This window comes from Pseudomonas sp. PDM15 (genome assembly GCF_014851565.1).
Taxonomy (GTDB): domain Bacteria; phylum Pseudomonadota; class Gammaproteobacteria; order Pseudomonadales; family Pseudomonadaceae; genus Aquipseudomonas.
The window spans coordinates 1-56,120 of sequence record NZ_JACVAA010000006.1 but is presented as its reverse complement, the minus strand read 5'-3'; the positions used below and the strand labels follow the sequence as shown (position 1 = coordinate 56,120).

The following is a 56,120-nucleotide window of genomic DNA, read 5'->3' as shown; positions in this document are numbered from 1 at the left end:
CACCCTGTGCAGCGCACCGGCCCTGGCCGAAGAACTGACCGGCACCCTGAAGAAGATCAAGGACAGCGGCACCATCGTCCTCGGCCACCGCGACTCGTCCATCCCCTTCTCCTACTTCGGCAGCGACCCGCAGCAGCCCGAGGGCTACTCCCATGACCTGCAGCTGAAGGCGGTCGAGGCGATCAAGCAGAAGCTGGGCATGCCGGACCTCAAGGTTCGCTACAACCTGGTGACCTCGCAGACCCGCATCCCGCTGGTACAGAACGGCACCGTGGACCTGGAGTGCGGCTCCACCACCAACAACGTCGAGCGCCAGCAGCAGGTCGACTTCTCCGTCGGCATCTTCGAGGTGGGCACCCGCCTGCTGACCAAGACCACCTCCGGCGTCGCCGACTTCCCCGACCTCAAGGGCAAGAACGTGGTGACCACCGCAGGCACCACTTCCGAGCGCCTGCTCAAGGCGATGAACGCCGAGAAGCAGATGGGCATGAACATCATCTCGGCCAAGGACCATGGCGAGTCCTTCCTGATGCTGGAGTCCGGTCGCGCCGTGGCCTTTATGATGGACGACGCCCTGCTCGCCGGCGAAATGGCCAAGGCCAAGAAGCCGGCCGACTGGCACGTGGTCGGCACCCCGCAGTCCTACGAGATCTACGGCTGCATGGTGCGCAAGGGTGACCCGGCCTTCAAGGCAGTGGTCGACGAGGCCCTGGTCGCCACCTTCAAGTCCGGCGAAGTCACTGCCATCTATGACAAGTGGTTCCTCAACCCGGTCCCGCCCAAGGGCCTGAACCTGAACTTCCCGATGAGCGACGAGCTGAAGAAGCTGGTCGCCAACCCGACCGACAAGGCCGCCGAGCAGCTCTAAGCGCGCCCGCGGCAGCCGAATGCTCCCCTCTCCCACTTGTGGGAGAGGGGCCGGGGGAGAGGGAGCCGGGAACACACCCTCTCCCCAGCCCTCTCCCGTGAAAGGGAGAGGGAGCAAAGCATTCCGGCCTGTCGGTACGGCGCCACTTCACGAGAGCGGCGCCGCCTCACCTCTGCACATTTAGGACAGGAGCACCACCGCCAACCGCGGTGGGGGACCGTGTCGGCCCCGGCTCCTGTCCGCCCTGATCGTGAGTAGCCAAGATGAATTACAACTGGGACTGGGGCGTGTTCTTCAAGTCCACCGGCATCGGCAGCGAGATCTACCTGGACTGGTTCGTCACCGGCCTGGGCTGGACCATCGCCATCGCCCTCACCGCCTGGCTGATTGCCCTGGCGCTGGGCGCCCTGCTCGGCGTGATGCGTACTGTGCCGAACCGCTGGATCAGCGGCTTCGCCACCTGCTACGTGGAAGTCTTCCGCAACGTACCGCTGCTGGTGCAGCTGTTCCTCTGGTACTTCCTGGTGCCGGACCTGCTGCCCGAGCCGCTGGAGATGTGGTTCAAGCAGGACCTGTCGCCGGCCACCTCGGCCTTCCTCAGCGTGGTGGTGTGCCTCGGCTTGTTCACCGCCGCCCGCGTCTGCGAGCAGGTGCGCACTGGCATCCAGGCGCTGCCCAAGGGTCAGCTGGCCGCCGGCTACGCGCTGGGCTTCCGCCTGCCGCAGGTGTACGCCAACGTCCTGCTGCCGCAGGCCTTCCGCATCATCATTCCGCCGCTGACCAGTGAGTTCCTCAACATCTTCAAGAACTCCTCGGTGGCCTCGCTGATCGGCCTCATGGAGCTGCTGGCGCAGACCAAGCAGACCGCCGAATTCAGCGCCAACCTGTTCGAGGCCTTCACCCTGGCCACGCTGATCTACTTCACCCTGAACATGAGCCTGATGCTGCTGATGCGCCTGATCGAGAAGAAGGTCGCGGTACCGGGCCTGATCTCCGCGGGAGGCAAATGATGGATTTCAGCGCTATCGTCCCGGCCCTGCCGGGCCTGTGGAACGGCATGCTGATGACCCTGCAGCTGATGGTGCTAGGCGTGATCGGCGGCGTGGTGCTGGGCACCTTGCTGGCCATCATGCGCCTGTCGCACAACCGCCTGCTGTCGGGCTTCGCCGCCACCTACGTCAACTACTTCCGCTCCATCCCGCTGCTGCTGGTGATCACCTGGTTCTACTTCGCAGTACCGTTCCTGCTGCGCTGGATCACCGGCGAAGACACCCCGGTGGGCGCCTTCACCTCGTGCCTGGTGGCCTTCGTGATGTTCGAGGCGGCCTACTTCAGCGAGATCGTCCGCGCCGGCATCCAGGCCATTCCCAAAGGCCAGATGGGCGCCGCCTCGGCCCTGGGCATGACCTACGGCCAGAGCATGCGCCTGATCATCCTGCCGCAGGCCTTCCGCAAGATGACGCCGCTGTTGCTGCAGCAGAGCATCATCCTGTTCCAGGACACCTCTCTGGTCTACACCGTGGGCCTGATGGACTTCCTCAACGCCGCCCGCTCGCGCGGCGACATCCTCGGCCAGCCCCATGAGTTCCTGATCTTCGCCGGCCTCGTGTACTTCACCATCAGCTTCGCCGCCTCGCAGCTGGTCAAGCTCCTGCAGAAAAGGTTAGCCGTATGATTACCATCCAGAACGTCAACAAGTGGTACGGGGACTTCCAGGTGCTGACCGATTGCAGCACCGAGGTGAAGAAGGGCGAAGTGGTCGTGGTATGCGGCCCTTCCGGCTCCGGCAAGTCGACCCTGATCAAGTGCGTCAACGCCCTGGAGCCCTTCCAGAAGGGCGACATCGTGGTCGACGGCACCTCCATCGCCGACAAGCAGACCAACCTGCCGCAGCTGCGCTCGCGGGTCGGCATGGTGTTCCAGCACTTCGAGCTGTTCCCGCACCTGACCATCGCCGAGAACCTCACCATCGCCCAGATCAAGGTGCTCGGCCGCAGCAAGGCCGAAGCCACCGAGAAGGGCCTCAAGCTGCTCGAGCGGGTCGGCCTCTCCGCCCATGCGCACAAGCATCCCGGCCAGCTCTCCGGCGGCCAGCAGCAGCGCGTGGCCATCGCCCGCGCCCTGGCCATGGACCCGGTGGTGATGCTGTTCGACGAGCCGACTTCGGCCCTCGACCCAGAGATGGTCAACGAGGTGCTCGACGTGATGGTGCAGCTGGCCAACGAGGGCATGACCATGATGTGCGTGACCCACGAGATGGGCTTCGCACGCAAGGTCGCCGACCGGGTGATCTTCATGGACCGCGGGCAGATCGTCGAGGACTGCGCCAAGGAGGAGTTCTTCGGCGACATCAACGCCCGTTCCGAGCGGGCCCAGCAGTTCCTCAACAAGATCCTGCAACATTGAGAGCGGGCGCCCGGGGCTCCAGTCCCGGGCGCCAACTGGCCAGCCCCGGACGACTGTGATGCAATGCCTGTCCCCCAGCGTCCCGCCCGCCCTCGCCGTGAAGCCACATCTGCTCCGCCAACTGCTGCTGACCCTGCTGGGCATCGCCCTGGTACTCGGCTGCGGCTACGCCGGCTACCGGCTCAGCGAGGCGATCGGCATCCGCGACCTGGCCGCTAGCGGCGAACGCCAGCTGGAGCTCAACGCCCGCGCGGTGGAGAGCGAGATCGGCAAGTACACCTACCTGCCCAGCCTGCTGGAGCTGGAAAGTGGCGTCAGCCGCCTGCTGCTGACCCCCGGCAGCTACCGCCGGCAGCGTCTCAACGATCACCTCGAAGGTCTCAACCAGCGCGCCGGCAGCCTCGCCGTGTACGTGCTCGACCTCGATGGCCGGGTGGTCGCCACCAGCAACTGGAACCAGCCGAGCAGCTTCCTCGGCGAGGACCTGTCGTTCCGCGACTACTACAAGCAGGCAGTCCGTGGTGAGCCGGGGCGCTTCTATGGCGTCGGCAGCACCACCGGCGAGCCCGGCTACTACCTGGCCCACGGCCTGCGCGCCAACGGCCGGGTGATCGGCGTGGCGGTAGTCAAGGTGCGCCTCGACGCCCTGGAAAAGCGCTGGGCCGACGCCCGCGTGGAGGCCTACGTCAGCGACGAGAACGGCATCATCATCCTTTCCAGCAACCCGGCGCGCCGGCTCAAAGCCGTGCGGCCGCTGGACGATGCCCGCCGCGAGCGCCTGGCGCGCAGCCTGCAGTACCACTGGGCGACCCTGCAGGAACTGCAACCGCTGGCCAGCCGCGAGCTCGGCGACGGCCTGCAGGAAATCCGCCTGGACGGCCCCGCTGGCCAGCCCCTGGACTACCTGCAGCAGACCCGCGCGCTGAACGATACCGCCTGGCACCTGACCCTGCTCACACCGCTGGCCGAACAGCGCCGCACCGCTGCCAGCCACGGCCTGCTGGCCGGCGTGGTCTGCGCCCTGCTGATCTTCGGCGGCCTGGCACTGAACCAGCGGCGCAAGGTGATCGCCACCCGCCTGGCCGCCCGCGAGGCGCTGCAGCGGGCCAACAGCGAGCTGGAGCGCAAGATCGCCGAACGCACCCTCGACCTCTCCGCCAGCAACCTGCTGCTGCAGGCCGAGGTGCGCGAGCGCCAGCAGACCGAGGCCAACCTGCGCCAGGCCCAGGACGGCCTGGTCCAGGCCGGCAAGCTGGCGGTGATCGGGCAGATGTCCACCAGCATCGCCCACGAGCTGAACCAGCCGCTGGCGGCGCTGCGCACCCTGTCGGCGAATGCCGCGCGCTTCCTCGAGCGCGGCGCGCTGGACGTGGCCGGCAGCAACCTGCAGGCCATCGGCGAGCTGGTCGACCGCATGGGCCGCATCACCGGCAGCCTGCGCGCCTTCGCCCGGCGCGGCGGCGACCACGGCCAGGCCAGCCTGGAGCAGGCGGTGGAGGCGGCGCTGTTCCTCCTGCACAGCCGCGTCGAGCAGGAGCGTCCGGCTCTGCACCGCGAGTTCGCCGAGGCGCGCCTGGCTATCGACCAGACCCGCCTGGAACAGATCCTGGTCAACCTGCTGAGCAACGCGCTGGACGCCCTGCGCGAACAGCCGCGCCGCGAGCTGTGGCTGAACGGCGCACAGCACGGCGCCAGCTACCGCCTGGAGGTGCGCGACAGCGGTGCCGGCATCCCGCCGGACGTGCGCGTGCATCTGTTTGAGCCGTTCTTCACCACCAAGCCGGGCGAGAAGGGCCTGGGCCTCGGCCTGACCTTGTCCGCCAGCCTGGCCGCGGCCGCCGGCGGTAGCCTGGTGGTCCGTCACCCGGAGGAAGGCGGCAGCGCCTTTATCCTCGATCTGCCCCTGCAGGAGCCCCGCGATGACTGAAGCGCTGACCGTACTGATCGTCGAAGACGACCCCCACGTGTTGCTCGGCTGCCAGCAGGCCCTGCAGCTGGAAGATATCGCCAGCGAGGGCGTCGGCAGCGCCGAGGAGGCGCTGGCGCGCATCGATGGCGACTTCGCCGGCATAGTGGTCAGCGATATCCGCCTGCCGGGCATCGACGGCCTGCAGCTGCTGGCCGAGCTCAAGCGCCGCGACCCGAGCCTGCCGGTGGTGCTGATCACCGGCCACGGCGATATCGGCATGGCGGTGGGCGCCATGCGCGACGGCGCCTACGACTTCATCGAGAAACCCTTTTCCCCCGAGCGCCTGGTCGACGTTGTGCGTCGCGCCCTCGAGCAGCGCGGCCTGGCCCGCGAGGTCAGCGCCCTGCGCCGCCAGCTGGCCGGACGCCAGGCCCTGGAGCAGCGCATCATCGGCCGCTCGCCGGCCATGCAGCAGCTGCGCGAGCTGATCGCCAACGTCGCCGATACCGGCGCCAACGTGCTGATCGAGGGCGAAACCGGCACCGGCAAGGAACTGGTCGCCCGCTGCCTGCACGACTTCAGCCGGCGCCAGGGCAAGGAGTTCGTCGCGCTGAACTGCGGCGGCCTGCCGGAGAGCCTGTTCGAAAGCGAAATCTTCGGTCACGAGGCCAACGCCTTCACCGGCGCCGGCAAGCGCCGCATCGGCAAGATCGAGCACGCCGACGGCGGCTCGCTGTTCCTCGACGAGATCGAGAGCATGCCGCTGGCCCTGCAGATCAAGCTGCTGCGCGTGCTGCAGGAACACAGCCTGGAGCGCCTCGGTTCGAACCAGCCGATCAGCGTGGACTGCCGGGTGATCGCCGCGACCAAGGCCGACCTGGCCGAGCTGGGCCAGCGCGGTGAATTCCGCAGCGACCTGTACTACCGGCTCAACGTGGTGACCCTGGAGTTGCCACCGCTGCGCGATCGGCGCGAGGACATCCTGCTGCTGTTCGAGCACTTCCTGCAGCTCGCCGCCCTGCGCTTCGACCGTGCCCTGCCGGAGTTGGACCGGCGCACCGCCGCCACCCTGCAGGCCCATGACTGGCCGGGCAACGTGCGCGAGCTGCGCAACGTGGCGGAACGCTTCGCCCTCGGCCTGCCGGTGTTCAAGAAGAGCGACGCCGCCCCGGACGGCAGCGGCCCCGGCTTCGCAGAGGCGGTGGAAGCCTTCGAGCGCAACCTGCTCGGCGCCGCCCTGGAACGCCACGCCGGCAACCTCAGCCAGGCCGCCCTCGACCTGGGCATGGCCAAGACCACCCTGTTCGACAAGGTGAAGAAGTACGGGCTGTGAAGCAGAGACCGGCGCTGGCGCGCCTGCCATGGCATGCCACACTGCAGACTGACCCCACGCCCGAGCACCACCATGACCCCAAGGCTATTGCGCCGAGCTCTCTGCCTGATCTTCAGCACAGCGCTCTCGACGGGGTTGTCGGCAGCCGCGGATGCACTGCCTGACAAGGTCTACAGCCTGGCCTTCTACCAGGCGGGGCTACTGTACTCGCAGGGAAAGGGACTCGACCGCGATGTGATCGATGAGCTGATGAAACGCGGCGGCTACCGCTTCGACACCTTCGAGCAGCCGAGGGCGCGGATCTGGAAAGAGCTGCAGGAGGGCACCCTGTCCATGACGGTGTCCGCCATACGCGTCGCGGAGCGCGACAGCTTCGCCTACTTCATCCCGTACCACGCGCAGAAAAACATGGCGCTGACCACACGCGCCGATCTGCGGAGCCCGGCGGATCTGCTGGCCGACCCGCGCGCACGCATCGCCGTGGTACGCAGCTTTCGCCACGGACCGACCTACGACGAGCTGATCGCGCAACTGGCCGGGCAGGGTCGGGTCATCAAGGTGCCGAGCATCCACAACCTGTTTCTCATGCTGGGCGCCGGCAACCGCGTCGACACCGTGTTTTCCCTGCCGCTGTTCTACCGCAAGGAGCTGGCCGAGCTGGGGCTGGATGATCGCGTGAGGATCATGGACTGGTCGCCCCAGACCGCGCCCATTCCCCATCACCTGGCTCTGAGCAAGGCGCACTTCTCCTATCAGGACTACCAGCGCATGGCCGCGCTCATGCAGGGCATGCGCGACGATGGCACCTTGCGCAGGCTGTTGTCCGCGTACCTGTCGGGGGACGAGCTGGAAAGCGCGCTGCAGTTCTGACCGCTAGCGGCCCGCCTCGCTACCCATCCCGGCTTCCAGCTTGCGCCACAGCAGACGCACCGTCGCCTTGCGCGACAGCACGCAGCGGTACAGGCGGATCTCCAGCGGCACCTGCCACTGTTCGCCACCGCACACCGCCAACTCGCCGCGGGCCAGCTCGGCCGTCACCGACAGGCGCGGCACCCAGGCCACGCCGAGACCCTGCAGGGCCATGGTCTTGAGGCTGTCGGCCATGGCCGTCTCGTACACCGTGGTCGAGCGCAACGCGCGCAGGCGCAGCAGATGGTTCACCGAGCGGCCGAGGAAGGCACCGGCGCTGTAGGCCAGCAGGGGCACGCTGTGGCCGGCGTCCAGACCGAACAGCGGCGCGCCGTCTTCACCCACTGCGCACACCGGCAGCATCGAGGTGGTGCCCAGGTGCAGCGAGGGGAAGATGTCCGGCGCTAGCTGCATGGCCGCATCCGGGTCGTAGTAGGCAAGGATCAGGTCGCAGCTGCCCTCGCGCAGCGAATGCACCGCCTCGCCGACGTTGGTCGCCACCAGGCGGGTGGACAGCGGCAGGCCCTCGCGGCGCAGGCGGCCGATCCACTCCGGGAAGAAGCCCAGGGTCAGCGAGTGGGCGGCAGCGATCTGCAGCACCTCCCCCTGCTGGCCCTCGACATGGTGCAGGTGGCGCACCACCTCGCCGAGCTGCTCGACCATGCTGCGCGCCGTGACCAGGAACAGCTGGCCGGACTCGGTCAACTCCACCGGCGTGCGCGATCGGTTGACCAGGGTCAGACCCAGTGCGCCTTCGAGGCTGCGGATGCGCCGACTGAAGGCCGGCTGGGTGACGAAGCGCTTCTCGGCCGCCTGGGAAAAGCTGCGGGTGGCGGCCAGGGCGACGAAGTCCTCCAGCCATTTGGTTTCCAGATTCATCGCTGATTGGCCGCCAATATTCGTTTGAAATTATGCACGCGCGACATTCAACCCGAGTCACGGCGACATTATGCCGTTTATGCATACCATAGCTACTAACAGCATTGGCCGACAAACGGCAGAAAGCCTAGATTATTGGGCACCGCGGCGCCAAGCCGTATTTCCCAGAGATAGAAGACATCATGTCCGCTGCTGCATCCACCCGTATCGAAAAAGACCTGCTCGGCAAGCTCGAAGTCCCCTCCGAGGCCTACTACGGCATCCAGACCCTGCGTGCCGTGCAGAATTTTCGACTGTCCGGTGTACCGCTGTCGCACTACCCGAAACTGGTGATCGCCCTGGCCATGGTCAAGCAGGCCGCCGCCGACGCCAACCGCGAGCTGGGCCACCTGTCCGCCGCCAAGCACACCGCCATCAGCACCGCCTGTGCGCGCATCATCCAGGGCGAGTTCCACGAGCAGTTCGTGGTCGACATGATCCAGGGCGGCGCCGGCACCTCGACCAACATGAACGCGAACGAAGTCATCGCCAACATCGCGCTCGAAGCCATGGGCTTTGAGAAGGGCCAGTACGAACACCTGCACCCGAACAACGACGTGAACATGGCGCAGTCGACCAACGACGCCTACCCGACCGCCATCCGCGTCGGCCTACTGCTCGGCCACGACAGCCTGCTCAACGCTCTCGACAAGCTGATCCAGTCGCTGGCCGCCAAGGGCCTGGAGTTCAGCCACGTGCTGAAGATGGGTCGTACCCAGCTGCAGGATGCCGTGCCGATGACCCTCGGCCAGGAATTCCGCGCCTTCGCCACCACCCTCGGCGAAGACCTGCAGCACCTGAAGATGCTTGCCCCGGCCCTGCTCACCGAAGTGAACCTGGGCGGCACCGCGATCGGCACCGGCATCAACGCCGACCCGAAATACCAGAAGCTCGCCGTCGAGCGCCTGGCCATCGTCAGCGGCCACCCGGTGGTGCCGGCGGCCGACCTGATCGAGGCCACCTCGGACATGGGCGCCTTCGTGCTGTTCTCCGGCATGCTCAAGCGCACCGCGGTCAAGCTGTCGAAGATCTGCAACGACCTGCGCCTGCTCTCCAGCGGGCCGCGCACCGGCATCAACGAGATCAACCTGCCGGCGCGCCAGCCGGGCAGCTCGATCATGCCGGGCAAGGTCAACCCGGTGATCCCGGAAGCGGTCAACCAGGTGGCCTTCGAAGTGATCGGCAACGACCTGGCCCTGACCATGGCGGCCGAAGGCGGCCAGCTGCAGCTGAACGTGATGGAGCCGCTGATCGCCTACAAGATCCTCGACTCGATCCGCCTGCTGACCCGCTCCATGGATATGCTGCGCGAGCTGTGCATCGACGGCATCAGCGCCAACGAGCAGCGCTGCCGCGAGCTGATGGAGAACTCCATCGGTCTGGTCACCGCGCTGAACCCCTACATCGGCTACGAGAACGCCACGCGCATCGCCAAGGTGGCGCTGGAAAGCGGCCGCGGCGTGCTGGAGCTTGTGCGCGAGGAGAAGCTGCTGGACGACGCCACCCTCGCCGACATCCTGCGTCCGGAAAACATGATCGCCCCGCGCCTGGTGCCGCTGCAGGGCTGATCCGCTTCATCGACCGAGGGGCAGCCCCACGCCCCTTGCCCTCCAGGGATGGCTTCGGCCATCCCTTTTTTATTCCGGCGCGGATGCCTCCGTCACACACAACGTAGGGTGGATGACGCCCTTTTCATCCACCATCGGGACCGCCCCGGTGGATGGGTGAAGCGTCATCCACCCTACGTCTTCGGATCGCCGCCGTAGCCCGGATGCAATCCGGGAGTGGACTCGCCGGCCTTCCCGGACTGCACCGGGCTACAGATTCCATGCCCGCCGCAGGACCACCAGCGCCTCGGCGATCTGCGCCTCGGGCACGGCGGCGAAACCCAGCACCAGCCCGGCGCGGGCATCCTCCGGCTCAAGGCTGTGTGGCAGCCAGTAGTCGCTGAGCCCGTTCATCTCCACCCCGGCGGCGCGGGCGGCGGCCAGCAGTTCGCGCTCGCGGGCCAGGCTGGCGACCCGCACGCACAGGTGCAGGCCGGCCTCCACCTTCGGCAGCGCCGCGCAGCCGGGAATCGCCGCGGGCCAGTCGCGCAGCAGCGCCTCCAGACGCGCCCGCGCGGCCTGGCGCATGCGTCGTACATGGCGCTGGAAATGCCCAGCGGCGATGAACTCGGCCATCACCGCCTGGGTACCGATCTCCGAGTGACGCATGTCCACCGCGCGACGGCGGGCGAACGCCTCGGTCAGCGCCGGCGGCAACACCAGGTAGCCCAGGCGCAGGGCCGGGAAGGCGATCTTGCAGAAGGTGCCGACGTACAGCACGCGGCCCTGCCGATCCAGCGCCGCCAGCGGGGCCAAGGGCGTGCCGCTGTAGCGGTACTCGCCATCGTAGTCGTCCTCGATGATCCAGCCGTCGCGCCGTTCGGCCCACTCCAGCAGCTCCAGACGCCGCGCCAGCGACAGGGTGACGCCGGTGGGGTACTGGTGCGAGGGCGTGACATACACCAGCCGGCAATCCTCGATGGCGGCCAGGGCGGCGGTGTCCAGGCCGTCGCCATCCACAGGCACGCCGCACAGCTCGGCACCGGCCACGGCGAAGGCATGGCCGGCGGCGCGGTAGCCGGGGTTCTCGATCGCCACACGCTCACCGGGCTGCACCAGCAACTGGGCGCACAGGCTGATGGCCTGCTGGGCACCACAGGTGATGACGATCTGCGCCGGGTCGCAGTTCAGCCCGCGGCTGCTGCGCAGGTAGGCGGCCACCAGCTCGCGCAGGGTCGCATCGCCGGCCGGGTCGCCATAGCCCAGGCGCGCCGCCGAGGGTTTGCGCCAGAAGCGCGCCTGCAGGCGCGCCCATACCTCGAAGGGGAACAGGTCGAAAGCCGGCACACCGATGCGAAAGGCCTTGGGCGCGCCACTCAGCGGTGGCGGCAGATGGTGCTGCTGCAGGCGTTGCAGTGCCGCGCTGGGTGCCGGGCCGCTGGCCAGCGGCTGCGCGGCCGGGCGCTCGCTGGCCAGGTCAGTCACATAGGTGCCGTCACCCACACGCCCTTCCACATAACCCTCGGCATACAGCTGGTCGAAGGCACGGGTCACGGTATTGCGCGAGATGCTCAGCAACGCCGCCAGGTCGCGACTGGCCGGCAGGCGGGTATTACCAGCCAGGCGGCCATCGAGAATGCGCTCGCGCAGGGCCTGGTACAGCTGGCGTGCCAGGCCCTGGCCGGGATCGAGGCGAATGCCGGAGAGATCGACCGGTAGCGGCGGTGTGGCGGGCATAGATTGGCTCCATCGAACTGGCGGTAAATGGATCTTACAACGGACCAATATCCTGCCTAGCATGGGGCCATTCCGCCAGGAGAACCGCCATGTACCTGCCCTCCGCCTTCCGCCAGGACGAGCTCGCCGAACTGCACGCGCAGATGCGCGCCAACCCCTTCGCCCTCCTGACCAGTGCCGGAGCGGAAGGCGTACAGGCCAGCCATCTGCCGCTTTTGCTTGCGCCCGACGAAGGCGAGTTCGGCACCCTCTACGGCCACTTCGCCCGGGCCAACCCGCACTGGCGCGAGCTGCAGGGCGGGGCCGAGGCGCTGGCCGTGTTCTCCGGCCCGGACGCCTACATCAGCCCCAGCTGGTACGCGGCCAAGGTCGAACACGGCAAGGTGGTGCCGACCTGGAACTACATCGCCGTGCACGCCCGTGGCCCGGTCGAGCTGATCGAGGACCCCGAGCGCCTGTTGCAGATCGTCAGCCGCCTCAGCGACCAGCACGAGAGTGGACGCGCCCGGCCCTGGGCGGTCAACGATGCGCCACGTGAGTACATCGACACCATGCTGCGTGCCATCGTCGGCTTCGCCCTGCCGATCCGCCGCCTGGACGGCAAATGGAAGCTCGGGCAGAACCGCTCGACGGTGGACCAGGCCGGCGTGCGCGACGGCCTCGACGCCTCATCCAACCCACGCGACCGCGAACTGGCGGCGCGCATGACCTGAGCCCCACTAGTTTTCCCTCTCCCCGCTGGGGAGAGGGTTAGGGAGAGGGGAAGGCCCCACCCGCATTCGCATACCAAGGAGGAACCATGCTCGATATCCGCCCCATCACCGCCGCCGATCACGCCGCCTGGCTACCGCTCTGGCAGGGTTACCAGCGCTTCTACAACGCGCAGATTGCCGAGGAAACCAGCGCCCTGACCTGGCAACGCTTCCTCGACCCCGCCGAGCCGATGCACGCCGCCCTGGCCTGGCGCGATGGCGAGGCCGTGGGCCTGGTGCACTACATCTATCACCGCAGCTGCTGGACCACGGGCGACTACTGCTATCTGCAGGACCTGTATGTCGCGGAAAACATTCGCGGCGGCGGCATCGGCCGTGCGCTGATCGAACACGTCTATGCCGAGGCCGCGGCCGCCGGCGCCAGTCGTGTGCACTGGCTGACCCAGGAGACCAACTACCAGGGGCGCATGCTCTACGACCGCATCGCCGACCGCTCCGGCTTTATCCAGTACCGGAAGCTGCTGGGATGAGCGCCGACCTGAGCCAGTGGCAGCCACGACCCTTTCCGCCACATGAAATTCTGCAGGGCCGCTTTATCCGCCTGGAGCCGCTGGATGCCACGCGCCATGGCGACGATCTCTGGCAGGAACTGCAGGGCCCGGACCCGGCGCTGTGGGACTACCTACCCTACGGCCCCTTCACCGAGCGCGCTGCCTTCGACGCATGGCTGGCCGGCAATGCCGATAGCCGCGATCCGCAGTTCTATGCGGTGGTCGAGCAATCCAGTTCACGCACCTTGGGCCTGCTCGCCTATCTGCGCATCACGCCCAAGGATGGCTGCATCGAGCTCGGCCATGTCGCCTTCGGCAGAGCCATGCAACGTACACCGGGGGCCACCGAGGCGGTGTTCCTGCTGGCCCGGCATGCCTTCGACGAGCTTGGCTACCGCCGCTTCGAGTGGAAGTGCAACTCGAGGAACGCCCGTTCTCGGCGCGCCGCCGAACGCTTCGGTTTCCACTACGAGGGACTGTTCCGCCAGCATATGGTGGTCAAGGGGCAGAACCGCGACACCGCCTGGTATGCGCTGATCGACAGCGAATGGCCGCAATGCTGTGAGGCCTTCCAGCGCTGGCTGGCGGCGGACAATTTCGATGCCGCGGGTCGGCAGATACGCCGGCTGGAGGAGCTGCGTGGCTGAGGGTTCAAATGCCTTTAGATGAATCGCGGAGCAGCGGCCTCCACATGGCATAAGTGACACCTGCTGCAATTAACGACCATAGAACTGCAATGCCGTAAAAAACAATATCGTTTTCTTGGCCGGGCATTTTGCAGTTCCCTGGGTTTTTGGTACTGCAACGCAGCTGTACAGTCTGACCCTTTTGTGGGAGCTCAGAAGCCACAGTGGCGCGTTCAACCCTGAGGGCTCGACCATCAGGTAACTGGAAGACGGGGAAATAACGTGGCCTGCCACTACCTGACTGAGATGGGCCGCTATCTACAAAAACCGCATCTATTGGCACTGCATCGCCAAAAACGAAGTCAGCATCGTTTTGCCAGAAGGCAGTCGCAATCATCGCCACTCCAAGAAGGAAAGGGGTGGGAAGGAAATAGCGGACAAAAGGACGAATCACCCTGACCTCATGGATAGTTGCGAGAGAAGGCGGACGCTACGGTTAGGCAACCAGGACTGTCCAGCAGAACACAGCGAAGCAGTCAAAGACAGACTCTGTAGCGCATTGCCGACACGCTCGATCACTCCTTGATGGGCGGTTGCCGCCCTGGCATCCATACGACCTTGCCGCTGCGCTTTGATTCGCCGCCCTACTCGATTTCGAACAACCCGTTCTTCAGCGGCGCCACGTCCAGGCGCTGGCGCACGTCGTCGTCGATCCGTGGGTCGTCCGGGCGGTACAGGCGCACCTGGCGGTAGGCGCTGATGCGGTTGATCTCCGTACCCAGGTATTCCCACACCACGCGGGTGCAGGCCGGATTGCGCCGGTCGCCGCTGGAGACACCGGTCTTCAGGCCGTTGAGGCGGGTGATGCGGCTCTTGTAGCTGGGGATGAGGATGGTCTGGCTCATCTCGTTCATGGTGAGCGACTCGTAGTCCATCAGGAACAGCCGGTCCTGCAGCTGGAAGGCGGCGCCCAGGTAGCGGCAGCGCACCCAGTCCTCGGCCTGCACGTCGGCGCTGGCCGAACGCTCCTGGCGCTCCTGGCGCTCGAACAGGAAGTCGCCGTCCTCTTCCCACAGGTGCACCAGCGACAGCAGCACGTAGCCGGGGACCGACATGCAGTTGGAGTACTCGAAGTAGTAGCCACAGTAGCGGCGCAGGTCACCGGTCTGCTCGCGCAGCGGGCTGAGCAACTCCAGCAGCGCATCGCTGCGCTTGCTCGATGCCTGGCCCGGGTTGCGCGCACCGATGAGCCGGGAGAACTGTTCCGGCGGCAGCAGCAGCTCGTAGTCCTCGACGCCGAAGAAGTCGCAGATGCGCTTGAGGTTGTAGGGCGTCGGGCGGCTCTGGCCGTTGAGGTACTTGTTGAACTGGGCGCGATTGATCGCCAGCTTGCGGCAAACCTCGGCGATCGAACGGTAATGGCTGCACAGCAGCTTGAGGTTGTCGCCGAGCGCTTCCGACATGGGGCATTTCCTGATGATGCGAGCGACGCGATTCTAGCATCAACTCGCGCCAACTCGCCGCCACCCGCGAAATTGCCCGCGCCCAGTCACAGGCAGACCATGCGCCCCCACGGCTCTCGCTGTGCCGCACATTTCGCTCGAATAACAAGAATCGAGGTCCTCGCCATGCGGGAAATGCTCAACGATTTCCTGTCCGGAAAACTGCTGATCGTGCTGATCGTCGGTTTGGGCAGCTACTTCACCATCCGCTCGCGTTTCGTCCAGTTCCGCCACTTCGGCCACATGTTCAGCGTGTTCAAGGACTCCATCCGCGGCAGCGCCGGCCAGCTGAGTTCCTTCCAGGCCCTGATGCTGAGCCTCGCCGGCCGCGTCGGTGCCGGTAACATCGCCGGTGTCGGCGTCGCCGTGACCCTCGGCGGCCCGGGCGCGGTGTTCTGGATGTGGGTGACCGCGCTGGTCGGCATGTCCAGCAGCTTCTTCGAGTGCACCCTGGCCCAGGCCTACAAGCGCGCCGACGGCGATGGCCTGTACCGCGGCGGCCCGGCCTACTACATCCAGCACGGCCTGAAGCTGCGCTGGATGGCGATGACCTTCGCCGTCCTGCTGCTGGTCACCTACGGCTTCGCCTTCAACGGCCTGCAGTCCTTCACCGTGACCCACTCGCTGCAGAACGCCTTCGGCTTCCCGGTCGCTTACACCGGCATCGGCCTGGCCGTGCTGCTCGGCCTGGTGTTCCTCGGCGGGATCAAGCGCATCGCCGCCGTCTCCGACCTGCTGGTACCGGTCAAGACCCTGGCCTATATCGCCGTGACCCTGTACGTGATCGCCAGCCAGATCGAGCTGGTGCCGGACATGCTGGTGACCATCGTGAAGAGCGCCTTCGGCCTCGAACCGGCCTTCGCCGGCCTGCTCGGCAGCGCCATCGTGATGGGCGTGAAGCGCGGCGTGTTCGCCAACGAAGCCGGTCTGGGCAGCGCGCCGAACGTCGCCGCCGTGGCTGCGGTGAAGCACCCGGTCGCCCAGGGCGTGGTCCAGGCGTTCAGCGTGTTCCTCGACACCTTCGTCATCTGCACCTGCACTGCCCTGCTGATCCTGCTGTCCGGCTTCTACACCCCGGGCTTCGAGGGCGACGGCATCATCCTCACGCAGAACTCGCTGGCCGCCGTGGTCGGTGACTGGGGCCGGATCTTCGTCAGCGTGGCGCTGAGCCTGTTCGTGTTCACCTGCATCCTCTACAACTACTACCTCGGCGAGAACGCCCTGCAGTTCCTCGTCGGCCGCGGCCGCGGCCCGCTGATGATCTACCGCGGCCTGGTGCTGGGCCTGATCTTCTGGGGCTCGATGCAGAACCTGGGTACCGTGTTCGCCTTCGCCGACATCACCATGACCCTGCTGGCACTGGTCAACCTGGCCGCCCTGGCCATGCTGATCAAGGTCGGCCTGCGCCTGATGCGCGACTACGACCGCCAGCGCGCCGCCGGCATCGAGACCCCGGTGTTCGATCCGAAGGAGTTCGGCGACCTGGACCTCGACCCCGTCGCCTGGCCGGCCAACCCGCAGCCCGCCGCCTCCGGCGAGCACGTGGCGATGGCCCACAGCCTGCACCAGCGCTGAGTCATCCGCTGAAATAAAAAGGGGGCACACAGCCCCCTTTTTCTTGGTCCTACCTCTGCCCGTTCGCCGTTACACTCGGGCGAAAACACGCGCCCGCCACCTGATCGGATCGACCGCATGAACCCTTCGCAGAACCTGCTGGTGCTCTACACCGGCGGCACCATCGGCATGCAGATGAGCGAAGCCGGGCTGGCCCCGGCTTCCGGCTTCGAGGATCGCCTCAAGGCCGAACAGGCCCTGCACCCGGAACGCCCGGCGCCGGCCTGGCGCTTCCGCGAACTGAGTCCGCCGATCGACAGCGCCAATATGCGCCAGGCCAACTGGCTGGCCATGCGCGACGCCATCGTCCAGGCCGTGGATGAGGAAGGCTGCGACGCCGTGCTGCTGCTGCATGGCACCGACACCCTGGCCTACAGCGCTGCGGCACTCAGCTTTCTGCTGCTGGGCATCGAGGTGCCGGTGCTGCTGACCGGCTCCATGCTGCCGGTGGGCAGCCCGGGCAGCGACGCCTGGCCCAACCTGTTCGGCGCCCTGGCGGCGCTGAGCGAGGGTTGCCTGCCCGGCGTGCACCTGTTCTTCGACGGCCAGCTGCTGCATGGCGCCCGCGCCAGCAAGCTGAAGAGCGAGGCCTTCGATGCCTTCGCCAACATGCATCGCCCACGCCACGCGGCGCGTCTCGACGAGCTGCCCGCAGCGCTGCATTACCGTCAGCCGCGCGGCCCGGTGACTCTGGCCGTGCAGCCGCTGTTCCCCGGCCTGAGCGCCGCCCAGCTGCGCGCCGTGCTGGCCGATGACGTGCAAGGCGTGCTGCTCGAATGCTACGGCAGCGGCACCGGGCCGTCGGACGACGCCGAGTTCCTCACCGTGCTGCGTGAAGCGCACGAGCGCGGCGTGGTACTGGCCGCCATCAGCCAGTGCCCGCAGGGCCACGTCGACTTCGAGGTGTACGCCGCCGGCAGCGCCTTGGCCGAGGCCGGCCTGGTCAGCGGCACCGGCATGACCCGCGAGGCCGCCCTGGCCAAGCTGTTCAGCCTGCTCGGCGCCGGCCTGCCCCAGGCCGAGGTGGAGCGCCTGTTCGTCTTCGACCTGTGCGGCGAGTGCGCCGACTGAGGGAGCGCGGGGCCTTCAAAATTCCGTAATACGTTCTGGGCATAGTCGCTGGCTTTATTATTCCAACGACTGGTGACCCAGCATGAATCCGCTCCTGCGCCCTCTCCCCCTGGTCCTGGCCCTGCAGGCCGCCATCGCCGGCCCGGCCTTCGCCGCCGGCTTCACCGTCACCACCGGCAGCACGGTAAACAGCGGCCAGAGCCTTACCGGCGCCGGCGTGGTGCAGCAGGGCGGTACGCTGAGCACCAGCGGCAGCACGGTCGCAGTCAGCGTCGGCAGCGGCGCCTCGACCCTGACCAACGCCGGCACCATCCAGCAGACCGGCAGCGGCCGCACCATCGACGCCAACAGCGGCACCCCGCTGCTGACCATCAGCAACCAAAAAGGCGCGCTGATCGATGCCGCCGGCGCCGTAGCCATCCGCCTCAACCGCGCCGCAGGCCAGTACATCATCGACAACCAGGGCAGCATCACCCAGAGCGGCGTGTCGGTGAACGGCGAGCGGGCGATCAAGGCCGACGCCGACTACAGCAGCACCGGCAACCAGATCATCAACGGCGCCGCCGACAACCGCGACGCGCTGATCAGCTCCAGTGGCAACGACGCGATCCGCCTGGGTAGCAACTTCACCCTGACCAACTACGGGCGCATTGTCTCCACCGGCACGGTCAACACCAGCTGCCCGGACTACCTGACCTGCACCAACGACTATTCCGCCGCCGACGGCGTGGCCATCGAGAACGGACGCGGCAATGTGGCCATCCTCAACCACGGCAGCATCGAAGGCCCGCGTCACGCCATCGATGGCGGCGACCCGCTGGCTGCCGATGCCGACAGCGACCTGTTCGGCCTGGAGCGCCTGATCATCACCAGCGCCGACGGCAACGGCGTGACCTTCGCCAAGGTGATCGACGGCGTCACCACCACCGGTGTGAGCATCGCCAACCCGGTGGTGATCAACTACGCAGACGGCAGCCTGATCGGCCACAACGGCTCCGGCGTCGGCCTCGACGGCCACGGCGTGGTGTTCAACCACGGCCTGATCAGCGGCCGCTATGCCGGTGCCGGCAACGTCTTCGACCACGAGGGCTTGGGCCAGACCACCAGCAACGGTGACGGCGACGGTGTCGACATCGACGGCATGGCCTACGTCGAAAACCACGGTCGCATCGAGGGCCTCGGCGCCGGCGGCCTGGACTCCGGCGGCAACCCCAATGGCGCCGACGGCATCGCCGCCGGTGGCGGCACCATCATCAACGTCGCCGGCGCGAACATCTTCGGCCAGTCCAAAGGCATCCTGATCGACGACGGCGCCAGCGGCAGCGCCTCGGCCAGCGGCCGCGGCACCAGCAGCGCCAATGGCGGCGCTGCGCGCATCGACAACGCCGGCAGCATCATCGGTGCCGAGGACGCCGCCATCGGCCTGGTCGGGGACTACGCCGACCTGCTGATCAACCGCAACGGCGGGGTGATCCGCGGCGGCGCCGACGCCACCCGCGTCGACCAGCTCGGCAGCACCACCGCCGCTGCAGCCGTGCAGATGGGTGCGGGCGCCGACGTTCTCAGGAACGCCGGTCTGATCGAGGGCCAGAACGGCCTGGCGGTCGACCTCGGCGACGGCGACGATCAGCTGTTCGTGCTCGGCGGCAGCCAGTTCATCGGCAGCGTCAACGGCGGCGCCGGCAACGACCTGGTGCTGCTGGACACGGCCGCCGGCGGCAGTCTGGCCGACACCCTCGGCTTCGAGCAGCTGCAGGTGGCCCAGGGCAGCTGGACCCTCGACAGCAACGACTTCAGCGATGGCGTCGATGTGCTCGGCGGCAGCCTGCGCAACCTCGGGCGCATCCAGGGTGACGTGCAGGTGGCCAGCGGTGCCGGCTTCGGCGGCGGGCGGGTCGAGGGCGACCTGAGCCTGGCCAGTGGCGCCAAGCTGATCCTCGACGTGGCCGCCGACGGCAGCCACTCGCCCACCTCAGTCGGCGGCAGTGCCAGCATCGCGGGCGCCAGCCTGAGCATCGTCGGCGGCGCCGGCGACTATCCGCGCATCGGCCAGTACCAGGTGCTGCAGGCCGATGGCGGCATCAGCGGCCAGTTCGCCTCGATCAGCAGCAACCTGGCCTTCCTCACCGCCGAGCTGAGTTATGACGCCGACAGCGTCGAGTTGCAGCTGCTGCGCAACGACCTGGCCTTCGCCGACCTGGCCAGCAGCGGCAATGGTCGCAACGTGGCCGACGCCATCCAGGGCAGCGGCGACGGCGCGCTCTACCAGACCCTGCTCGGCAGCGACGCCGAGCAGGCGCAGCGCGGCCTGGAACAGCTGGCCGGCAGCAGCAACGCCAGCATCGCCAGCGCCACCCTGGCCGGCGGTGCCCAGGTCGGCGCCAGCATGCTCTCGGCCATGCAGCAGATGGGCGGCAGCGGCAACCTGCAGGCCGCACTGTTGCGCGAAGACGGCCCGCAACTGGCTGCCAGCGGCGTGCCGCGCGACGCCCGCAACCTGAACGACCCGAACGCCGCCGGCCGTCTGTGGCTGCAGGGCCTCGGCAGCCACGGCAAGCTGGATGCCGACAGCGGCGACATTCGCCAGGACAGCACCGGCGCCGTGCTCGGCGCCGACTGGGCCCTGGGCAGCGCCTGGCGCCTGGGCGTGCTCGGCGGCTACGGCCGCACCGACGTGGACGCCGACCACGGCGCCGGCAACGATATCGACAGCCTGCACCTAGGCCTGTACGCCCAGCACCAGAGCGGCCCGCTGGCCCTGCGCCTGGGCGCTGCCTACAGCCAACACGACAACAGCGCCGAGCGTCGTGTCGACTTCAGCGGCTTCCGCGACCATCTGCGCGCCGACTACGACGCCAACAGCCAGCAGGCCTTCGCCGAACTGGGCTATCCGCTGGCCCAGGGCCGCCTGCTCGCCGAACCCTTCGCCGCCATCGGCTACCAGCGCTACAGCCACGAGAGCTACGACGAGAAAGGTGGCGCCGCCGCCCTGCGCGTGGAAGAAGAAGACCAGGACAACGTCAGCAGCACCCTGGGTGTGCGCGTCGCCCACCTCGGCAGTCTGGACAACGGCATGAGTCTGACCCCACGCGCCAGCCTGGGCTGGCGCCACACCTTCGGTGAGCTGGAGAGCAGCGCGCGGCAATCCTTCCTCACCGGCGGCAACGCCTTCAACGTCGAGGGCGCGGCGCTGGACCGCAACAGCCTGCTGGTCGAGGCCGGCGTCGACCTCGGCCTGAGCGCCGCACAGAGCCTGGGCCTCGGTTACAGCGGCGAGCTGGGCAGCGATGCACAGAACCACGCGCTGATCGCCCAGTGGCAGGCGCGTTTCTAAGAGCCAAGCCAGCGATGTAGCCCGGACTTCAGTCCGGGAGCTGGCAGGGTTGTCCCGGACTGAAGTCAGGGCTACCGGCTCCCCCCTCTCCCCCGGGAGAGGGCCGGGGGTGAGGGTCTTCAGGCCAGCTCGCACTCCACAGAGAAGCAGCCAACCGACTCAACCCAACGGCGAGAATACCGACCAGCCGATGCGCTCGCTGAGCAGCTCCAGCGCCGCCATGCCGGCCAGCGAGTTGCCGGCGGCGTTCAGCTCGGGCGACCACACGCAGATACTGAAACGCCCCGGCACCACCGCGACGATGCCGCCACCGACGCCACTCTTGCCCGGCAGGCCGACGCGGTAGGCGAAGTTGCCGGCCTCGTCGTACAGGCCGCTGGTGGCCATGATCGCGTTGATCTGCTGGGTCTGCCGCGGCGTGAGGATCTGCTCGCCGCTGCGCGGGCACACGCCCTGGTTGGCCAGGAAGCCGAACGCGCGGGCCAGGTCGACGCAGCTCATGGCCAGCGCACAGTGGTGGAAGTAGCTGCGCAGCACCGTCTCGACCTCGTTGTGGAAATTGCCGAAGGCCTGCATCAGGTAGGCCGCGGCGGCGTTGCGCGCGCGGTGCTGGTATTCCGACTCGGCGACCTTGGCGTCCGACACCAGCAACGGGTTGCCGGACAGGCGCCGGGCCAGGTCGCGCATCGACAACGCCGGGGCGGCGAAGCGCGACTGGTTGATATCGCAGATCACCAGGGCGCCGGCGTTGATGAAGGGGTTGCGCGGGCGACCGCGTTCGAACTCCAGCTGCACCAGCGAGTTGAACGGTTGACCAGACGGCTCGTGACCGAGGCGCTGCCAGATGTCCTCGCCGGAATGCTGGATGGCCTGCACCAGGCTGAACACCTTGGAGATGCTCTGGATCGAGAACGGCTCGGCAGCGTCGCCGGCGGTATGCAGGCTGCCATCCACGCCCAGCACCGCTATACCCAGACGGTCGGCCGGCACCTCGGCCAGCGCCGGGATGTAGTCGGCCACCTTGCCGCGGCCCAGCAGCGGGCGCACCTGGTCCAATATCTCGTTCAACAGCGCCTGCATGTTCGGCCTCTTGCGTGTACGGGTGCCGAAATAGACGCCTGGCGGCTCCGCTCCATCACAGCCGCAGCTGGCCGTTTCCAGCTCTTGTGGCCGCTGCGGCTCGGCAACTTGGCCGGAATTATCCCTTTGTTGGCCGCCGTTATCGTTCTCCCGGCTCACCGGGGCGGCCAACAATTCGCCCAGCCCATCGCGGAGAACAACAAGATGCTGACCTACTACAGCGACGACCACCGCCTGCACCACGCCCAAGGCGAGATGGTCGGCGGCGAATTCAAACCCTGCTTCGAGATGCCGGCGCGCGCCGACCACGTGCTGGCCCGAGTGCGCGAGCGCAATCTCGGCGAGGTGCTGGCACCGCGCGAGTTCGGCATGGCGCCGATCACCCGCATCCACACCGGCGACTATCTGGACTTCCTGCAGAAGGCCTGGGCCGGCTGGGCCGCCCAGGGCAACACCGCCGACTTCCTGCCCGGCGTTTTCCCGGCCCGGCATCTGCGTGCCAAGCGGCCCAACGACCTCTACGGCCAGTACGGCTTCCACAGCTTCGACTGCTTCGCGCCGATCACCGCCGGCACCTGGCAGGCCGTGTACAGCTCGGCGCAGATCGCCCTGAGCGGCCAGGCCGAGATTGCCGCAGGCGCCCACAGCGCCTTCGCCCTGTGCCGTCCGCCGGGTCACCACGCCAGTGCCGACGTGATGGGCGGCTACTGCTACCTGAACAACGTGGCCATCGCCGCCCAGGCCTTCCTCGACCAGGGCGCGGCGCGGGTGGCCATCCTCGATGTCGACTACCACCACGGCAACGGCACCCAGTCGATCTTCTACGACCGCGACGACGTGTTCGTCGCCAACATCCACGGCAGCCCCAGCTTCGAGTACCCGCACTTCCTCGGCTATGCCGACGAGACCGGCGCCGGCCGCGGCGAGGGCTACAACCTCAACCTGCCGCTGGCCGCCGGCAGCGCCTGGGATGCCTGGGGCGCCGCCCTGGAAACCGCCTGCCAGCGCATCGCCGCCTACGGCCCGGACGTGCTGCTGGTGTCCCTCGGCGTCGATACCTACCAGAACGACCCGATCTCCAGTTTCAAGCTGGACAGCCCGGACTACCTGCGCATGGGCGAACGCATCGCCGCGCTGGGCAGGCCGACGCTGTTCGTCATGGAAGGCGGCTATGCCGTCGCCGAAATCGGCATCAATGCCGTCAACGTGCTCGAAGGTTTCCAGGGCGCCTGAAGCGCCCTGCACAGGAAAACAAGAAAATGAAGAAACTGCTCGCTGCCGCGCTCTGCGGCTTCGCCCTGACGGCTACCGCCCAGGCCGCCGACCGCGAACTCAAGGTCTACAACTGGTTCGACTACATCACCCCGGAGACCCTGACCCAGTTCAAGCAGGACAGCGGCATCAAGCTGACCTACGACATCTTCGACACCAACGAGGCGCTGGAGGCCAAGCTGCTCACCGGCAACTCCGGCTATGACCTGGTGGTGCCGTCCAACGTGTTCCTGGCCAAGCAGGTTGAGGCCGGCGTGTTCCAGAAGCTCGACCGCAGCAAACTGCCCAACTGGCAGCACCTCGACCCGCAGCTGATGAAGCTGATCGAGGCCAACGATCCGGGCAACCAGTACGCCGTGCCCTACATGTACGGCACCGTGCTGATCGGCTTCAACCCGGACAAGGTCAAGGCCGCTCTCGGCGACAACGCGCCAGTGGACAGCTGGGGCCTGATCTTCAAGGAAGAGAACATCGCCAAGCTGCAGCAGTGCGGCGTGGCCCTGCTCGACTCGCCGTCGGAAATCCTGCCGCTGGCCCTGCACTACCTGGGCCTGTCGCCGAACAGCAAGGAGCCGGCCGACTACGCCAAGGCCGAAGCGCTGCTCAGCAAGATCCGCCCGCACGTGCGCTACTTCCACAGCTCCAAGTACATGAGCGATATCGCCAACGGCGAGATCTGCGTGGCCGTGGGCTACTCGGGCAGCTTCTCGCAGGCCGCCAACAACGCCAAGCAGGCGAACAACGGCGTGACGGTGGACATGCGCCTGCCCAAGGAAGGCGCGCCGATCTGGTTCGACATGATGGCGATTCCGAAGGACGCGAAGAACATCGACGAGGCCCACGCCTTCATCGACTACCTGCTGCAGCCGCAGGTGATCGCGCCGATCTCCGACTTCGTCGGCTACCCCAACCCGAACAAGGACGCCACCGCGCTGGTCGCCGAGTCGATCCGCACCAACCCCAACCTGTACCCGACCGCCGAGGCCATGCAGAAACTCTACACCCTCGAGCCGCTGCCACGCGCCGCCGAGCGTGCGCGCACCCGCGCCTGGAGCAAGATCAAGACCGGCAACTGAGCCGCCCGCATGGAAAAAGACCGGCCGCCTGGCCGGTCTTTTCTTTGGCGCGGGAGCTCAGTGCCAGATGCCCTTGATCTGGCCCAGCGTCAGGCCGTTGATCAGGCAGTGGTTGGGATTACCCGGCTGCTTGTCCTTCACCACCTTGCCACCCAGGTTGATGATGGTGGTGGTGTTGCCGCTCATGTAACCACCCCAGTTGCGGGTGGTGTCGGTCAGCACCAGGGCGGGGGCAGTCTGGCTGCCACTGCTGGCGCAGAGAGCGGAGACCCCGACCAGGCGATCATTGATGTCACGCTCCTCGTTCTTGTAGTTGTCGCCCTGGTTGGGCGTGAAGCCGTGCGCGTCGCCGCGCACGATCAGCACGCCCTTGGCGACATCCTCGGCCTGCGCCGAAGACACGCTGCCGGCGCACAGCGCGGCGAACAGGATGGCGGCGGCCAGGTACTTGTGGGACTCGATAAATGCATTCATGGGTTCATCCTCCATTGCTTGGTGTGCGCGGAAGTGCCCGACCGTGGGCCTTCCACGCTCGACTCACAGGGCGATATCGCGCGCGTGGGTCTGCCCCGGCCAGACGCCGGACATCTCGATCTCGCGCTGACCGGTCAGCCACTGGCCCAGCGGGCTCGGCCACTTGAAGCTGTACTTGTCGCTGTTGATCACGCCCTTGAAGCTGATGTCGGCGACGATGTTGGTGGCGCTCAGCGGGATGTTGGCGACGGTCTTGGACAGGCCGCCGCTCAGCGAGAAGGACTCGCTCTTCTTGCCCTGCGGGGTGTCGTAGCTGAGGTTGATGTTGGTGATGTAGGTGCAGCCCGGCTTGTTGTTGAACAGGATCTGCAGCGAGCCCAGGCGGGTGATCCAGTTGGGGATCAGCAGGGTGCCGTCGTACGAGGCGAAGGTGTACGCGATCGGGATCGCGCCGCCGGCTTCCTTGTTCGGCGTGGCGGGCCACAGGTGCTGGTCGACCTGCTTGCTCTCCTTGGTGGAGCTGTACGAGCCCTTGGCATTGGCGCCGGCCACCATGTCCTGCACGGCGCTGGCTTCACCGGTGATGGAGAAGGACGAGCTGTTGTCCTGGGAGCCGAGGTTGAGGCCGCTGTTGGCGTAGATCACGCTGGTGACCACACCGAAGCCCTGGGCGATGTTGCCGGCGTTACCCATGCTCACCGAGGCGGCCTGCTGGGCCAGCCAGCTCAGGGTATCGGCCTTGGACAGGGCGGTGAGATCGCTGATGAAGCTCTCGTTGGCGATGCCGAACTCCGAGGCGATGGAGCCGACGGTGGCGAAGTCCCAGGTGATCTCGGTGCCGACGCTACCCTTGGTGCCCGACTCTGGGTCGGTGCCCGAGCCATCCAGCTTGACCGAAGCCTGGCTGCGCTTGACGTTGCTGGAGGCCAGTTTCCACTGGTTGGGGATGCCGCGCTCGCTGATGGCCAGCCCCGGGGTGGATTCCTGCACCAGGGTGAAATCGCCGGTGTCCGGCGAGACGATGCCAACGGCGCCCACCTTGATCTTCGGATCGAGGGCCCAGTTGCCCCAGTAGGCGGCGCGGCCGGCGCGGATCAGATCGGTAAACGTACGGTTCCAATTCATGACTGTTGTCCTTGCAGTAATTGATATGGAGGCGCCGCTATAACTCGCGGCGCGTACGTCGAACTGCGCAACTCAAGTTCCATTTGCCAGGTCATGAGTTAATCGACGCTCACATGCTGTCGATCCACCGATTACTCAGGTATTGGGCAAATTCGGTATTACGTGGGAAGTGCTTCCGTATCGGATATTTGCTGCCTGAAAACTAAGGTCGATCCCTCTCCTCCGCTGGCGGGACAGGGACGTGCTGACGACAAGGGAAATACAGGTGCTGGAGCTGATCGCCAGGGGCTTGACCGACCGTGAAATCGCCACCGAGCTGGCGATATCGCTGAGCACCGCGCATAAACACCGGGAGAACTTGCAGCGCAAACTCGGCCTGCATAAGTCGACGCAGTTGGTTATTTATTATTTCGAGCGATTCGGCGAACTTGATGCCGCGAGAAATTTGCCGCCTGTATTAAGCGAGCGCGAACTGGAAATAATTCATTTATTCGCCGAAGGACTCAGCGATAAACAAGTGGCCCGGGAACTGGGCATCAGCGACCTGACCGTGCGCAAACACCGCGGCAATATGCAAGGCAAGTTGCAGGTGAACAATATCTGCGCCTTGTTGTTCGCCACACTGGCCACCGGCGCGCTGGCGCTGCCCCTGGTTCGACCGCCGCCGCGCCGGCCGACACAGTTGCCGCCGCACCTGCTGCACTGGTTGCTGCCTGCAGCCCATCGGCAAGCACCGCGCGGGTTGGACAAGCCAGCCGGCGGCTTCTTAGCTCACTGATCAGGAGAACGCAGGCGCCCATCGAACGCCTATCCCTGCCAGGAGCACCTTCATGAACAAACTGCTGATCACCACCGCCCTGTTCGCCGCCACCGGTGCGGCCAATGCCGCCACCCTGCCGAAGTTCGATGTCACCTGCCCCGGCGAGCTCAACGTGCGCGCCGAAGCCGGCGGCCCGGTGCATATCAACGACAAGCCGGCCACGCTGAGCAAGTTCAGCGAGCAGTACTACGAGGCCAAGGGCGAAGGCGTGACCATCGCCATCAGCCTGAAGGCCGACGGCTCGTCCACGGTGTCCTCCACCGGCAAGGAAGGCGCCACGGGCGCCTGCCAGGATGCCGCGGAAGAGGACAAGGTCGAGGAAGCGGAAACCGCAGAACAGGAAGGGTAAGGCCCATGGCCGCCGGCACCAGCGCACCGGCGGCCAGGCGCTTCAGTCGAGCAGCTGGCTGAACCCCTTGTCGGCCTCCAGTACCTCGGGCAGCTTGTCGAACAGCGCGTCCAGGTCGATGCCTTCGCACAGCGGGCTGTCCAGCTCTTCGCGGGTCTTGGCCAGGTCGCCGTTGTGCAGGCGCAGCGCTTCGGCAATCAGCACGGCCTGAGCCACCAGCCGCGGCAGCGGCATGTCCGCCGGCGCCTGGTGCGGGCGGGTCTGCAGGGCGATGGCCTGCTGGATCACCTCGGGCAGCTGCCAGCGCCGCGCCAACTCGGCGCCCACTTCGGGGAAGCCGAAGCCCAGCTGCAGGGTCTCCAGCGCCACGCGCCCGGCGGCGTCGGTCTTGCCGCTGCGGTTGAGCCGTGCCGCCAGTTCCGGCGCGCCGGTCTGGATCAGCAGTTCGCCGATGTTGTGCATCATGCCGCAGGTGAAGGCCGTCTCCATCGCCACGCCACGGGTCTTGGCCAGCAGCCGGCAGATGCTCGCCACCTGGAAGCTGTGCATCCAGAAGCCCTTGAGATCGAAGCCGGAGTCGGTCTTGAACGCGCCGGTCACCGCCGAGGCCAGCACCAGCGTGCGCAGGGTGTTGAAACCCAGGCGCGAGGCGGCGTCCTCGACGCTGTGGGCCTCGCGGGCACCGCGAAAGCGTGCCGAGTTGGCCAGGCGCAGCACCTTGGCGGCGATCACCGGGTCGAGGTTGATGTTGCGCGCGACGGCATCGAGGTTGGTGTTGGGGTTGTCGAACTGCTGGATCAGGTCCTGGGCGACCTTGGGAATACTGGGCAGGCTGTGTAGCTGCTCGAAGAGGTTGTTGATTTCCATAGGGGTGGGTCTCCGGCGAAGCGGAAGAGTGGTTAGGTGGGACTGAAAACCTTAGTCAGCCCCACCTGATAGGACCCCGCCTTTCGTCGTCTGCACCCTCTTTTCAGGCCATGGCCCGACGAATGTCCGCTGCCAGCTCGCGCACCCGCGCCTCTTCGGTATCCCAGGAACACATGAAGCGCGCGCCGCCGGCGCCGATGAAGGTGTAGAAGCGCCAGCCCCAGCCGGTCAGGCGCTCGATGGCCGGCTCGGAGAGCTGCAGGAACACGCCGTTGGCCTCCACCGGGAACATCAGGCTGACGCCCGGCACGTCGCTCACCAACTCAGCCAGCAGGCGCGCACAGCGGTTGGCGTGGTTGGCGTAGCGCAGCCAGGCGTCGTCCTGCAGCAGGCCGACCCAGGGCGCCGAGAGGAAGCGCATCTTCGAGGCCAGCTGCCCGGCCTGCTTGCAGCGATAGTCGAAGTCTTCGGCCAGGGCCTTGTTGAAGAACAGGATGGCCTCGCCCACCGCCATGCCGTTCTTGGTACCGCCGAAACACAGCACGTCGACTCCGGCCTTCCAGGTCAGCTCGGCCGGGCTGCAGCCGAGCGAGGCGCAGGCATTGGAGAAGCGCGCGCCGTCCATGTGCAGGTTGAGCTTCAGCTCCTTGCACACCTGACTGATCGCACGGACCTCCTCGGGGCGGTACACGGTGCCGACCTCGGTGGCCTGGGTCAGGGTCACCACACGCGGTTTCGGGTAGTGGATGTCCTGGCGTTTGAGCGCCACCTCGCGGATCGAGTCCGGGGTCAGCTTGCCTTGCTCGGTGCGCGCGGTGAGCAACTTGGAGCCGTTGGAGAAGAACTCCGGGGCGCCGCATTCGTCGGTCTCGACGTGGGCGGTCTCCGAGCAGATCACGCTGTGGTAGCTCTGGCACAGCGACGACAGGGCCAGGGAGTTGGCCGCCGTGCCGTTGAAGGCGAAGAACACTTCGCAGTCGGTCTCGAACAGCTGGCGGAACTGGTCGGAGGCGCGGGCCGTCCATTCGTCCTCGCCATAGGCGCGCTGGTGGCCGCGATTGGCCTCGGCCATGGCGCTCCAGGCTTCCGGACAGATGCCGGAATAGTTGTCGCTGGCGAATTGCTGGGTCTGGTCGGTCATGCAGAGTTCCTTGTGGGATCACCGATTATTCTAGGTCGCGCCGCGGCGCTAGGAGCTTGGGTGCGGGGCCGGAGAAACAAGGCTTCGTGGGCTCGTTTTTCGGCAATAACAGATTGGCTAGCTGTTGGGATTCTAAAATAACTGTACCTGTAGAAAGGTACCGTTCTGGCAGGCTTTGTCAGCGATAAATCACGCGAATTGCCTTTTTCCGCGACCTTCCACGGATGACCAGTACAGTTGTCGCCATAGGAACAGAACAGTTACCAAGCCGCCTAACTAATAGCCCTGCAATTTAGCCCAGCTGTGCCTACAAAATCGACTACACAGTCAGGAAAATATGCTTCCAGTAGGACACCATCTAACCCCGCTCGACAGCGGAAGGAAGCACCACCATGGAACGCACTCTCAGTTCCGACCTCATGTTCCAACAACAATCCCCGGCCAGCGGCGGCTACCTGCCCCTGCGCGTACTGGGCACCCTGCTGCTGTGGCAGCGCCGCATCAGCAGCCGCCGCGAGCTGGCCCGCCTCGACGAGCGCCTGCTCTCCGACGCCGGCATCAGCACCTACGACCGCGCGGTTGAAGTGAGCAAGCCGTTCTGGCGTTGAGTCGCACCAGCAAGTCGTATCGAAGGGAAGCCGAGCGCTTCCCTTTTTTGTGCCCGTCGTTCTGGCATCGCCAAGCCACAGGCAAGCCGATATAGTGCGCGCCGCCGCGGTAGCGGCAATCTGCCATCCAGAAGTACAAGGAAGTCGAGATGTCTCCTATCAAGTCCGCCGCCCTGCTCGCGGCCACTCTCGCCATGGCCGGCTGCTCCGCCAGCGCCTGGTTCAAACTGCCGCAAAACAGCACCCTGGTGATCAACGAGCGCCAGATCGAGAACAACTACGGCCTGGTGAAGACCCGCCCGTTCTCCTGGGGCGCCGCAGGCGGCGTGCCGTATCGCCTGCAGGACGAGCAGGCCAACACCCTCCAGAACGGCAAGCTGCGCACGCGCTTCCGCGTGGCCTCGATCTTCTGGCCGCCGGTTGCCATTGCCTACTGGCCGATGGGCTTTCGCTATCGTTGCTACGACCTGACCGGCGCCGAACCCCAGGCCTGCACCAAGCAGGACCTGATCACCCTGCGCCGCGCCTACCGCATGCACAACTGAGTAACCCATAAAAAAGGGGAGCCCAAGGCTCCCCCAATGGGACTTGCTCGTTACGCCGTTAGGCTATTTCCACCAGCACTTCGCCCGGGTTGACCCGGTCGCCCTTGGCCACGTGGATGGCCTTGACGGTACCGTCGATCGGCGCCTGCACTTCGGTTTCCATCTTCATCGCCTCGGTGATCAGCACGGCCTGGCCGGCCTTGACCGTGTCGCCTTCCTTGACCAGCACGTCGACGATGTTGCCCGGCATGGTGGTGCTGACATCGCCCGGCGCGCTGGCGCTCTTGCGCTTGCTGCTGCCCGCGCCGCCGGCGACGAAGTCGTTGAGCGGCTCGAACACCACTTCTTCCGGCATGCCGTCGATGGACAGGTAGAAGTGGCGCTTGCCGTCACCCTTCACGCCCACGCCGGTGATGTCCACGCGGTAGCTCTCGCCATGCACGTCGACCACGAACTCGGTCGGCACGCCGCCGCCACCTACAGGCGCCACGCCGCCGGCCTCGGGAATCGGCAGCAGCACTTCCGGGGTCAGGGTGCCGGCGGCACGCTCCTCGAGGAACTTGCGGCCGATGTCCGGGAACATGGCGAAGGTCAGCACGTCCTCTTCGGACTTGGCCAGCGCACCGATCTCCTCGCGCAGCTTGGCCATCTCCGGCTTGAGCAGGTCGGCCGGGCGTACGTCGATGACTTCCTCGCTACCGATGGCCTGCTTGCGCAGCGCCTCGTTGACCTTGCCCGGAGCCTTGCCGTAGCGGCCCTGCAGGTACAGCTTCACCTCGTTGGTGATGGTCTTGTAGCGCGCGCCGGCCAGCACGTTGAACACCGCCTGGGTGCCGACGATCTGCGAGGTCGGCGTCACCAGGGGCGGGAAGCCGAGGTCTTCACGCACCCGCGGGATCTCGGCGAACACTTCGTTGATACGGTTGAGCGCGCCCTGCTCCTTCAGCTGGTTGGCCAGGTTGGACATCATGCCGCCCGGCACCTGGTTGACCTGCACGCGGGTGTCCACGGCGGTGAATTCGCTCTCGAACTGGTGGTACTTCTTGCGCACGGCGTGGAAGTACATGCCGATCTCCTGGATCAGCGCCAGGTCCAGGCCGGTGTCGTATTCGCTGCCGCGCAGGGCGGCGACCATCGACTCGGTGCCCGGGTGGCTGGTGCCCCAGGCGAAGCTGGAGATGGCGGTGTCGATGTGGTCGGCACCGGCCTCGATGGCCTTGAGCTGGCACATCGAGCCCATGCCGGCGGTGTCGTGGCTGTGCACGAACACCGGCAGGTCGACCTCGGCCTTCAGCGCCTTGACCAGCTCGGCGGTGGCGAACGGGGTGAGCAGGCCGGCCATGTCCTTGATCGCGATGGAGTCGATGCCCATGGCCTGCATGGCCTTGGCCTGGGTGACGTAGGCCTCGACCGTGTGCACCGGGCTGGTGGTGTAGCTGAGGGTGCCCTGGGCGTGCTTGCCGGCGGCCTTCACCGCCTCGATGGAGACGCGCAGGTTACGCACGTCGTTCATCGCGTCGAAGATGCGGAACACATCGATGCCATTCACGGCTGCTTTCGCCACGAACGCGCGCACCACGTCGTCGCTGTAATGGCGGTAGCCGAGCAGGTTCTGCCCACGCAGCAGCATCTGCAGGCGGGTGTTGGGCAGCGCGGCCTTGAACTTGCGCAGGCGCTCCCACGGGTCTTCCTTGAGGAAGCGCACGCAGGCGTCGAAGGTGGCGCCGCCCCAGACTTCCAGGGACCAGTAGCCGACCTTGTCCAGCTTGTCGCAGATCGGCAGCATGTCTTCGGTGCGCATGCGGGTGGCGATCAGCGACTGGTGGGCATCGCGCAGGATGGTATCGGTAACGGTGATTTTCTTAGTCATTTCTGAATCCTTCCCCTACAGGCCGGCGTGGGCGGCAATGGCGGTGGCAATGGCGATGGCCAGGTGCGACGGGTTGCGCTTGATCGAGTACTGGGTCAGCTCCGGATGGGCTTCCACGAAGCTGGTGTTGAACTGGCCGCTGCGGAACTCGGGGTTGCGCAGGATTTCCTGGTAGTAGGCCGCGGTGGTGCGCACGCCCTGCACGCGCATGTCGTCCAGCGCGCGCAGGCCACGATCCATCGCCTCTTCCCAGGTCAGCGCCCAGACGATCAGCTTCAGGCACATGGAGTCGTAGTAGGGCGGAATGGTGTAGCCGGTATAGATCGCCGTGTCGGTGCGCACGCCGGGGCCGCCAGGCGCGTAGTAGCGGGTGATCTTGCCGAACGAGGGCAGGAAGTTGTTCTTCGGGTCCTCGGCGTTGATGCGGAACTGCAGGGCGAAGCCGCGGTACTGGATGTCTTCCTGCTTGACCGACAGCTCCAGCCCGGAGGCGATGCGGATCTGCTCGCGGACGATGTCGATACCGGTGATTTCCTCGGTGATGGTGTGTTCCACCTGCACCCGGGTGTTCATCTCCATGAAGTACACCTCGCCCTCGGCGAGCAGGAACTCCACGGTGCCGGCGTTCTCGTAGCCCACGGCCTGGGCGGCGCGCACGGCGAGGTCGCCGATATAGGCGCGCTGCTCGGGGGTCAGCTGCGGGCTGGGGGCGATCTCGATCAGCTTCTGGTTGCGGCGCTGGATCGAGCAGTCGCGCTCGAACAGGTGCACGGTGTTGCCGAAGCTGTCGGCGAGAATCTGCGCCTCGATGTGCTTGGGATTGACGATGCATTTTTCCAGGAACACCTCGGCGCGGCCGAAGGCCTTGGTCGCCTCGGAAATCACCCGTGGGTAGGCCTGCTCCAGCTCCTCGCGGCTGTTGCAGCGACGGATGCCGCGCCCGCCACCGCCGTTGGTGGCCTTGAGCATCACCGGATAGCCGATGCGGTCGCCCTCGCGCAGGGCTTCGTGGATGTCGGCGACGTTGCCCTCGGTGCCCGGGGTGCAAGGCACGCCAGCGGCGATCATGCTGCGCCGCGCCTCGGTCTTGTCGCCCATGCGGCGGATCACTTCGGCACTGGGGCCGATGAACTTGATCCCGCGCTCGGCGCAGATATCGGCCAGCTCGGCGTTCTCCGAAAGGAAGCCATAGCCCGGGTGCAGCGCGTCGCAGCCGGTTTCCACGGCCAGGTTCACCAGCTTGCGCGGGTTGAGGTAGCCGGCCAGCGGGTCGTCGCCGATGCTGTGGGCCTCGTCGGCGCGCTTGACGTGCAGTGCCTGGCGGTCCGCCTCGGAATACACGGCCACCGAGCGAATGCCCATCTCGGCGCAAGCACGCACAATACGGACGGCGATCTCGCCACGGTTGGCGATGAGGATCTTCTTGATCACGAGCCTGGTTCCTCGATCACGTGAGCAAACGACCGTTGCAAGGCGGTCGACGGGTGACCGCACAGCCCACGGCGGTCTTGCTTCATAAGCTAGCGCCGCCGATGAATTACCCAAAATCAATAATTGTTGGGATGACCATTAGCAAAGACTTATAGTTGAGCCAACCAAGGCCTTCCGCGAACTCCTAAAAATGCGCAAGTCATTGATGCGAATGACTTTTCGCCAGCTGCAGATTTTCCGCGCAGTGTGCGAAAGCCTTTCCTACAGCCGCGCCGCCGAGGAAATGGCGCTAACCCAGCCGGCCGTGAGCCTACAAATTCGCCAGCTGGAAGAGCTGGTCGGCCAGCCGCTGTTCGACTACATCGCCAAGAAGCTCTACCTGACACCGGCCGCCGAAGCCCTGCTACGCGCCAGCGAGGACGTGTTCGGCCGCCTGGAGGCGCTGGACATGCAGCTCTCCGACCTGCAGGGCTCGCTGCAGGGCCAGCTCAACCTGGCCGTGGAGTCCAGCGCCAAGTACCTGGTGCCGCATCTCTTCGCGGCCTTCCGCGAGCAGCACCCGGAAGTCAGCCTGCAGCTGGCGGTGGTCAACCACGCCCAGGCGGTACGGCGCCTGTCGGTGAGTCGCGACGACCTGCTGATCATGTCGCAGCCGCCCGGCGACCAGGCGCTGGATTTCTTCCCCTTCCTCAACAACCCCATAGTCGCTGTAGCGCCGCCGAGCCATCCGCTGTGCGAGCGGGAGAAGCTGCGCCTGGGCGACCTTACCGCCTTCCCGCTGCTGGTCCGCGAGATCGGCTCGGGCACTCGTCGCGCCTGTGAGGAATACTGTCACCAGAAGCGCGCCCACTTCGCCCAGACCCTCGAAGTCGGCTCCAGCGAGACCCAGGCGGAAGCGGTGATCGCCGGCCTCGGCCTGGCCCTGCTGCCGCGACATGCCGTGCGCCTGGAGCTGGCCCAGGGTTTGCTGCGCGAACTGCCGGTGGAAGAGTTGCCGCTGCAGCGCAGCTGGTGCGTGGTGCATGTACGGGGCAAGCGCCTGTCGCCGGTGGCCCAGGCCTTCCGCGACTTCATCCGCAACGAGCGCGCGCAGATCGCGGCGCTGGAGCAGCGTTTCAGCCGAGCAGGTTGAACTGGCAATCCAGGGATTTCGTATATGATATTCGCACCAACCAGCCGACTCGGTGATGCGCCGTGCCCCTACCTCGCTTCAATGCCCCCAACCTGGGAATAGCGCCCGCCGCATCCGAGGTTATCGCCAAGCACCTGCGCGACGCGATCATCTCCGGGCATTTCGCCGAGGACGAGCCGATCCGTCAGGACGACATCGCCCAGCTGTTCAACGTCAGCAAGATCCCCGTGCGCGAGGCGCTCAAGCGCCTGGAAGCCGAGGGTCTGGTGCTGTTCCAGCGCAACAAGGGCGCGGTGGTCACGCGCATCTCCGAGCCGGAGATGGCGCAGATGTTCGAAGTGCGCGTGCTGCTGGAAATGCGCGCCATCCGCCTGGCGGTGCCGAACATGAGCGAGGCCACCTTCGCCGCCGCCGAACGCATCTGCGAGGCCTTCCTCGGCGAGGAAGACGTCGGCCGCTGGGCCGAGCTCAACTGGCAGCTGCACGCCTGCCTCTACGAGCCGGCGCAGCGGCCGTTCCTGGTCAACCTGATCCGCTCGATCCACGACAAGCTGGAGCGCTACCTGCGCATGCAGATGAGCCTGTCCGAGGGCAAAGACCGCGCCGACCACGAGCACCGCGAAATCATCGCCGCCTGCCGCGCCGGCGACGCCGAGACCGCCGCCCGGCTGATCGAGGAGCACATCAACGGCGTGTGCCAGACGCTCTACGAGCACCTGCCCAATCGCATCTGAGGCTGTGCCGATTTCGTCATAGCGTCGACGGAAATGGCTCAAGCCGCCGACCTCGTTCCGGCGGCACCCTTGCCGAAACCATTCAGCGGCAGGGGCCTGCATGCAACGTATCCGTGTACTCGACTCGCACACCGGCGGCGAACCGACTCGCCTGGTTCTCGAAGGCTTTCCCGATCTAGGGCGCGGCAGTATGGCCGAGCGCCGCCAGCTGCTTTCCGAGCGCTTCGACCAGTGGCGCGCCGCCAGCGTGCTGGAGCCGCGCGGCAGCGATGTGCTGGTCGGCGCCCTGCTGTGCGAGCCGGTCGATCCCAGCGCCTGTGCCGGAGTGATCTTTTTCAACAACACCGGCTACCTCGGCATGTGCGGCCACGGCACCATCGGCCTGGTGGTCTCCCTGGCGCACCTGGGTCGCATCGGCCCGGGCGTGCACAAGATCGAGACGCCGGTCGGCACCGTCGAGGCGACCCTGCACGGCGACCGCTCGGTGAGCGTGCGCAACGTGCCGGCCTACCGCTATCGCAAGGCGGTGACGCTCGATGTTCCAGGCTACGGCCGCGCGACAGGCGATATCGCCTGGGGCGGCAACTGGTTCTTCCTGATCAGCGATCATGGCCTGCGAGTGGTCGGCGACAACCTGGACGCCCTCACCGCCTACTCGGTGGCCGTGCAGCAGGCCCTGGAGGACCAGGGCATCCGTGGCGAAGACGGCGGCCTGATCGACCATATCGAGCTGTTCGCCGATGACGCAGAGGCCGACAGCCGCAACTTCGTGCTCTGCCCCGGCAAGGCCTACGACCGCTCGCCCTGCGGCACCGGCACCAGCGCCAAGCTGGCGTGCCTGGCGGCGGACGGCAAGCTGCAGCCGGGCCAGCTGTGGCGCCAGGCGAGTGTGATCGGCAGCCAGTTCGAGGGCAGCTACGAGAACACCGATGGTGGTCGCATCATCCCCACCATTCGCGGCCGCGCGCATATCAGCGCCGAGGCCACCCTGCTGATCGAGGCGGACGACCCGTTCGCCTGGGGCATTCGCCTGTGAGCGATGGCGCCGACGTCATCGTCATCGGCGCCGGCATAGTCGGCGCCGCCTGCGCCCATGAGCTGGCCAGGCGCGGCCAGCGCGTGCTGGTGCTGGATGCTGGCCTGCGCGCCGCCACCGCCGCCGGCATGGGCCACCTGATCGTGCTCGACGACAACCCGGCGGAGCTGGCGCTCAGCCAATACTCGGTGCAGCGCTGGCGCGACTGGGCCCACGATATGCCGGACGACTGCGCCTACCGGCAGAACGGCACCCTGTGGCTGGCCGCCAACGCCGAGGAGATGGCGGTGGCCGAGGCCAAGTACCAGGTGCTGCGCGAGCATGGCCTGGACTGCCAGTTGCTCGGCGCCGACGCCCTGCGCAACGCCGAACCGGAACTGCGCGAAGGGCTGCACGGCGGCCTGCGGGTGATCGGCGACGGTATTCTCTACGCGCCCAACGCGGCGCGCTGGCTGCTCGACCACCCGCTGATCGAGCAGCGCCAGGCTCATGTGACGGAGATCGACGGTAACCGCGTCCGCCTGCAGGACGGCGCCTGGCTCAGCGCCCAGGCGGTGATCCTGGCCGGCGGCGCCCATGTCACCGAGCTATGCCAGGAACTACCGATCGAGCCGAAGAAGGGCCACCTGCTGATCACCGACCGCTACCCCGGGCGCATCAGCCATACCCTGGTGGAACTCGGCTACGTGACCAGCGCACACAACGCCACCGGCCCGTCGACCGCCGCCAATATCCAGCCGCGGCCGACCGGCCAGCTGTTCATCGGCGCATCGCGGCAGTTCGGCACCAGCGATCCGGAAGTCGAGCCGTGGATGCTGGCGAAGATGCTGCAACGCGCCGTCGACTACATGCCGGGCCTGGCCCGGCTCAACGGCATCCGTGCCTGGACCGGCTTCCGCGCCGCCAGCCCGGACGGCCTGCCGCTGCTCGGCGAACACCCACAGCGCCCCGGCCTGTGGCTGGCGGTCGGCCACGAGGGCCTGGGCGTCACCACCGCACCGGGCAGCGCCGACCTGCTGGTCGCCCAGTTGCTCGGCGAGACCGCGCCACTGGCGGCGGAACCCTATCTGCCGCAGCGCTTCCCTGGAGTATGCGCGCATGCCTGAACTGATTCTCGACGGCCGCCCGCTGCAGGTGGCCCCCGGTACCACGGTGGCGGCCGCGCTGATGCTCGGTGGCGACGGCACCAGCCGCACCTCGGTCAGCGGCCAGCGCCGCGCACCGGTGTGCGGCATGGGCATCTGCCAGGAATGCCGGGTGACCATCGACGGTCAGCGCCGCCTGGCCTGCCAGACCCTGTGCCGCGACGGTATGAAGGTGGAGAGCCGGCCATGAAGGTGGACATCCTCATCATCGGCGCCGGCCCCGCCGGCATGGCCGCCGCCCTGGCCGCCGCACCGAGCGGTGCACGGATCGCCGTGCTCGACGACAACCCCGCCGCCGGCGGGCAAATCTGGCGCGACGGCCCGCAGGCACACCTGCCCGCGCTGGCCCGCGAGCATCGCCAACGCCTGGAAGCCCAGGCCAACATAGAGCTGCTGCCGGCCACCCGCGTGGTCGCCCTGGCCGGGCCCAAGGCGCTGCTGGTGGAAGATCCCGAGCAGGGCCGGGTGATCGAGTACGACAAACTGATTCTGTGCTCCGGCGCCCGCGAGCTGCTGCTGCCCTTCCCCGGCTGGACCCTGCCCGGCGTCACCGGCGCCGGCGGCCTGCAGGCGCTGATCAAGGGCGGCATGCCGGTGGCTGGCAAGCGCATCGTCATCGCCGGCAGTGGCCCGCTGCTGCTGGCCAGCGCCGCCACCGCGAAGGACGACGGCGCGACGGTGCTGCATATCGCCGAGCAGGCCAGCTGGTCCGCCGTGGCCGGCTTTGCCGCGCAACTGCCACGCTGGCCGCACAAGCTGCTGCAATCGTTCGGCCTGTTCCACCCCGGCTATCGAGCGAGCAGCCATGTCGTCGAAGCCTTGGGCGATGGTCGGCTGGAAGCGGTGCGCCTGAGCGTCGGTGGACAGATCCGCGAAGTCGCCTGCGAACGGCTGGCCTGTGGCTTCGGCCTGATTCCCAATCTGCAGCTGGGCCAGGCGTTGGGCTGCCGCATCGACAACAACGCCATCGCCGTCGATGCCTGGCAAACCACCAGCCTGGATAGCGTCTATGCCGCCGGTGAGAGCACCGGTTTCGGTGGTAGCGAAAAGGCCCTGGTGGAAGGCGCCATCGCCGGCCACGCGGCAGTGGGCGAGCGCGACGCGGCGCAGCACCTGTGGCCGCAGCGCCAGCGCTGGCAGGGCTTTGCCACGGCATTGAATACCGCCTTTGCCTTGCGTGACGAGGTGAAGCAGCTGGCCAGGCCGGACACCCTGATCTGCCGCTGCGAAGACGTGCCGCTATCCGCTGTGGCCGATCACCACGGCTGGAGCCAGGCCAAGATGGCCAGCCGCTGCGGCATGGGCGCCTGCCAGGGCCGGGTCTGCGGCGGTGCCGCCCAGGCTCTGTTCGGCTGGCAGCCGACGGCGCCACGCCCGCCGTTCAGTCCGGCGCGCATCGAGACCTTGCTGGAATTGCGTGGCGAGCCTCATTCCCAGGCGTAGAGCCAACCGACGGCGCTGACCCGCTCGCCGTCGAAGCTCACCAGCAACTGGTCGTGGTTGCCACGCCACTGGTAGCTCCACAGCCTCTCACCCGGCTCGCCACGCCAATCGGTGCGGCGCAGCCAGTCGGCGTACTCGGCGCCATCAGCGGTCACTTGCACATCGGGCTCGCCCATCAGCGCGCGCACGCCTGCCTCGTCCGGTTTTTCCGCAATCAGGCGTTCGGCCAGGCCCTGCATCAACTGGTGCTTGCGCCCCTGCCAGGCATCCAGATCCTTGTTCCAGGCCGCGCCATCGAAATGTCCGCGCTGCTGGCGTAGCTGCGCCCATTCCCTGGCTTCAGCACCATCGCCCGGCGCCGGCCCGGCACTGCAGCCCAGGCTGGCGAGCAGCGGCAGAGCTACAAACAGTGCACTGAATTGCCTCATGAAATCGCTCCTTTAGTGGCCATTTGCCGCGAATCTGTACGCATCACGCGGCCATCATCCGACAAATTGACAGACCCGCCAGTGACTTCTAGGTTTCTTTGACTCTTGCTGCCAGACCGGCCACCTCCCGACGCCACGCCAGGAAAGGATCCCAGCCCGTGCAGTCGGCACCAGAGCGTTCGCCGTATCCGCTGCGGTCCACAAGACCGCCATCGGAACCGTGCCCGCTTATCGAGCGGGCGCCCCTACTACATGGACAGGAACAGCAAGAATGATAAAGCGGAACCTCACGCTCGCCATCGGCGCGGGCATCGCCACCCTTTGCATGCTGCAAAACGCTCAGGCCAACACCGAGGTCCAGGCCCAGGAAGACTTCCTCCTGCTGGAACAGGAGAAGGCCGCCAACCAGGTGTACAAGGCGTTCTTCCCCAATCTGGATATCGCCCGCAAGGCCGCCATCAGCTTCCACGGTCAATTGCTCGAATCGCACTATGAGCAGGGCTACCTGATCATGGAGCTGACCGCCGAAGAACAGGAGAAGCTGGCCGCGTTCGGCTTCACCTTCCAGGTGGCTGACGACTTCATCGCCAAGCGCAACCAGATCCTCGGCAAGATCCAGCAACGCCTGCAGCAGCGCAGCCTGAGCACCAGCGCGGCGACCGCCGATGCAGGCATCGCCAGCATCCCCGGCTATGCCTGCTACGAGACGGTGGAAGAGACCTACGCGGCCGCCGCCGGTATGGCCAGCACGCACCCGCAACTGGCGCAGTGGCTGACCGTCGGCCAGTCCTGGGAAAAGACCCAGGGCCTGGGCGGCTACGACATCGGCGTGCTCAAGCTGACCAACCAGAACAAGCCCGGCGACAAGCCCAAGCTGCTGATCAATAGCGCCATCCATGCCCGCGAGTACACCACCGCGCCGCTGGTGCTGGCCTTCGCCCGCTGGCTGGTGGACGGCTACGGGGTGGACCCGGACGCCACCTGGATCCTCGATCACCACGAAGTGCACCTGCTGCTGCAGACCAACCCGGACGGCCGCAAGAAAGCCGAGACGGGGCTTTCCTGGCGCAAGAACACCAACCAGAACTACTGCGGGCCGAACAGCAACACCCGCGGCGCCGACCTCAACCGCAACTTCACCTTCGGCTGGAACAGCACCAACGGCCAGGGCTCCAGCGGTGCCCAGTGCAACGAGACCTATCGCGGCCCCAGCGCCGGCTCCGAGCCGGAAGTGCAGGCCCTGGAAGCCTACGCGCGGAGCATCTGGCCGGACCGCCGCGGCCCCAACCGCGGCGACGCGGCGCCGAGCACCACCAGCGGCATCCACCTGGACATCCACAGCTACAGCGAACTGGTGCTCTGGCCCTGGGGCGACACCAGCCAGGCCGCGCCCAACGGCACGGCGCTGCAGACCCTGGGCCGCAAGTTCGCCTTCTTCAACGGCTACACCCCGCAGCAGTCGGTCGGCCTGTATCCCACCGACGGCACCAGCGACGGCATCAGCTACGGCGAACTGGGCGTGGCCGCCTACACCTTCGAGCTGGGCACCCAGTTCTTCCAGACCTGCGCCGTGTACCAGAACACGGTGAAGCCGAAGAACCTGCCGGCGCTGATCTACGCCGCCAAGGTAGTGCGCACGCCATACATCACCCCGGCGGGGCCGGACGTGGCCAGCGTCGTGCTGAGTGGTGGCGCTGCCACCACGGGAGTGCCCGCCGGTACGCCGGTGACCTTGTCGGCCAGCACCAGTGACCTGCGCTTCAGCACCGCCAACGGTACCGAGGCGACGCAGAACATCGCGGCCGCCGAGTACTACATCGGCAAGGCGCCCTGGGAAGCTGGTGCCACGCCCGTCGTTCTGCAACCGCTGGACGGTGCGTTCAACGCCAAGACCGAGAACCTGACCGGCACGCTGGACACCACCGGCCTGGCCACCGGCAAGCACCTCGTCTATGTGCGCGCCCGTGACGCCGGCGGCAGCTGGGGCGCGGTCAGCTCCAGCTTCCTGGTGATCGGCGAAGGCACGCCGCAGCCCACCTACTGCAGCGCCGCCAGTGGCAACTCCGCTTCCGAGTGGATCGGCCAGGTCCAGGTCGGCACCTTCAGCCGCAGCTCCGGCGCCAGCAACTACAGCGACTTCACCGCCCAGGTGATCGACCTGCAGCGCGGCGCCAACAGCCTGCGTCTGACCCCGCAGTTCTCCGGCCGCGCTTATGCCGAGTACTGGAAGGCCTGGGTCGACCTGAACAAGGACGGCGACTTCCTCGACGCTGGTGAAGAGGTGTACAGCTCCGGTCGCGCCCTGAGCACCGTAGCCACTGGCAACCTGACCATCCCGGCCAGCGCCCCGGCAGGCAAGACGCGCCTGCGCATCGCCATGCGCTACAACACGGCACCCGTGCCCTGCGGTAGCTTCAACTACGGCGAAGTGGAGGACTACAGCGTGCGTCTGCCGTAACGCATGCGCGGCCCGCCTACGGGCGGGCCGCTTGTCCCCACCGCCCACCGCTGCGCAGAATGGGCGCCTTCCAGGCCAGTGCCCGATCCCCATGCTCGACCTGCTGCCGCAACCCACCCCCGCCGATCTGCCCACCCTGCTCGCCAGCCTGAGCGCCGTCGCCCCGCTGCTGGATGCCATGCCCGGCGTGGTGTTCTTCATCAAGGATCCGCAGGCGCGCTACGTGCTGGTCAACCAGACCCTGGCCACCCGCTGCGGCTTCGCCAGCAAGCACGAACTGCTCGGGCGCACCGCCGAGGAAGTCTTCCCCGCGCGCTTCGGCTCGCTGTACACCGCCCAGGACCTGCAGGTGCTGGATACCGGCAACGGCCTCGAAGATCAGCTGGAGCTGCACCTCTATCCCGGCCGCCAGCCCGGCTGGTGCCTGACCCACAAGCTTGCCCTGCGCAACGCCGAGGGTCGCGTCATCGGCATGGCCGGCATTTCCTGCGACCTGCCGGCGGCCCAGGCCGCGCACCCGGCCTACCAGAAGCTGGCGGCGGTGGACGAGCACATCCGCCGGCACTATGCCCAGCCCCTCAGCCTGGCCGAGCTGACCGCCATCGCCGGGCTCTCGGTGGCGCAACTGGAGCGTCACTGCAAGCGCATCTTCCAGCTCACCCCGCGACAGATGATCCACAAGGCGCGCCTGGGTGCGGCCTCGCAGCTACTGCTCGGCGAACTGCCGATCACCGAGATCGCCCTGCGCTGCGGCTACACCGACCACAGCGCCTTCAGCCGCCAGTTCAAGGCCCTCACCGGCCTCTCCCCCAGCCAGTACCGCGACTCCCATCGCAACCCCTGATAACTGCCGCGCGCCGCGACGGTAGCGATAGGTGCAACCCAATCGCTACCCGGCGTGTTCCGTTTGGGGGCGTGCGTGGGTAGCCATGCTTCCTTATGTAACACCAAGCGGTCACGAAAACGCCCGGCTAGTCTTTCCGCCACCGCTGCATAGGGCCGCCCGAGCCGATGCGGCGCGGGCTGGCGGTTTTTCGGGTCTGCCACGGACGATCCGGCACAGCCCTTGCTAATCAAATATCGTATACGAAATTCAAGATACCCAGATCCAACTGCCAATTCCTTCAGACACACGAGGCTGCACATGAACCGTAAGACTCTCGCTCTTGCCCTCAGCACCGTACTGACCTCCTCCCTGGCCGTGACCGCCCAGGCCGACAAGCTCGACGACATCATCGAGTCCGGCAAACTGCGCTGCGCCGTGACCCTGGACTTCCCGCCCATGGGCTTCCGCGACGCCGACAACAACCCGGCGGGCTTCGACGTGGACTACTGCGCCGATCTGGCCAAGGTCCTCGGCGTGGAACCGGAAGTGGTCGAAACACCCTTCCCCGATCGCATCCCGGCCCTGGTCTCCGGCCGTGCCGACATCATTGTCGCCTCCACGTCCGACACCCTGGAGCGCGCCAAGACCGTGGGCATGACCGTGCCCTACTTCGCCTTCCAGATGGTCGTGCTGACCCGCGAAGACGCTGGCGTGAACAGCTACGCCGACCTCAAGGGCAAGAAGCTGGGCAACACCAGCGGCACCTACGAGGCCATCGCCCTGGAGAAAGACCAGAAGGCCTGGGGTGAAGGCAGCTTCCGCGCCTACCAGTCGCAGAACGACACCATCCTCGCCGTGGCCCAGGGCCATATCGACGCCACCGTGGTGACCAACACCGTGGCCGCCGCCACCCTCAAGTCCGGCAAGTACAAGGGCCTCAAGGTCGCCGGTGACGCGCCCTACGTGGTCGACTACGTGTCCCTGGCGGCCAAGCGCAGCGAGTACGGCCTGCTCAACTACCTCAACCTGTTCGTCAACCAGCAGGTGCGTAACGGCCGCTACGACGAGCTGTGGAAGAAGTGGGTCGGCGACGAGATCAAGCCGGCCAACCTGACCGTGCCTGGCGTGTACTACTGATCAGGCGCGCCCGGAGAGATGACGATGTCCGCAGTCAGTATCGACGGCCGCAGTCTGGTCAATGGCAGGGGCCAGGGGCCTCTGCTGTATGCCGACCTGGGCCTGAGCTTCTGGGGCGGCGTCGACCCGTTCAGCGGCGAGGTGATCGATAGACACCATCCGCTGAGCGGGCAATCCCTGGCCGGGCGTGTGCTGGCCATACCCAGCGGACGCGGCTCCTGCACCGGTAGCAGCGTCCTGCTGGAACTGATCCTCAACGGTCCGGCACCGGCTGCGCTGGTGCTGGCCGAGCCCGACGAGATTCTGACCCTCGGCGCCCTGGTCGCCGAGCATGTCTTCGACGTCCAGCTGCCGGTGCTGTGCATCGGCCACGCGGCCTTCGCCGAGCTGGCAGGCCACGCTGGCGCCATCGCCCGTGTCGACGGCGAACGCCTGCAGCTGTACGCCAGCACGCCGCAGGACAGCTGGCGCGCCGAACCGATTGCCCATGGCGATGTGCAGCCAAGCGGAATCGCCCTGAGCGAACGCGACCGCGCCATCTTGGCCGGCGAACACGGCAAGGCGGCCCAGGTGGCGATGCAGCTGGTGCTGCGCATGGCCGAGCTGCAGGGCGCCCGCGAACTGCTCGACGTGACCCAGGCGCACATCGACGGCTGCATCTACACCGGTCCGGCCTGCCTGCGCTTCGCCCAGCAGCTGCTGGACTGGGATGCCAAGGTCTGCGTGCCGACCACGCTCAACTCGATCTCGGTGGACCAGCGCCAGTGGCGCGCCCTGGGCATCGACCCGGCGTTCGGCGAGCCGGCCAGCGCCCTGGGCGAGGTATACATGGCCATGGGCGCGGCGCTCAGCTACACCTGCGCGCCCTACCTGCTGGACAGCGCGCCCAAGGCCGGCGAGCAGATCGTCTGGGCCGAGTCCAACGCCGTGGTCTACGCCAACAGCGTACTCGGCGCCCGTACCCTCAAGTACCCGGACTACCTGGACATCTGCATCGCCCTCACCGGGCGCGCGCCGCTCAGCGGCAGCCACCTGGACGAGGGCCGCCACGCCAGCCTGCTGATCGAGGTGGAAACGCCGCAACACCCGGACGACAGCTTCTGGCCGCTGCTCGGCTACCACGTCGGCCTGCTGGCCGGCAGCGACATCCCGCTGCTCTGCGGGCTGGAGCACAGCGCCGCCGACAGCGACGCGCTCAAGGCCTTCGGCGCCGCCTTCGCCACCACCTCGGCGGCGCCCATGTTCCATATCGCCAGCATCACCCCGGAGGCCCCGGACGTGGCCAGCGCCCTCGGCGGCAAGGCACCGGCCAAGCACCTGCGGGTCACGATCGCCGAGCTGCTGGACAGCTGGTGGGAGCTCAACAGCGCCGAGTCGCCGCGGGTCGAGCTGGTGGCCCTGGGCAACCCGCACTTCTCCAGCAGCGAGCTAGCGGCCCTGGCCGAGCTCTGTGCCGGTCGTAGCAAGCACCCGGACACCGCCCTGGTGGTGACCTGCGGCCGCGCCGTGCACGAGCGGGCGGTGCAGGCCGGGCACGTGGCTACGCTGGAAGGATTCGGTGCGCGCCTGGTAACCGACACCTGCTGGTGCATGCTCGGCGAGCCGGTCGTACCGCCGGGCAGCCGCACCCTGATGACCAACTCGGGCAAGTACGCCCACTACGCCCCCGGCCTGGTCGGCCGGCACGTGCACTTCGGCAACCTCGCCGCCTGCGTCGAGGCCGCCTGCACCGGGCACAACCAAGGACAGCTCCCGGCCTGGCTGGGCCATCACCCACAAGGAAATCGCTGATCGATGTTCGATTACACCTTCCACTGGCGCTCGGCGTTCAAGGCCTTGCCGGACATGCTGGCAGGCGCCTGGGTCACCCTGGAGACGGCAGCCCTGTCGATGCTCCTAGGCACCCTGATCGCCCTGCTGCTGACGGTAATGCGGCAGATGCAGCACCCGGTGCCCCGGCATTTCGCCAACACCTGGGTGTCCATCGCCCGCAACACCCCGTCGCTGTTCCAGATCTACATCCTCTACTTCGGCCTCGGCAGCTTCGGCCTGCACGTCAGCTCGTGGGTCGCCCTGCTGGCCGGGATCACCTTCAACAACGCCGGCTACCTGGCGGAGAACTTCCGCGGCGGCCTCAAGGCGGTGCCCGACACGCAGATGCGAGCGGCGCGCTCGCTGGGCATGAGCGCCTTCCAGGCCTACCGGATGATCATCATTCCGCAGCTGCTGCGCATCGTCTTCTACCCGCTGTCCAACCAGATGGTCTGGGCCGTGCTGATGACCTCGCTGGGCGTGATAGTCGGGCTGAACAATGACCTGACCGGGGTCACCCAGGACTTCAATGTGAAGACCTTCCGCACCTTCGAGTACTTCGCCCTGGCGGCGGTGCTCTATTACCTGATCGCCAAGACCATCGTGCTCGTCGCACGCCTGATGGCCTGGCGCCTGTTCCGCTACTGAGGGAGGACTGCGCATGTTCGAAACCAGTCTCACCTCCAACGACCTGCTGTACCTGCTCAAGGGCGCCTGGGTCACCCTGGAACTGACCGTCGGCGCCATGCTGATCGGCACCCTCGCCGGCGTGCTGTTCGGCCTGCTGCGTGCCACCCTGCCCCGCGCCACCCTGCCGCTGGCCTGGATACTGGACGTGTTCCGCAGCGTGCCGCTGCTGATCCAGTTCGTCCTGTTCAACGCACTGAAGAGCATCGCCGGCCTCGACATCAGCGCCTTCGCCGTCGGCTGCATCGTGCTCGGCGTGTACGCCGCCTCGTTCTGCACCGAGATCGTGCGCAGCGGCGTGCTCGCCGTGCCGGCGAACCTGCGCCGTGCCTCGCGCTCGCTGGGCATGAGCTACTGGCAGGACCTGCGCCACATCGTGCTGCCGATCGCCACCCGCGTGGCCTTCCCCGGCTGGCTCAATCTGGTGCTGTCGGTGATGAAGGACACCGCGCTGGTCATGTGGATCGGCATCGTCGAGTTGCTGCGCGCCTCGCAGACCATCGTTACCCGTATTCAGGAGCCGCTGCTGGTGCTGTGCATCGCCGGCCTCATCTACTACGTCATGAGCCTGGTGGTGGCCCGTCTGGGCGCCCGGCTGGAAAAAAGGTGGCAGGAAAATGATTGAGATCGACAACGTCTACAAGTCCTTCGGCGACCTGGAAGTCATCAAGGGTGTCAGCCTGACGGTGAACAAGGGCGAGGTGGTGTCGATCATCGGCGGCTCCGGCTCCGGCAAGTCGACCCTGCTGATGTGCATCAACGGCCTGGAGCCGATCCAGAAGGGCAGCATCCGCGTCGACGGCACCGAGGTGCACGCACCGGGCACCGACCTGAACAAGCTGCGGCAGAAGATCGGCATCGTGTTCCAGCAGTGGAATGCTTTCCCGCACCTGACCGTACTGGAGAACGTGATGCTGGCGCCGCGCAAGGTGCTCGGCAAGAGCAAGGAAGAGGCCGAGGCCCTGGCGGTGAAGCAGCTCACCCACGTCGGCCTGGGCGACAAGCTCAAGGTGTTCCCCAGCAAGCTTTCCGGCGGCCAGCAGCAGCGCATGGCGATTGCCCGCGCGCTGGCCATGAGCCCGGACTACATGCTGTTCGACGAGGCCACCAGCGCCCTCGACCCGCAGCTGGTGGGCGAGGTGCTGGACACCATGCGCCTGCTCGCCGAAGAGGGCATGACCATGATCCTGGTCACCCACGAAATCCGCTTCGCCCGCGATGTGTCCGACCGCGTGGCGTTCTTCCGCAACGGTCTGGTGCACGAGATCGGCTCGCCCGACCAGGTCATCGGCAACCCGCAGAAGCCGGAGACCGCGGACTTCCTGAAGTCGGTCCTGTAGGGGGAAGCAATGCGTTCGAGCAAGGTCATCCATGTGGTCAGCTGCCACGCCGAGGGCGAGGTCGGTGACGTCATCGTCGGCGGCGTCGCGCCGCCGCCGGGCGCCACCCTCTGGGAACAGTCGCGCTGGATCGCCCGCGACCAGGAGCTGCGCAACTTCGTATTGAACGAGCCGCGCGGCGGCGTGTTCCGCCACGTCAACCTGCTGGTGCCGGCCAAGGACCCGCGGGCGCAGATGGCCTGGATCATCATGGAGCCGGCCGACACGCCGCCCATGTCCGGCTCCAACTCGCTGTGCGTGTCCACCGTGCTGCTCGACAGCGGCATCCTGCCGATGACCGAGCCAGAGACCCGCCTGGTGCTGGAGGCGCCGGGCGGCCTGATCGAGGCCGTGGCCCAGTGCCGCGACGGCAAGGTGCAGCGGGTGGAGGTGAAGAACGTGCCGTCCTTCGCCGACAGGCTGGACGCCATGATCGAAGTCGAAGGCCTCGGCAGCCTCAAGGTCGACACTGCCTATGGCGGCGACAGCTTCGTCATCGCCGATGCCCGTGCCCTGGGTTTCTCGCTGACTGCCGACGAGGCCGCCGACCTGGTTGCCGCCGGCCTGAAGATCACCCGCGCAGCCAACGAGCAGCTCGGCTTCGTGCATCCGCTGAACAAGGACTGGGCGCACATCTCGTTCTGCCAGATCGCCGCGCCGGTGGAACGCATCGATGGCGTGCTGACCGCCGCCAACGCAGTGGTGATCCGTCCCGGCAAGATCGACCGCTCGCCCTGCGGCACCGGTTGCTCGGCGCGCATGGCGGTGCTGCACGCCAAGGGCCAGATGCAGGACGGCGAACGCTTCATCGGCCGCTCGATCATCGGCTCCGAATTCCACTGCCGCATCGACTCGCTGACCGAAGTCGCCGGACGCCCGGCCATCTATCCCTGCCTGTCCGGCCGGGCCTGGATCACCGGTACCCACCAGCACCTGCTCGACCCGAGCGACCCGTGGCCACAGGGCTATCGGCTATCCGATACCTGGCCGGTCGAGCTGAAGCTGTAACAGCCGTTTTTTGGATTTTGAAACCCGCCGCTTCGCCGGCGCACTGAACCGGGCCCAGGCCCAACCCCATGGAAACAAGGGTGTAGAACGACCCTTTGCTTTCGTATACGAAATACTTTGACTCTGCCCCAGGAGGCAAACAGCATGAGCAGCAACATCTTCACCGGCACCATCCCCGCCCTGATGACGCCCTGCACCGCCGAGCGCAAGCCGGACTTCGACGCCCTGGTGCGCAAGGGCCGCGAGCTGATCCAGGCCGGCATGAGCGCGGTGGTCTACTGCGGATCCATGGGCGACTGGCCGCTGCTCACCGAGGCCGAGCGCCAGGAAGGGGTGGCGCGCCTGGTCGCCGCCGGCATCCCGACCATCGTCGGCACCGGTGCGGTGAACAGCCGCGAAGCGGTGTCCCACGCCGCCCACGCGGCCAAGGTCGGCGCCCATGGCCTGATGGTCATCCCCCGCGTGCTGTCCCGTGGAGCCTCGCCGGCCGCCCAGGAAGCGCACTTCGCCGCCATTCTCGAGGCGGCGCCGAAGCTGCCGGCGGTGATCTACAACAGCCCGTACTACGGCTTCGCCACCCGCGCCGAGCTGTTCTTCAAGCTGCGCCGCCAGTACCCCAACCTGATCGGCTTCAAGGAATTCGGCGGCGCCGCCGACATGCGCTACGCCGCCGAGCACATTACCTCGCAGGATGACCAGGTGATCCTCATGGCCGGTGTCGATACCCAGGTGGTGCATGGCTTCGTCAATTGCGGCGCGACCGGCGCCATCACCGGTATCGGTAACGCCCTGCCGCGCGAAGTGCTGCAGCTGGTCGAACTGAGCAAGCAGGCCGCCAAGGGCGACGCCGTGGCCCGCCGCCGAGCGCTAGAGCTGTCCGAGGCGCTCAACGTGCTGTCGTCCTTCGACGAGGGCTGCGACCTGGTCCTCTACTACAAGTACCTGATGGTGCTCAACGGCGACCAGGAATACGCCCTGCACTTCAACGAGACCGACGTGCTCAGCGACGCCCAGCGCAACTACGCCGAGACCCAGTACAAGCTGTTCCGCCAGTGGTACGCCAACTGGTCGGCCGCCTGATCGCCGTGCTGCGGCCGGATGCTTCCAGGGCATCCGGCCGATCCGCAATGGCAACGCTGATCTCATAGGCCCCCGACAGGAGCTAACCATGCCCGCCACCATCGGCCACAACTTCATCGCCGGCCGCCGCAGTGCCGCCGGTGAGGTCATCCTGCACAGCCTCGACGCCACTACCGGCGAGGCGCTGCCCTACCGCTTCCACCAGGCCACCGAGGCCGAGGTGGATGCAGCCGCCCGCGCCGCCGAAGCCGCCTACCCGGCCTACCGCGCCCTGAGCCCGGAGCGACGCGCCCAGTTCCTCGACGCCATCGCCGAGCAGATCGACGCCCTCGGCGACGACTTCGTCCAGCTGGTGTGCCGCGAGACCGCCCTGCCGGCCGCGCGCATCCAGGGCGAGCGCGGCCGTACCAGCGGGCAGATGCGCCTGTTCGCCAAGGTGCTGCGCCGCGGCGACTTCCTCGGCGCGCGCATCGACCGAGCGCTGCCCGAACGCCAGCCGCTGCCGCGTCCGGACCTGCGCCAGTACCGCACCGGCGTCGGCCCGGTGGCCGTGTTCGGCGCCAGCAACTTCCCGCTGGCCTTCTCCACCGCCGGTGGTGACACCGCGGCGGCGCTGGCCGCCGGCTGCCCGGTGGTGTTCAAGGCCCACAGCGGCCACATGGCCACCGCCGAGCTGGTGGCCCAGGCGATAATCCGCGCCGCCGAGGCCACCGGCATGCCGGCCGGTGTGTTCAACATGGTCTACGGCGGCGGGGTCGGCGAGTGGCTGGTCAAGCACCCGGCGATCCAGGCGGTCGGCTTCACCGGCTCGCTGAAGGGTGGCCGCGCCCTGTGCGACATGGCCGCCGCGCGCCCGCATCCCATCCCGGTATTCGCCGAGATGAGCTCGATCAACCCGGTGCTGATGCTGCCCGCCGCCCTCGCCGCCCGCGGCGAGAAGATCGCCCGCGAACTGGCCGACTCGGTGGTGCAGGGCTGCGGTCAGTTCTGCACCAATCCCGGCCTGGTCATCGGCATCGCCTCGCCGGCCTTCAGCCTGTTCGTCGCCAGCCTGATCGCCGAGATCGGCCAGCGCCCGGCGCAGACCATGCTCAATGCCGGCACCCTGAGCAGCTACGAACGGGGCCTGGCTGCGCTGCACACCCACCCGCGCATCAAGCACCTGGCCGGCCAGGCGCAGGAAGGCCGTCAGGCCCGCCCGCAACTGTTCCAGGCCGATGTCTCGCTACTGCTCAACGGCGACGAGCTGCTGCAGGAAGAGGTGTTCGGCCCGGTCACCGTGGTGGTGGAAGTCGCCGACAAGGCCGAGCTGATCCGCGCCCTGCAAGGCCTGCGCGGCCAGCTGACCGCCACCCTGACCGCCGAGCCGGCGGACCTGGAGGCCCACGGCGATCTGCTGCCGTTGCTGGAGCAGAAGGTCGGCCGGGTGCTGTTCAACGGTTATCCGACCGGCGTGGAAGTGTGCGACGCCATGGTCCATGGCGGCCCCTACCCGGCCACCTCGGATGCCCGCGGCACCTCGGTCGGCAGCCTGGCGATCGAGCGCTTCCTGCGCCCGGTGTGCTACCAGAACTGCCCGGACGCGCTGCTGCCGGACGCCCTGAAAAACGCCAACCCGCTGGGCCTGGCCCGGCTGGTCGACGGCATTACCACGCGGGAATCGCTGGCCTGAAACACAACTTGTGTCGGCTCAGACACCAGCGGTTCTCTCCCTCAGCCCCGGTTCGCCGGGGCTTTTTTTGCCTACGGGGACAGGCCCCTCTCCCTCCGAGAGAGGGCTGGGGTGTGTTTCAGGCAACGCGGAACTGCCAGACCTGTAGCCTGGATGCAATCCGGGACTAGAGTCGCCTGCCTCCCGGATTGCATCCGGGCTAGGCGCGACGTCAAGCGGCGCCCTAGGCCAGCAGCGCCTGCAGATCGCGGTACAGGCCGTCGTTGATCTCCACGCCCTCCACCAGGCTCTTCGCCCGCGCCTCGTAGCGGCGCTGCGAAGGCAGCCGCGCGCCCTGGCCCTGGATTGCCTCGAACAACGCCTCGGCGCGGGCCAGGTGCTGGTCGGCCTGCTCGCCGAGAAAGCGTTGCGGGTCGAGGGCGATGATCAGTTCGCCATGGTACGGCAGGGCATTCACGCCCTCGTCGAAGGCGCCGGATTCGAGGCTGGTCAGGTCGCCGATCAACGGCCCGGCGATCAGCTCGATCATCGCCGACAGGGCCGAGCCCTTGTGCCCGCCGAAGGTCAGCATGGCGCCGTGGTCGAGCACTTCGGCGGCCTCGCTGCTCGGCTGGCCGCTGCGGTCCACACCCCAGCCGGCCGGCAGCGGCGCACCGGAGCGGCGGTGCAGTTCGATCTCGCCACGGGCCACCGCGCTGGTGGCGAAATCGAAGACGAAGGGGTGGCCGCCAACTCGCGGCCAGCCGAAGGCGATGGGATTGGTGCCGAACAGTGGGCGGCTGCCACCGGCCGGCGCCACGTAGGCCTGGGTCGGGTTGCAGGCCAGCGCCACCAGGCCCAGCTCGGTGATCGCCTCCATCTCCGCCCACAGCGCGGAGAAATGCACGCAGCGGTTGATGGCCATGGCGGCGATGCCATTGCGCCGGGCCTTGTCGGCCAGCAGCGACAGGCCGGCGTCGAAAGCCAATTGGGAGAAGCCGCCATGGGCGTCGACCCGTACCAGCGACGGCGCCTGGTCGATCACCTCGGGCTCGGCGTCGGCCACCGCCTTGCCGGACTTGAGCGTGCGCACGATGCCGAGCAGGCGCCACAGGCCGTGTGAGGTGCAGCCATCGCGCTCGCCGGCGGTCACGGTGGCGGCGATGGCCTGCACGAAGGCCTCGCTGAAACCGGCGTGGCGCAGGATATCGGCGGCCAGCTCATGGGCCTCGGTCAGGGTCAATCGGGTCATAACAGGCTCCTGGCAGTCTGCCCGTTACAGTGGCCTGTCGCCGACGCCGAGGCTTGATCGCTTTGCACGCGCGGCATGCCGAATTCGGCACACCACGCATAGGGCTCAAGCCGCGTGGCGTTGCGGGCTGCGCGTGATCGGCAGGAAATCGGCGGGGAGCAGATCGGGATAGCCGCCGAGTTCCTGCTGCAGCCTACGCTGCTCGGCGTATTCCTCGATGGCACGGCGGAAGGCCATGCGGCGCTGATCTTCCAGCTTGCGGCGGGTCTTGCTGTCGTGGACGGGTTCTTCGAGATGCAGGTTCATCGCGGCGCTCCTGGTCCGTTTACCGGGAGCTCAGCATGCCTGCCTGGGCGTGACGCTTTGGCGGCGCGCCGATGAAGCTTGCGTGACGTTAGTCTTCCGCGCTGCGTACCGACTTGGGCGACAGACGCAGGCTGCGCAGGCTGCGCTTGACGCTCTTGAGGTGGTTGACCAAGTCCGGGCCGCGGGCCATGGCCACGCCCATGGCCAGCACGTCGATCACCACCAGGTGGGCGATGCGCGAGGTCAGCGGGGTGTAGATCTCGGTGTCTTCCTGCACGTCGATGGCCAGGTTGACGGTGGCCAGGTCGGCCAGGGGGGTCTGGCTCGGGCACAGGGTGATCAGCGTGGCGCCGGACTCGCGCACCAGGTTGGCGGTGATCAGCAGGTCCTTGGAGCGGCCGGATTGGGAGATGCAGATGGCCACGTCGCTGGGCTTCAGCGTGACCGCGCTCATCGCCTGCATATGCGGGTCGGAATACGCGGCGGCGGTCAGCAGCAGGCGGAAGAACTTGTGCTGGGCATCGGCGGCCACCGCACCGGAGGCGCCGAAACCGTAGAACTCAATGCGCTGAGCATTGGCGATGGCATTGACGGCCCGCTCCAGCTCGCGCGGGTCGAGGCGCTCGCGCACCTCCATCAGGGTGTGCAGGGTGGTGTCGAAGATCTTCATGCTGAAATCGGCCACCGAGTCGTTCTCGCTGATCGAGAACTGGCCGAAGCTGGCCCCCGCCGCCAGGCTCTGCGCCAGCTTCAGCTTGAGGTCCTGGAAGCCGCTGCAGCCGATGGCACGGCAGAAGCGCACGATGGTCGGCTCGCTGATGCCGACCTCGTGGGCCAGGTCGGCCATGGAGCTGTGCATCACCGCGGAAGGGTCCTGCAGGACGTGATCGGCGACCTTCAGTTCGGACTTGCGGAGCAGGTGACGGGACTGGGCGATATGCTGCAGAAGATTCACGGGCAGGGCTCTGTTGTCGGCTCGATGGAAACCGCGTCGGCGGGCAATTCTCCGGCTCGCTGCGATTTCACTCAGGCTGTTATGATCGGGGCTGTAGTGATCTTGTAGTTATACTACATGAACGCCCAACCCGCACAGGCAAACCGGCCGGAGGCCTCTCGTTGAACAGCCCTTGTGACATGCTGGTGTTTGGCGGTACCGGCGACCTGGCCCTGCACAAGCTGCTGCCGGCGCTCTACCACCTGCATCGCGATGGCCGCCTGAGCCCGGACATGCGCATCCTGGCGGTGGCGCGCAACGTGTTGAACCGCGCCGAGTACCAGGCCCTGGCCGAGCGCCGGGTCCGCGCCCAGGTAGCGCGCAGCGACTTCGACAACGACAGCTGGGCGGCCTTCGCCGCGCGCCTCGACTACTTCACCATGGATCTGACGCATACCGCCGAATTCGGCCGTCTCGGCAAGTTCCTCGGCGCCAGTGCCTGTAATCGCGGGCGCATCTACTACCTGGCCACCGCCCCCGACCTGTTCGAGGCCATCGCCGAGAACCTGGCCCTCGCCGGCCTGGCCGGCAGCGATACGCGCATCGTGCTGGAGAAGCCGATCGGCCACTCGCTGGAGTCCGCCCGGGAGATCAACGCCGCCATCGGCGCGGTGTTCAGCGAGGCTCAGGTATTCCGTATAGACCACTACCTGGGCAAGGAGACGGTGCAGAACCTGATGGCACTGCGCTTCGCCAACGCGCTGTTCGAGCCGATCTGGCGCGCCGGGCATATCGATCACGTGCAGATCAGCGTCAACGAGACCCTCGGCGTGGAAAACCGCGGCGCCTACTATGACCACGCCGGCGCCATGCGCGACATGGTGCAGAACCACCTGCTGCAGCTGCTCTGCCTGGTAGCGATGGAAGCGCCGGTGCGCTTCGACGCCGAGTCGGTGCGCAACGAGAAGGTGAAGATCCTCGAGGCGCTCAAACCCATTGCCGGCCTCGACGTGCACGACAAGACCGTGCGCGGCCAGTACGTGGCCGGCAAGATCGGCGGCCAGGAAGTGCCGGCCTACTACTTCGAGAAACACGTCGACAACGACAGCGACACCGAGACCTTCGTCGCCCTGCAGGCGGAGATCGACAACTGGCGCTGGGCCGGCGTGCCCTTCTACCTGCGCACCGGCAAGCGCATGGCGAAGAAGCGCTCGGAGATCGTCATCCAGTTCAAGCCGGTACCGCACCGCCTGTTCGACGGCAGCCAGGCCAACCGCCTGGTTATCAGCCTGCAGCCGGAGGAGCGCATCACCCTGCAGCTGATGGGCAAGAGCCCGGGCAAGGGCATGCGCCTGACACCGATGGAGCTCGACCTGAACCTGGCCCAGGTGTTCCCGCAGAAGCGCCGCTGGGACGCCTACGAGCGCCTGCTGCTGGACGTGATCGAGGGCGACTCGACGCTGTTTATGCGCAGGGACGAAGTGGAAGCGGCTTGGGATTGGGTCGATCCGATCCTCAAGGGCTGGCAGGACAACTACCAGGACCCGCGCCCCTACCCCGCCGGCAGCAACGGCCCGGAGCAGGCCAACACCCTGCTGGAACTGGCCGGGCGCGAGTGGGAAGACTGAACGGTATCGACGCTTCCACCTGACGCGAACTCTCCCGCCCAACGCCCCCTCTCCCCGGACAGATCGGCAGGACAGCCGATGTGGGCAGCGTCAGCTGGCCATAGGCCGAGCCACAGGGAGGTGGCGAGCCCAGAAGGCCGGGGTGAGGGTCGTTCAGCTACTCGGATGTGCTCCTGCATCTCCACGTAGGGTGTACTCGCCGCAGGCAGTACGCCATGCCGCTGCGCAACTCCTTGCACACTCGCCTCGCCGCCCCCTTGTCAGCCCCGCCCCAGCACCCGATTCACGGGCCTCCGGCGCCCTGCGCAAGCCCCTGCACAGACCTGCGCCAGATATTGCACAACCTTC

At 67.0% G+C, this 56,120-nt stretch carries 52 protein-coding genes (1 of these 52 running past the window's edge); 37 read left to right on the top strand and 15 right to left on the bottom strand.

Going from position 1 to position 56,120, the window contains the following annotated elements:
* The 7 genes from IB232_RS16895 to IB232_RS16865 all read left to right on the top strand — a co-directional run.
* Positions 1 to 868, top strand: the 3' portion of a protein-coding gene (locus IB232_RS16895; protein WP_192399769.1) for a glutamate/aspartate ABC transporter substrate-binding protein. 44 nt of this gene lie to the left of the window's left edge; 868 of the gene's 912 nt are visible here — the last part of the coding sequence; its start codon lies off the left edge, out of view; it ends in the stop codon at positions 866 to 868.
* A 263-nt stretch (positions 869 to 1,131) separates the two neighbouring features.
* Positions 1,132 to 1,878 (top strand): amino acid ABC transporter permease, encoded by a 747-nt coding sequence (locus tag IB232_RS16890; RefSeq protein WP_137974546.1) that lies wholly within the window; start codon positions 1,132 to 1,134, stop codon positions 1,876 to 1,878.
* The gene (locus IB232_RS16885) at positions 1,875 to 2,543 is read left to right on the top strand and encodes an amino acid ABC transporter permease (protein ID WP_192399768.1); all 669 of its coding nucleotides are present in this window, start codon (positions 1,875 to 1,877) and stop codon (positions 2,541 to 2,543) included. Before IB232_RS16890 ends, IB232_RS16885 begins: the two co-directional genes overlap by 4 nt.
* A complete protein-coding gene (locus tag IB232_RS16880) occupies positions 2,540 to 3,274 on the top strand; it encodes an amino acid ABC transporter ATP-binding protein (protein WP_192399767.1) in 735 nt (244 codons plus the stop codon). The genes IB232_RS16885 and IB232_RS16880 overlap by 4 nt, the downstream gene beginning before the upstream one ends.
* 58 nt (positions 3,275 to 3,332) lie before the next feature.
* Positions 3,333 to 5,201, top strand: a complete 1,869-nt coding sequence (locus IB232_RS16875; RefSeq protein ID WP_192399766.1) for a sensor histidine kinase — start codon at positions 3,333 to 3,335, stop codon at positions 5,199 to 5,201.
* The gene (locus IB232_RS16870; protein WP_192399765.1) at positions 5,194 to 6,516 is read left to right on the top strand and encodes a sigma-54-dependent transcriptional regulator; all 1,323 of its coding nucleotides are present in this window, start codon (positions 5,194 to 5,196) and stop codon (positions 6,514 to 6,516) included. The genes IB232_RS16875 and IB232_RS16870 overlap by 8 nt, the downstream gene beginning before the upstream one ends.
* A gap of 72 nt (positions 6,517 to 6,588) precedes the next feature.
* Complete coding sequence (locus tag IB232_RS16865) at positions 6,589 to 7,386, top strand: substrate-binding periplasmic protein (protein WP_192399764.1); 798 nt, start codon at positions 6,589 to 6,591, stop codon at positions 7,384 to 7,386.
* 3 nt (positions 7,387 to 7,389) lie between these two features.
* Here the strand turns inward: IB232_RS16865 and IB232_RS16860 are convergent, their stop codons facing one another.
* Complete coding sequence (locus IB232_RS16860) at positions 7,390 to 8,304, bottom strand: LysR substrate-binding domain-containing protein (RefSeq protein WP_192399763.1); 915 nt, start codon at positions 8,302 to 8,304, stop codon at positions 7,390 to 7,392.
* A gap of 182 nt (positions 8,305 to 8,486) precedes the next feature.
* On the opposite strand from IB232_RS16860, the gene IB232_RS16855 reads away from it, so the two are divergent.
* Complete coding sequence (locus IB232_RS16855; RefSeq protein WP_192399762.1) at positions 8,487 to 9,911, top strand: aspartate ammonia-lyase; 1,425 nt, start codon at positions 8,487 to 8,489, stop codon at positions 9,909 to 9,911.
* A 249-nt stretch (positions 9,912 to 10,160) separates the two neighbouring features.
* On the opposite strand, the gene IB232_RS16850 is transcribed toward IB232_RS16855, so the two are convergent.
* Positions 10,161 to 11,627, bottom strand: coding sequence for a PLP-dependent aminotransferase family protein (locus IB232_RS16850; protein WP_192399761.1), 1,467 nt, complete (start codon positions 11,625 to 11,627; stop codon positions 10,161 to 10,163).
* 89 nt (positions 11,628 to 11,716) lie between these two features.
* Here IB232_RS16850 and IB232_RS16845 point away from each other — a divergent pair, with 89 nt between their 5' ends.
* The 3 genes from IB232_RS16845 (at position 11,717) to IB232_RS16835 (ending at position 13,538) form a co-directional block, all read left to right on the top strand.
* Positions 11,717 to 12,340 carry an FMN-binding negative transcriptional regulator gene (locus IB232_RS16845; protein WP_192399760.1) on the top strand — a complete coding sequence of 208 codons (624 nt, stop codon included), beginning with the start codon at positions 11,717 to 11,719 and terminating at the stop codon, positions 12,338 to 12,340.
* Between the two features lie 86 nt (positions 12,341 to 12,426).
* Positions 12,427 to 12,870: a GNAT family N-acetyltransferase gene (locus tag IB232_RS16840; RefSeq protein ID WP_192399759.1), complete on the top strand. Its 444-nt coding sequence runs from the start codon at positions 12,427 to 12,429 to the stop codon at positions 12,868 to 12,870.
* Positions 12,867 to 13,538, top strand: coding sequence for a GNAT family N-acetyltransferase (locus tag IB232_RS16835; protein WP_192399758.1), 672 nt, complete (start codon positions 12,867 to 12,869; stop codon positions 13,536 to 13,538). Before IB232_RS16840 ends, IB232_RS16835 begins: the two co-directional genes overlap by 4 nt.
* 4 nt (positions 13,539 to 13,542) lie before the next feature.
* Here the strand turns inward: IB232_RS16835 and IB232_RS16830 are convergent, their stop codons facing one another.
* Positions 13,543 to 13,971, bottom strand: coding sequence for a hypothetical protein (locus IB232_RS16830; RefSeq protein WP_192399757.1), 429 nt, complete (start codon positions 13,969 to 13,971; stop codon positions 13,543 to 13,545).
* A 190-nt stretch (positions 13,972 to 14,161) separates the two neighbouring features.
* Positions 14,162 to 14,980 carry a helix-turn-helix domain-containing protein gene (locus IB232_RS16825; RefSeq protein ID WP_192399756.1) on the bottom strand — a complete coding sequence of 273 codons (819 nt, stop codon included), beginning with the start codon at positions 14,978 to 14,980 and terminating at the stop codon, positions 14,162 to 14,164.
* 165 nt (positions 14,981 to 15,145) lie between these two features.
* Here IB232_RS16825 and IB232_RS16820 point away from each other — a divergent pair, with 165 nt between their 5' ends.
* From IB232_RS16820 to IB232_RS16810, 3 genes are all read left to right on the top strand, one after another.
* Entirely contained in the window at positions 15,146 to 16,594 is a 1,449-nt protein-coding gene (locus tag IB232_RS16820; RefSeq protein WP_192399755.1) for an alanine/glycine:cation symporter family protein, read from the top strand.
* Positions 16,595 to 16,711: 117 nt separating this feature from the next.
* Positions 16,712 to 17,704 carry an asparaginase gene (locus tag IB232_RS16815; protein WP_192399754.1) on the top strand — a complete coding sequence of 331 codons (993 nt, stop codon included), beginning with the start codon at positions 16,712 to 16,714 and terminating at the stop codon, positions 17,702 to 17,704.
* Positions 17,705 to 17,786: 82 nt separating this feature from the next.
* Complete coding sequence (locus tag IB232_RS16810; RefSeq protein ID WP_192399753.1) at positions 17,787 to 21,038, top strand: autotransporter domain-containing protein; 3,252 nt, start codon at positions 17,787 to 17,789, stop codon at positions 21,036 to 21,038.
* Positions 21,039 to 21,197: 159 nt separating this feature from the next.
* On the opposite strand, the gene glsB is transcribed toward IB232_RS16810, so the two are convergent.
* Positions 21,198 to 22,118 (bottom strand): glutaminase B, encoded by a 921-nt coding sequence (glsB, locus tag IB232_RS16805; protein WP_192399752.1) that lies wholly within the window; start codon positions 22,116 to 22,118, stop codon positions 21,198 to 21,200.
* A 204-nt stretch (positions 22,119 to 22,322) separates the two neighbouring features.
* On the opposite strand from glsB, the gene IB232_RS16800 reads away from it, so the two are divergent.
* Positions 22,323 to 23,351, top strand: coding sequence for a histone deacetylase family protein (locus IB232_RS16800; RefSeq protein WP_192399751.1), 1,029 nt, complete (start codon positions 22,323 to 22,325; stop codon positions 23,349 to 23,351).
* Positions 23,352 to 23,377: 26 nt separating this feature from the next.
* Positions 23,378 to 24,466 (top strand): polyamine ABC transporter substrate-binding protein, encoded by a 1,089-nt coding sequence (locus tag IB232_RS16795; protein WP_192399750.1) that lies wholly within the window; start codon positions 23,378 to 23,380, stop codon positions 24,464 to 24,466.
* A 57-nt stretch (positions 24,467 to 24,523) separates the two neighbouring features.
* Here IB232_RS16795 and IB232_RS16790 read toward each other — a convergent pair whose 3' ends face one another.
* Positions 24,524 to 24,940 (bottom strand): hypothetical protein, encoded by a 417-nt coding sequence (locus IB232_RS16790; RefSeq protein ID WP_192399749.1) that lies wholly within the window; start codon positions 24,938 to 24,940, stop codon positions 24,524 to 24,526.
* A 63-nt stretch (positions 24,941 to 25,003) separates the two neighbouring features.
* Positions 25,004 to 26,065 carry a hypothetical protein gene (locus IB232_RS16785; protein WP_192399748.1) on the bottom strand — a complete coding sequence of 354 codons (1,062 nt, stop codon included), beginning with the start codon at positions 26,063 to 26,065 and terminating at the stop codon, positions 25,004 to 25,006.
* 241 nt (positions 26,066 to 26,306) lie between these two features.
* On the opposite strand from IB232_RS16785, the gene IB232_RS23570 reads away from it, so the two are divergent.
* Together IB232_RS23570 and IB232_RS16775 are read left to right on the top strand one after the other, a co-directional pair.
* Complete coding sequence (locus tag IB232_RS23570; protein WP_318652282.1) at positions 26,307 to 26,843, top strand: response regulator transcription factor; 537 nt, start codon at positions 26,307 to 26,309, stop codon at positions 26,841 to 26,843.
* A 52-nt stretch (positions 26,844 to 26,895) separates the two neighbouring features.
* Complete coding sequence (locus IB232_RS16775; RefSeq protein ID WP_192399747.1) at positions 26,896 to 27,234, top strand: hypothetical protein; 339 nt, start codon at positions 26,896 to 26,898, stop codon at positions 27,232 to 27,234.
* 42 nt (positions 27,235 to 27,276) lie between these two features.
* On the opposite strand, the gene IB232_RS16770 is transcribed toward IB232_RS16775, so the two are convergent.
* Both IB232_RS16770 and IB232_RS16765 read right to left on the bottom strand, forming a co-directional pair.
* Entirely contained in the window at positions 27,277 to 28,101 is an 825-nt protein-coding gene (locus IB232_RS16770; protein WP_192399746.1) for an HDOD domain-containing protein, read from the bottom strand.
* Between the two features lie 103 nt (positions 28,102 to 28,204).
* A complete protein-coding gene (locus IB232_RS16765) occupies positions 28,205 to 29,242 on the bottom strand; it encodes a low specificity L-threonine aldolase (RefSeq protein WP_192399745.1) in 1,038 nt (345 codons plus the stop codon).
* A gap of 392 nt (positions 29,243 to 29,634) precedes the next feature.
* On the opposite strand from IB232_RS16765, the gene IB232_RS16760 reads away from it, so the two are divergent.
* On the top strand, positions 29,635 to 29,850 hold the full coding sequence (locus tag IB232_RS16760; protein ID WP_192399744.1) for a DUF1127 domain-containing protein: 216 nt from the start codon (positions 29,635 to 29,637) through the stop codon (positions 29,848 to 29,850).
* Positions 29,851 to 29,999: 149 nt separating this feature from the next.
* Positions 30,000 to 30,395, top strand: coding sequence for a hypothetical protein (locus IB232_RS16755; RefSeq protein WP_192399743.1), 396 nt, complete (start codon positions 30,000 to 30,002; stop codon positions 30,393 to 30,395).
* A gap of 58 nt (positions 30,396 to 30,453) precedes the next feature.
* Here the strand turns inward: IB232_RS16755 and oadA are convergent, their stop codons facing one another.
* Both oadA and IB232_RS16745 read right to left on the bottom strand, forming a co-directional pair.
* Positions 30,454 to 32,265, bottom strand: coding sequence for a sodium-extruding oxaloacetate decarboxylase subunit alpha (gene oadA, locus IB232_RS16750; RefSeq protein WP_192399742.1), 1,812 nt, complete (start codon positions 32,263 to 32,265; stop codon positions 30,454 to 30,456).
* Between the two features lie 15 nt (positions 32,266 to 32,280).
* Complete coding sequence (locus tag IB232_RS16745; RefSeq protein WP_137974518.1) at positions 32,281 to 33,696, bottom strand: acetyl-CoA carboxylase biotin carboxylase subunit; 1,416 nt, start codon at positions 33,694 to 33,696, stop codon at positions 32,281 to 32,283.
* A 190-nt stretch (positions 33,697 to 33,886) separates the two neighbouring features.
* On the opposite strand from IB232_RS16745, the gene IB232_RS16740 reads away from it, so the two are divergent.
* The 6 genes from IB232_RS16740 to IB232_RS16715 all read left to right on the top strand — a co-directional run bounded on the left by IB232_RS16740 (position 33,887) and on the right by IB232_RS16715 (position 39,186).
* Positions 33,887 to 34,828, top strand: coding sequence for a LysR family transcriptional regulator (locus tag IB232_RS16740; RefSeq protein WP_192399741.1), 942 nt, complete (start codon positions 33,887 to 33,889; stop codon positions 34,826 to 34,828).
* A 62-nt stretch (positions 34,829 to 34,890) separates the two neighbouring features.
* Positions 34,891 to 35,562 (top strand): GntR family transcriptional regulator, encoded by a 672-nt coding sequence (locus IB232_RS16735; protein WP_192399740.1) that lies wholly within the window; start codon positions 34,891 to 34,893, stop codon positions 35,560 to 35,562.
* Positions 35,563 to 35,662: 100 nt separating this feature from the next.
* Positions 35,663 to 36,598 carry a 4-hydroxyproline epimerase gene (locus IB232_RS16730; RefSeq protein WP_192399739.1) on the top strand — a complete coding sequence of 312 codons (936 nt, stop codon included), beginning with the start codon at positions 35,663 to 35,665 and terminating at the stop codon, positions 36,596 to 36,598.
* Positions 36,595 to 37,704, top strand: coding sequence for an NAD(P)/FAD-dependent oxidoreductase (locus IB232_RS16725; protein ID WP_192399738.1), 1,110 nt, complete (start codon positions 36,595 to 36,597; stop codon positions 37,702 to 37,704). Before IB232_RS16730 ends, IB232_RS16725 begins: the two co-directional genes overlap by 4 nt.
* Positions 37,697 to 37,933 (top strand): (2Fe-2S)-binding protein, encoded by a 237-nt coding sequence (locus tag IB232_RS16720; protein ID WP_192399737.1) that lies wholly within the window; start codon positions 37,697 to 37,699, stop codon positions 37,931 to 37,933. Before IB232_RS16725 ends, IB232_RS16720 begins: the two co-directional genes overlap by 8 nt.
* Complete coding sequence (locus IB232_RS16715) at positions 37,930 to 39,186, top strand: FAD/NAD(P)-binding oxidoreductase (RefSeq protein ID WP_192399736.1); 1,257 nt, start codon at positions 37,930 to 37,932, stop codon at positions 39,184 to 39,186. The genes IB232_RS16720 and IB232_RS16715 overlap by 4 nt, the downstream gene beginning before the upstream one ends.
* On the opposite strand, the gene IB232_RS16710 is transcribed toward IB232_RS16715, so the two are convergent.
* Positions 39,171 to 39,614, bottom strand: coding sequence for a hypothetical protein (locus IB232_RS16710; RefSeq protein ID WP_192399735.1), 444 nt, complete (start codon positions 39,612 to 39,614; stop codon positions 39,171 to 39,173). The genes IB232_RS16715 and IB232_RS16710 overlap by 16 nt on opposite strands.
* A gap of 271 nt (positions 39,615 to 39,885) precedes the next feature.
* On the opposite strand from IB232_RS16710, the gene IB232_RS16705 reads away from it, so the two are divergent.
* The 10 genes from IB232_RS16705 (at position 39,886) to IB232_RS16660 (ending at position 51,673) form a co-directional block, all read left to right on the top strand.
* Positions 39,886 to 42,072, top strand: a complete 2,187-nt coding sequence (locus IB232_RS16705; RefSeq protein WP_225592377.1) for a M14 family zinc carboxypeptidase — start codon at positions 39,886 to 39,888, stop codon at positions 42,070 to 42,072.
* A 91-nt stretch (positions 42,073 to 42,163) separates the two neighbouring features.
* Positions 42,164 to 42,916 (top strand): AraC family transcriptional regulator, encoded by a 753-nt coding sequence (locus IB232_RS16700; RefSeq protein ID WP_192399734.1) that lies wholly within the window; start codon positions 42,164 to 42,166, stop codon positions 42,914 to 42,916.
* A gap of 300 nt (positions 42,917 to 43,216) precedes the next feature.
* Entirely contained in the window at positions 43,217 to 44,035 is an 819-nt protein-coding gene (locus IB232_RS16695; RefSeq protein WP_192399733.1) for a transporter substrate-binding domain-containing protein, read from the top strand.
* A gap of 18 nt (positions 44,036 to 44,053) precedes the next feature.
* A complete protein-coding gene (locus IB232_RS16690) occupies positions 44,054 to 45,826 on the top strand; it encodes an aconitase X (protein WP_412547742.1) in 1,773 nt (590 codons plus the stop codon).
* 3 nt (positions 45,827 to 45,829) lie between these two features.
* A complete protein-coding gene (locus IB232_RS16685; protein ID WP_137974509.1) occupies positions 45,830 to 46,495 on the top strand; it encodes an amino acid ABC transporter permease in 666 nt (221 codons plus the stop codon).
* Between the two features lie 13 nt (positions 46,496 to 46,508).
* On the top strand, positions 46,509 to 47,159 hold the full coding sequence (locus IB232_RS16680; RefSeq protein WP_192399731.1) for an amino acid ABC transporter permease: 651 nt from the start codon (positions 46,509 to 46,511) through the stop codon (positions 47,157 to 47,159).
* Positions 47,152 to 47,874: an amino acid ABC transporter ATP-binding protein gene (locus IB232_RS16675; RefSeq protein WP_192399730.1), complete on the top strand. Its 723-nt coding sequence runs from the start codon at positions 47,152 to 47,154 to the stop codon at positions 47,872 to 47,874. Before IB232_RS16680 ends, IB232_RS16675 begins: the two co-directional genes overlap by 8 nt.
* A gap of 9 nt (positions 47,875 to 47,883) precedes the next feature.
* Positions 47,884 to 48,921, top strand: coding sequence for a trans-3-hydroxy-L-proline dehydratase (locus IB232_RS16670; protein ID WP_192399729.1), 1,038 nt, complete (start codon positions 47,884 to 47,886; stop codon positions 48,919 to 48,921).
* A 144-nt stretch (positions 48,922 to 49,065) separates the two neighbouring features.
* A complete protein-coding gene (locus IB232_RS16665) occupies positions 49,066 to 50,001 on the top strand; it encodes a dihydrodipicolinate synthase family protein (RefSeq protein WP_192399728.1) in 936 nt (311 codons plus the stop codon).
* A gap of 88 nt (positions 50,002 to 50,089) precedes the next feature.
* The gene (locus tag IB232_RS16660) at positions 50,090 to 51,673 is read left to right on the top strand and encodes an aldehyde dehydrogenase (NADP(+)) (protein ID WP_192399727.1); all 1,584 of its coding nucleotides are present in this window, start codon (positions 50,090 to 50,092) and stop codon (positions 51,671 to 51,673) included.
* Positions 51,674 to 51,896: 223 nt separating this feature from the next.
* Here IB232_RS16660 and IB232_RS16655 read toward each other — a convergent pair whose 3' ends face one another.
* The 3 genes from IB232_RS16655 to hexR form a co-directional block, all read right to left on the bottom strand.
* Positions 51,897 to 52,904 carry an Ldh family oxidoreductase gene (locus tag IB232_RS16655; RefSeq protein WP_192399726.1) on the bottom strand — a complete coding sequence of 336 codons (1,008 nt, stop codon included), beginning with the start codon at positions 52,902 to 52,904 and terminating at the stop codon, positions 51,897 to 51,899.
* Between the two features lie 105 nt (positions 52,905 to 53,009).
* Positions 53,010 to 53,210: a PA3496 family putative envelope integrity protein gene (locus IB232_RS16650; RefSeq protein ID WP_192399725.1), complete on the bottom strand. Its 201-nt coding sequence runs from the start codon at positions 53,208 to 53,210 to the stop codon at positions 53,010 to 53,012.
* An 88-nt stretch (positions 53,211 to 53,298) separates the two neighbouring features.
* Positions 53,299 to 54,165, bottom strand: a complete 867-nt coding sequence (hexR, locus tag IB232_RS16645; RefSeq protein ID WP_192399724.1) for a transcriptional regulator HexR — start codon at positions 54,163 to 54,165, stop codon at positions 53,299 to 53,301.
* A gap of 179 nt (positions 54,166 to 54,344) precedes the next feature.
* Here hexR and zwf point away from each other — a divergent pair, with 179 nt between their 5' ends.
* Positions 54,345 to 55,772, top strand: a complete 1,428-nt coding sequence (gene zwf, locus IB232_RS16640) for a glucose-6-phosphate dehydrogenase (RefSeq protein ID WP_225592392.1) — start codon at positions 54,345 to 54,347, stop codon at positions 55,770 to 55,772.
* Positions 55,773 to 56,120 lie beyond the last annotated feature (348 nt).

Excerpts from the sequence above, each read along its gene's own strand:
- IB232_RS16845 (WP_192399760.1), top strand. The coding sequence starts at position 11,717 with ATGTACCTGCCCTCCGCCTTCCGCCAGGACGAGCTCGCCGAACTGCAC.
- IB232_RS16860 (WP_192399763.1), bottom strand. The coding sequence starts at position 8,304 with ATGAATCTGGAAACCAAATGGCTGGAGGACTTCGTCGCCCTGGCCGCC.
- IB232_RS16820 (WP_192399755.1), top strand. The coding sequence starts at position 15,146 with ATGCGGGAAATGCTCAACGATTTCCTGTCCGGAAAACTGCTGATCGTG.
- IB232_RS16650 (WP_192399725.1), bottom strand. The coding sequence starts at position 53,210 with ATGAACCTGCATCTCGAAGAACCCGTCCACGACAGCAAGACCCGCCGC.
- IB232_RS16870 (WP_192399765.1), top strand. The coding sequence starts at position 5,194 with ATGACTGAAGCGCTGACCGTACTGATCGTCGAAGACGACCCCCACGTG.
- glsB (WP_192399752.1), bottom strand. The coding sequence starts at position 22,118 with ATGCAGGCGCTGTTGAACGAGATATTGGACCAGGTGCGCCCGCTGCTG.
- IB232_RS16670 (WP_192399729.1), top strand. The coding sequence starts at position 47,884 with ATGCGTTCGAGCAAGGTCATCCATGTGGTCAGCTGCCACGCCGAGGGC.
- IB232_RS16695 (WP_192399733.1), top strand. The coding sequence starts at position 43,217 with ATGAACCGTAAGACTCTCGCTCTTGCCCTCAGCACCGTACTGACCTCC.
- IB232_RS16715 (WP_192399736.1), top strand. The coding sequence starts at position 37,930 with ATGAAGGTGGACATCCTCATCATCGGCGCCGGCCCCGCCGGCATGGCC.
- IB232_RS16765 (WP_192399745.1), bottom strand. The coding sequence starts at position 29,242 with ATGACCGACCAGACCCAGCAATTCGCCAGCGACAACTATTCCGGCATC.
- IB232_RS16810 (WP_192399753.1), top strand. The coding sequence starts at position 17,787 with ATGAATCCGCTCCTGCGCCCTCTCCCCCTGGTCCTGGCCCTGCAGGCC.
- IB232_RS16855 (WP_192399762.1), top strand. The coding sequence starts at position 8,487 with ATGTCCGCTGCTGCATCCACCCGTATCGAAAAAGACCTGCTCGGCAAG.
- IB232_RS16720 (WP_192399737.1), top strand. The coding sequence starts at position 37,697 with ATGCCTGAACTGATTCTCGACGGCCGCCCGCTGCAGGTGGCCCCCGGT.
- IB232_RS16730 (WP_192399739.1), top strand. The coding sequence starts at position 35,663 with ATGCAACGTATCCGTGTACTCGACTCGCACACCGGCGGCGAACCGACT.
- IB232_RS16790 (WP_192399749.1), bottom strand. The coding sequence starts at position 24,940 with ATGAATGCATTTATCGAGTCCCACAAGTACCTGGCCGCCGCCATCCTG.
- IB232_RS16710 (WP_192399735.1), bottom strand. The coding sequence starts at position 39,614 with ATGAGGCAATTCAGTGCACTGTTTGTAGCTCTGCCGCTGCTCGCCAGC.
- IB232_RS16690 (WP_412547742.1), top strand. The coding sequence starts at position 44,054 with ATGACGATGTCCGCAGTCAGTATCGACGGCCGCAGTCTGGTCAATGGC.
- IB232_RS16840 (WP_192399759.1), top strand. The coding sequence starts at position 12,427 with ATGCTCGATATCCGCCCCATCACCGCCGCCGATCACGCCGCCTGGCTA.
- IB232_RS16865 (WP_192399764.1), top strand. The coding sequence starts at position 6,589 with ATGACCCCAAGGCTATTGCGCCGAGCTCTCTGCCTGATCTTCAGCACA.
- IB232_RS16685 (WP_137974509.1), top strand. The coding sequence starts at position 45,830 with ATGTTCGATTACACCTTCCACTGGCGCTCGGCGTTCAAGGCCTTGCCG.
- IB232_RS16785 (WP_192399748.1), bottom strand. The coding sequence starts at position 26,065 with ATGAATTGGAACCGTACGTTTACCGATCTGATCCGCGCCGGCCGCGCC.
- IB232_RS16815 (WP_192399754.1), top strand. The coding sequence starts at position 16,712 with ATGAACCCTTCGCAGAACCTGCTGGTGCTCTACACCGGCGGCACCATC.
- IB232_RS16665 (WP_192399728.1), top strand. The coding sequence starts at position 49,066 with ATGAGCAGCAACATCTTCACCGGCACCATCCCCGCCCTGATGACGCCC.
- IB232_RS16890 (WP_137974546.1), top strand. The coding sequence starts at position 1,132 with ATGAATTACAACTGGGACTGGGGCGTGTTCTTCAAGTCCACCGGCATC.
- IB232_RS16850 (WP_192399761.1), bottom strand. The coding sequence starts at position 11,627 with ATGCCCGCCACACCGCCGCTACCGGTCGATCTCTCCGGCATTCGCCTC.
- IB232_RS16740 (WP_192399741.1), top strand. The coding sequence starts at position 33,887 with ATGCGCAAGTCATTGATGCGAATGACTTTTCGCCAGCTGCAGATTTTC.
- IB232_RS16825 (WP_192399756.1), bottom strand. The coding sequence starts at position 14,980 with ATGTCGGAAGCGCTCGGCGACAACCTCAAGCTGCTGTGCAGCCATTAC.
- IB232_RS16880 (WP_192399767.1), top strand. The coding sequence starts at position 2,540 with ATGATTACCATCCAGAACGTCAACAAGTGGTACGGGGACTTCCAGGTG.
- IB232_RS16770 (WP_192399746.1), bottom strand. The coding sequence starts at position 28,101 with ATGGAAATCAACAACCTCTTCGAGCAGCTACACAGCCTGCCCAGTATT.
- IB232_RS16705 (WP_225592377.1), top strand. The coding sequence starts at position 39,886 with ATGATAAAGCGGAACCTCACGCTCGCCATCGGCGCGGGCATCGCCACC.
- IB232_RS16655 (WP_192399726.1), bottom strand. The coding sequence starts at position 52,904 with ATGACCCGATTGACCCTGACCGAGGCCCATGAGCTGGCCGCCGATATC.
- IB232_RS16885 (WP_192399768.1), top strand. The coding sequence starts at position 1,875 with ATGATGGATTTCAGCGCTATCGTCCCGGCCCTGCCGGGCCTGTGGAAC.
- IB232_RS16700 (WP_192399734.1), top strand. The coding sequence starts at position 42,164 with ATGCTCGACCTGCTGCCGCAACCCACCCCCGCCGATCTGCCCACCCTG.
- IB232_RS16680 (WP_192399731.1), top strand. The coding sequence starts at position 46,509 with ATGTTCGAAACCAGTCTCACCTCCAACGACCTGCTGTACCTGCTCAAG.
- IB232_RS16660 (WP_192399727.1), top strand. The coding sequence starts at position 50,090 with ATGCCCGCCACCATCGGCCACAACTTCATCGCCGGCCGCCGCAGTGCC.
- IB232_RS16800 (WP_192399751.1), top strand. The coding sequence starts at position 22,323 with ATGCTGACCTACTACAGCGACGACCACCGCCTGCACCACGCCCAAGGC.
- oadA (WP_192399742.1), bottom strand. The coding sequence starts at position 32,265 with ATGACTAAGAAAATCACCGTTACCGATACCATCCTGCGCGATGCCCAC.
- IB232_RS16775 (WP_192399747.1), top strand. The coding sequence starts at position 26,896 with ATGAACAAACTGCTGATCACCACCGCCCTGTTCGCCGCCACCGGTGCG.
- IB232_RS16755 (WP_192399743.1), top strand. The coding sequence starts at position 30,000 with ATGTCTCCTATCAAGTCCGCCGCCCTGCTCGCGGCCACTCTCGCCATG.
- IB232_RS16760 (WP_192399744.1), top strand. The coding sequence starts at position 29,635 with ATGGAACGCACTCTCAGTTCCGACCTCATGTTCCAACAACAATCCCCG.
- IB232_RS16675 (WP_192399730.1), top strand. The coding sequence starts at position 47,152 with ATGATTGAGATCGACAACGTCTACAAGTCCTTCGGCGACCTGGAAGTC.
- IB232_RS16835 (WP_192399758.1), top strand. The coding sequence starts at position 12,867 with ATGAGCGCCGACCTGAGCCAGTGGCAGCCACGACCCTTTCCGCCACAT.
- zwf (WP_225592392.1), top strand. The coding sequence starts at position 54,345 with ATGCTGGTGTTTGGCGGTACCGGCGACCTGGCCCTGCACAAGCTGCTG.
- IB232_RS16875 (WP_192399766.1), top strand. The coding sequence starts at position 3,333 with ATGCAATGCCTGTCCCCCAGCGTCCCGCCCGCCCTCGCCGTGAAGCCA.
- IB232_RS16795 (WP_192399750.1), top strand. The coding sequence starts at position 23,378 with ATGAAGAAACTGCTCGCTGCCGCGCTCTGCGGCTTCGCCCTGACGGCT.